Source organism: Magnetospirillum sp. 15-1 (genome assembly GCF_900184795.1).
Lineage (GTDB): Bacteria > Pseudomonadota > Alphaproteobacteria > Rhodospirillales > Magnetospirillaceae > Phaeospirillum.
Genome location: NZ_FXXN01000018.1, coordinates 115,343 through 158,973 on the forward strand (window position 1 = coordinate 115,343; position 43,631 = coordinate 158,973).

Here is a 43,631-nt window from a genome sequence, read left to right on the forward strand (position 1 = left end):
TCCTGAATTGCGACCTCTGAGCCGACGGTAACCGAAGGGCGTCCGGTTGGTCCGGACGCCCATCTCCCCCGGCTTTCATTTCATTCTCACGTCTCATGTTCGGAAGGTAATTCATGACCATGACCCAAGCGTCCACCTCCGCTCCGGCCAATGCCCAGCCCGCCGTGCAGATGCACCGGGAGGAAGGAACCAGCCGTCCGTGCAGCATCTGCAAGTGGCAGACCCCCGACCCGACCGATCCGATCCGCGGCCAGTGTACCGTCAACCGCCATGCCAACGGCGGCGTGTGGAAGCGCTGGATTCGGGATGCGCTCAACACCACCTGCGGCCGTCATGAGGAAGGCAAGCTGTCCTTCCGTGACCACGTCTGAGAACGTCGATTGCATAAAATCGGAACCGTCGGGGATCTGAATTCCGGCGGTTCCGGGGACGTCGCACATTCAACGGTTTTTCCTATCTAGGTGTTCCATGAAGACTATTCAGACCATCGGCAGCGCCAGCGTGTTTGTCCCGGAAGAAGACCCCTACTACTACGTCAGCAACGAGACCATCAGCTTTCTCGACAAGATCCGTAATATCTCGCGCAAGCATCCGGTCAACGTTCTGGTGGTGGGCAAGCAGGGGTGCGGCAAGTCGTCGCTGGTCCGCCAGTACGCCGCCACCCACAAGCTGCCGCTGGCCACCTTCCAGATCGGAATTCTGTCGGAGCCGGGCCAGTTGTTCGGCGAATACGCGCTGGAGAACGGCGAGACCCACTACAAGCAGTTCCTGTTTCCCCAGGCGTTGCAGACTCCCAACTGCGTCATTCACCTGGAGGAGATCAACCGGCCGGAGCACCCCAAGGCGCTCAACATGCTGTTCTCGATCCTGTCCGACGACCGGCAGGTCTGGATGGATGAGTTGGGGCTGCTGAAGGTGGCCGATGGCGTGGTGTTCTTCGCCACCCTGAACGAGGGCGACGAGTTCGTCGGCACCGAACTGCTGGACCCGGCACTGCGTGACCGCTTCTACGTTATCTCCATGGACTATCTGCCCAACGAGGTGGAAATCGAGGTTCTGGAGAAGAAGGCCGGCGTCACGCCGGAACAGGCCGTCGAGATCATCAACGTGGTCAACAGCCTGCGCGCCAGCCCCGATCTTCAGGTGGATGTTTCCACCCGCAAGGCGCTGATGATCGCCGAGATGATCGCCGCCGGCGGCAGCCTGCATCAAGCCATCAGCGCCAGTCTCCAGACCGACCGCTCGACCTTGGAAGCGGTCTTGCAATCGCTGCACGTCAACCTTGGCAAGGTTGAGCGGGGCAAGACCGAATACATGGTTTTCTCGTCGAAGTACTAGGACATCCCATGCCGCATACTCCTCCCGACGATACCCCTCCCAAACGATTCGTCATCGCCGACGAGGGGGGCAATTCCGACTTCTGGCGGCGGAACAAGTCGCCGGTCGAGCCCATCGAACTGGCGAAACTGCTGGTGGCGGTGCGCAAGATGACGTCCTTCGTCGGACGGAACGTCGGCGACGTGGTGTGGTCGGGCATGGAGGTCGATCACGCCATCGCCCTCGACCCCACTCCGATCATGGGCCACTACCCGGTGCCGGCCTCCAAGGTCGATCTGATGGTCGGCCTCGCCGTACAGGAGGCGTTCAAGCGGACCGAGTGGAGCGAGCGCGTACTCCAGCGCGCTCGGGAAAAGGCCGCAGTAGCGCCGCAGTACGACTACAAGTTCGGCCTGTTCCTGCGGCTGTGCGAAGACGTTTACGTGGACACTCTGGCCAATGCCAGTGTGTTGGGGGAATACGCCGAGGCGGCGCGGGTCTGGCGCATCGCCCGCAACCGGCGCGAGCTGCTGTCTCCGCCCTCCCTGTCCGAGGCGATGCATCTGTGGTGGGCGATGGCGGCCAACCGTGATGCCGATCTCTATCGGGCCGGCTATACCGACCGGACCGTCAGCGGTGTCCTCAACACCCAGGCGCTGGACAAGTTCTACACCAAACCCATCGACGTGCTGAATCGCATGGTCGCCGCCCTACGGACCGACTGCGCCGCCGCCGGCGGCGTCGCCGAACGGGTGGATTTCCGGGTCGACCTGTATCTGGCGGTGTGGAAGCAGCTATTGCCTTTCATCCGCTTCTGGCCGGGCGACCGCGGCGACCGCAGCCTGGTCCCCGATTTCTGCGACGACGACATCGCCATGGAGGAGGAGGACCGCAAGGCGGTCAAGGCCACCATCGTCAGCTATGCCCAGATGATCGAGCGGGCGCTGCCCACCAAGAACCGCGATTTCACCGAGGAACTGAAGGACAACGTCGACAACATCGACGATGTGGTGAAGATCGAGGGCAACGACGTGGTGATGATCGCCGCCGACCGCATCGATTACGATCTCCTGCGCAAGCTGGAACGGGTGGTGGGGGCCGCCGCCCAGCGCAACAGCAGCTTCAACCGTGGCCTCAAATCCGGCAAAATCCACGCCCGCCGCCTGTACCGCGCCCATACGACCGGCGCGGTCTTTCAGGAAAAGCGGCACGAATTCGATCTGCGCAACGACGTGGTCGTCCTGGTCGATGCCACCGGCTCCATGGCCGATCCCACCAAGTGGGATCGGGCGGAATCGACCTATCAGACCCTGTTTACCGCCATTCGCCGTTTCAACAAGCGGGCCAGGCTGTTTGCCTATAACGAGGTCAAGGACGCCTGCCGCATCACCGAGCTTTATCGCGGCGATACCATGCTGACCATCCTGCCCCACGGCAAGACGGCCTCGGGCGAGGCCATCATCGCCACCGGGCTCAGTACCCGCAAGACCAATCGCCGGCGCCTGATGATCCATATCACCGACGGCGCTTCCAACTGGGGCTGCGGCGTCGGAGAAGCGGTGGCCTATTGCCGGCGCCACGGCATTTCCCTGCTGACCCTGGGCATCGGATGCAGCCCGTCGGCCAAGCAATCCCTGCGCGACGAATATGGCAGTCTGGTCCAATTCGCCGAAAAGAATGATGAGCTCCCCGCAATGGTCGCCACCCTTCTGCGCCATGAAAGGAGAGCCTGACGGCCATGCGTACCGCCGCCTTGAACGATATTCTCGACCGGGAATGGGCGATGTTTTCCCAGGTTCGCAGCAGTCGTCCCGTCCAGTGTCAGGGATCACCGGAAACCTTTCGCTCGGTTCGGGGCAGTCTGTTCGCCATATGGAGCTATCCCATGCTGGAGGCCTATCGCCTTGACCTGATCGCGGCCGAACGGCAGGGACGCAATCTCCTGACCGAGAAATATGCCCGCATGGACGACCTGATCGAGCCATTGAGCCTCAATCCGCTGATCGAGGTCATCGTCGATATCGAAACCGAATGGCAGCGCGAATTGCGCGACCGTTATCCCACTCTCTCCAGTTTCTGCTGCCGCCGCACCGATCTGTCCGAGGATGGCTCGGATTTCGCGGTTTATCTGCATTGCGAGTTGGAAACCTACGGCCCGGACACCCTCGACCTCTATTACGACAACCTCAAGGCCGCCTTGGATGAAGGCCGTAACCTCGCCATCGAAGCCCTGGGGCAACTGGTTCAGGCTGCGGGATATGACCGTATCGAGCAGGCCGAGGCTATTCTGGCCGCCGAAGGGAGGCGGTCATGAGCATCACCGTCACCTTGAATTTGCTGGGAGTCCGGCCCTTCCAATTGCTGGAAGAGACCATGAGCTTCGACGAGAGCGAGGCCCCCACCCTTGCCGACCTCATTGGCCGGGTCGATCAGCGCAACCCCGGCTTCAGCGCCGCCATGCTCGACGACGCCGGGCGGCTGTCACGACAATTCGCCTTTCTCATCAATGGCCTGAATGCCGAGTATTCCGGTGGAACCGCCGCGCCGCTGGCCGCCGGCGACGTCATCAACGTCATCCCGGCCATCGCGGGCGGCTGAGGAGACAGCACATGATCATCGACAGACCCGGATCACATTTCGTCTTCGTGCTTCCCGCCGCCCACATCCGCGAGCGCTACAATTACATCAATTTCCGGGGACAGCCGCTGACCAATCGGCAGTACCTGGATTTCTGGGGAAAGTGGCTGATCTTCGGCCACCGCGACCAATTGGATGATCTGGCGGCAAGGCTCGACCCCTTCGTGGAAGCCCACCAGGTTCCCGCCGCCAAACTGGACCGCAAGCTCATCGACGAGTTCGGCCTCGACCGTTGCGTCATGTGCGTCTACTGCCATTTCGAGGACCGGGAGGCGGTATGGGACATTCTGGCCGGCCTGGGGGTCAGCGACAAAGCCTGGATGTTCGAGCGTGAGACCATGGAAAAGTGGCTGCCCGGCGGGGTCAATCTGGAACGCTGGATCAGCGGCCGGGGCCTGGATGCCAAGCAGGCCGACGAGGTTCGCAGATCGGCCGACGCCCGTTTCAAGCGATGGTTCTCCTGCGACGACGCCATCTTTACCGGTATCGAGCAATAGCATGAGCGTCCCCCCCGATTCCTCCCGGGCATTGGAGCGCCACCGCCTGCGCCTGCGCGAACGCCGCTTCGTGATGTCCGAGCACGTGGTGCGCAGCCTGATGAGTGGATCGCTCACGGTCGCCGATATCGTGGCGACCGTGCGGGGAGGAACCATCATCGAGGTTCACACCCATGCCCGGCGCGGAACGAGTTTGCTGCTCGCAGCCCGCTGCGGCGACCGGCCGGTCCATGTCATGTGCGCCGACGGCGTCGACGACTGGCTGGTGATCCCGTTCGCCTATGTCCCGGCCCGACCGGTCTGGGCGACGCCGGGGCGGCGCAATCCCAAAGGAGTGCCGGAAATGAACGGCAAATTCACCAATTGTTATTTCTGCGGCGGAGAGATCAAGACGGTGACGGTGGGAAACTTCGACTACCGCAAGGAGGGAGTTCTCTACGTCATCAAGAAGGTTCCCGCCGGTCTTTGCGTGGAATGTGGTGAGAAATACATCGAGCCGGCCGTCGGCGAGCGGATGGATTTCATGATCCAAAACAGCCTGTTCACCACCACCGAGCCGGTGAACGTCATCGAATTCCCCAGCGACTCATAGCGATCGGCCGGAGACCAAGCATGGATTACAGCTATCCCGAAATCGACCAGCTCGCCACGCTGCTGGAGGCCGAAATGAAGGGAAGCTCGGTCGATCCGGCGGAGTGCCGGCGACTGGCATCGCGATTGGCCGAACTGTACCCCGAGATCGCCGGCAGCATGAGACAGATCCTGGTCAGGGACTGTGGCCCGGGCATCTCACCGCCCCGGAACGGGGAAGGCGGAAATGAACGGGCTTGATCTCGCCGAGGACTACTGGCGGCGGCACGGCAGGCCCTGGCTGGAGGAGAAATATGCCCCCTGGCGCCACCGCATCGCGGTCGGATTGGTGGGGGACGGCTCGGACTGCCTGGGGTTCGACGACGAGTATTCCCGTGACCACGATTGGGGGCCTGGCTTTTGCCTTTGGCTGACCCACGAGGATCATATGGAGATCGGCGACGCCCTCGGACGCGACTATCGGGCGTTACCGCCCACATTCAACGGCTTCACCCGCCAGACCAGCGAATGGGGCGGGGGCCGAGTGGGCGTGTTCGAGATCGGCTCCTTCTACCGCGGCTTCATCGGCCGCCCCGGCATCCCCGAGACCCTGGCCGACTGGTTCAGAATTCCCGAGAAGAATCTGGCGGCCGCGACCTCCGGCCGGGTTTTCGCCGATGAGCTGGGAGACTTTTCCCGCATTCGCCAGGGATTGCTGGCCTTCTATCCCGATGACGTCCGCTTGGCCAAGATCGGTGCCCGCTGCATGTCGGCGGGACAAGCCGGGCAATACAATCTGCACCGCAGCATCCAGCGCGGCGATCCGTTCGCCGCCCGATACGCGGAAACCAAGTTCTGCGCCGATGCCCTCTCGCTGGTCTATCTGCTCAATCGTCGCTACGCCCCCTACTTCAAATGGCTGTGGCGCGGCCTGGCCGAACTGCCCATCCTGGGTCCCTGGCTGGCCGAGGCCGTCGCCGCCCTCGTCGCGGCCGACGATCCCGGCCATAAGACGGCCGCGGTGGACGCCATCTGCGCCCGCCTCGTGGCGGCCTTGGTCGCCGAGGGCCTGAGCCATTCCTCGAGCCGCTTCCTGGTGGATCACGGCCCGGTCATTCATGATCGGATCGCCGATCCGTCCTTGCGTGCCGTCAACGTCTGGGTGGGACCTTAAGACCATGGGAAATGTCCTGGTGATCGGCGGCAGCTATTTTGCCGGCCGCGTCTTCGTCGAAGAGCTGACGAAGCACGGCGACGTCAACGTCTATGTATTCAATCGCGGGCGCCAGCCGCTCGGCATGCCCACGGTCACCGAACTGAGGGGGGACCGCGACCGGATCGAACAGGTTGCCACGGCCATTCCTCCGCTGGATTGGGATACGGTCGTGGATTTCTGCGGCTACGAACCCGCCCAGGTGATGTCGCTGCTGGATCACCTGCCGGGCAACGTCCGCCAGTACATCTTCATCAGCACCACCACCGTCTATGACCGGACCACGCGATTGCCGGTGCGCGAGGACGCGCCAAAGCTCGCCGCCCCCCAGAAGGAGTTGGGAAGTCAGTCCCGGTACGGCTTCGATAAATGGCTGTCGGAAATTGCCGTGCAGACCGAATGCGAGCGACGGGGAATCGCCTTCACCATTTTCCGCCCGGCCGTCATCTACGGCTATTACAACTACGCCCCGCGCGAGAGCTATTTCTTCGACCGTCTGACCAGCCACCGTCCCATCGAAATCCCCGAGCACAATCTGTCTTTGTTCAGCGTCATCTGGGTCGTCGACATGGCGCAAGCCCTGATCCGCGCCTTGGGCGAACCCCGAGCCTTCGGTAAGGTCTACAACCTGGCTTCGGACGAGTTGATTTCCTACGGGCGGATCATCGACGTTCTGGGCGAAATCACCGGCAAGACCGTCGAGACCCTGGCGCTGCCCACCCGCGAGATCGAGAGGCGGGGGCTGCCCCTGCCCTTTCCGCTGACCGAACACCTGATCTATAGCGGCCAGGCGGCGGCCGAGGATTTTGGCCTGGCCTATACCCCCTTCGCCGCCGGCATCCGGGAGTCCTTGAAGTATTACCTGATGATCCGACGGGCCGCCCGCGCCCGGGACGGATCATAAGCATGGACGCCGATCTGATCCTGGACAATCTGGTCGCCCTGCCGGCCATGGCCGGAGGCGCCCCTCCCCGGATGATCGCCATCAAGGGCAATCGCATCGTGTATGCCGGCTCCCGCGATGCCCTGGCCGATCTGGCGGCCCTGGGCACCCGCGTGGTCGATTGCGGTGGCGGTCTGGCGGTGCCCGGCTTCAACGACGCCCACTGCCATCCCATCGCCCATGCCGCCACCTTGCGTCATGTGGATTGCTCACCCGCCAGCGTCACCGATATCGCCTCGCTGCAGGCGGCCTTGCGTCGGTCCACCGCCCATCCCTGGGTACGGGCGGCGGGCTGCGACGCGGCCGCCCTGGCGGAAGGGCGGCTGCCCACCCGCCAGGAACTCGACGAGGCCGTGCCCGACCGGCCGGTCGTGCTGGTCGCGCAATCGGGGCAGAGTTGTGTTCTCAACAGCATGGCCCTGGCCAGATGCGGCTTGGCCGGGGCCGGAATCGCCGAGGGCGTCCTTGTCGGCAACGACAGCCGCCTCGCCGCCGCGTTGCCGCCCATGACCGCCGACGAGATCGAGGCAGGTCTTCGCCAAGTCAATCGCCTCTATCTGGAGAACGGCATCACCTCCTTGCAGGACACGAGTTGGAGCAACGGCCATCGCCACTGGATGGCCGCGCGCCACTTCAAGGATCACGGCCTTTTGGCGCCAAGGATAAGCATGCTGGTCGGGGCGGATTCCCTGGATGAATTCGCCGGTCTGGGTCTGAGGACGGGCATGGGGGATGATCATCTGCGCCTGGGCGCCATGAAGATCGCCCTGGACGAAAGCACCGGCAATTGCCATCCCGCCCAGGAAGAAATCGACGAGATCGCCTTGCGCGGCCATCTCGCCGGCTTTCAGCTTTCCTTCCATGTGCCCGACGTCACCATGCTGCAGCGCAGCCTGAACGCCCTGGCGCTGATCCGGAGGCTGTCCCCGACCCCTTGCATCCGGCCGCGCCTCGAGCATTGTTCGATCTGCCCCCCGCATCTGCTGCCCGCCATTGCCGAAGCCGGGGCGATTGCCGTGCTGCAGCCCAATCTCCTGGCGGCGGCCACCGCCCCCGGCTGCCTCAGCCATCTGGATGAGGAAAGGTTGCGTTGGATCGGCCCGATCCGATCCATGCTGGCGGCGGGAATCCCGGTGGCCTTCGGCTCGGACGCCCCGCTCACCCCGTGCCCGCCGCTGCCGGCCATGGCCGTGGCGGTCACCCGCCGGGTGAAGGGCCGCGCCTGTCTGTCCGCCTCCGAATCCATTTCCCTCGAAGCGGCTCTGGACTGCTATGGCCGCGCCGGAGCGTTCTGCTCGGGCCGGGAGCAGGACGTCGGGGTCATCGCTCCCGGCATGCTGGCCGATCTGGCCGTGCTGGACCGCGATCTTCTGGCCCTGCCGCCCGATCAGATCGCCGAGGCCAAGGTCGTCATGACCGTATTGGACGGCGAGGTGGTGTGGGAGGGCTGACGTCTTCTATGACCGGCCACGCTCGAGGCGCCGGCTGCGATAGGCGATCTGGGACCGGCTCATGCCCAGCATCCGCCCCGCCAACGCCAGGTTGCCGCCCGCCTTGGCTATCGCCTTTTCCACCAGCATGTCTGCCAGCGTCTCCATGTCGAGCTTGCCGTCGAGAACCGTATCGACCAGCCCGGAAAGCGAGGGTGGCGTGACAAGGGAATCGGCGACAGGCGGTGGTGCCGCGATCATGGTCGGGTTAACCGAGGCGGCGCCGAAATTGCTGGCCCGGGTGAAAAGATGGCCGATATCCAGCACGCCCCCGTCGGGGGCCAGAATGACTCCCCGCTCGATCATGTTTTCCAACTCGCGAATATTGCCCGGGTAGTCGTATTCCAGCAGCGCCAAGACCGCTCGTTCGGCCAGACCCACGATATTGCGCCGATGCAATGCCGAGAAGCGCTTGAGAAAATGCTCGATCAGGACAGGTACGTCGTCGCGCCTCTCGCGCAGCGGCGGAATATGAACCGAGAACACATCCAGACGGAAAAGCAAGTCACTGCGGAAATGGCCTTTGTTCGCATCTTCGTAGAGATCGGTGTTGGTGGCGGCGATGATCCGGACATCAACCTTGCGCGAGCGGGTGTCGCCCACCCGCTCGACCTCACGCTCTTGCAGCACGCGCAGCAGCTTGGCCTGAGCCGCCGGACTGAGGGTGCTGATCTCATCCAGGAACAAGGTGCCGCCATTGGCCCGCTCGAACCGGCCGGGCCGCGACTGAACCGCCCCGGTGAAGCCCCCCTTCTCGACCCCAAACAATTCCGCTTCCACCAAATTCTCGGGCAGGGCCGCGCAGTTGACGCCGACGAAAGGCTTGTCGGCCCGCGCGGATATACGGTGCAGGGCTCGGGCGAACATCTCCTTGCCGACCCCGGTCTCGCCCAGCAGCAAGACCGTGGCGTCGGTGGGTGCCACCCGCTCGATCATGTGGCAGGTGGTGACATATCCCGACGACGTCCCCACCAGCAGATCGCCGAAGGCGAGAACCGGCGACGCCAGCGCATTGGCGGAAACCACGGCCCGTGGATTGCCCGAGGGCGCCCCCCCGGCCGAAAAGTCGTCCAGTTCGCTATCGTCCCATTCATCCAGCGGCTTGCCGATCACCCGGCAAAAAGGATGCCCCATGGCTCGGCACTGAACCTCCCGGTGCAGAACCTGTTTGCCCATGATGGCGCTGATATAGCCCGAGGCGTAGCCGGTCTGCATCCAGCACACCGGTTCGCCGCTGCGGCCATAGCTGGCCACATGGGAGTCGACCTCGGACGAATCGCGCCAGTTGAACTCCGCCGAGTAATAGCCACGCTCGACACTGACATCGAACCGGATGGGGTCGGGCGCCGAAGCTCCCTTCAGCGCGTGAAGCTGAGGCCCCATCGACAGCAATTCCTGGGCACTGACCGACGGCCGCATCCGCCGGGCCAGTTGCGCATCGCGGTTGCCCGCGCCAATTCCCACCCGGCTCAGAATGCTGCGGGCCCGCTCGGTTCCCAGGGAATCGATGAGTTCGCGGCGAATGGCCGTGATACTCGCCAGGTCGATCAGCAGCATCCGGCCGCTGTCGAACCAGATGCGTCCGTCCTGTGGCGAGAAGTGGAGATGGGTCAACAACTCGGACGAGTCGTGCCACTCCTTGGCCAGGGCTTCGTTGACGACACCGTCGGCGGCACCGCCGTGCTTGGATTTGGATTTGGCCCGAGCCTTCGACATTCCCCACCCCGATTACAACAGCCATCCGCGACAATAATGCACAGTGAGCACAATCATTACTGCAATGTGATATTTTTTACAACAGATTTCCACACACATCATCAATATGCGCAATTTCAATTTAATAATTACTGTAGCTTTCGACGACTAATTGAAATTCGGCCGATGCGGCCTCGCGACACGCCCCCTTTGTCGAGTCCATACTTGAATGACTAAAATTTTGCAGCGCACAATATTAAGCAAAAACAGGTGCCTGCGGATTCAGGCCATTACTTTCCATCATGCATCACAAGCTTGGCACACTCAGTGCAATTGAAGACGGCAACACGGCCGGGATCCCCCCGGACCGCTCGGAAAATCCGAGGCCGCGCATGACCGCGCGGAAAATTAATCTGGACTGGGAGGTCTGCCATGATTGTGAAATCCATTCTTGACGGCAAAGCCGGGAGAGGAAATCACCTAACTGTTCAGCCCAATGAATTCGCATCCACGGTCGCCCGCATACTGACGACGGCGAAAATTGGCGCGGTGGCCGTACTGGATACCGACGGCCGCATCGCGGGAATCGCCAGCGAGCGCGACATCGTTCGTGGCCTGGCCCAGCACGGCCAAGCCATTTCCTGCCTGAGCGTGGCCGAGATCATGACGACGGAGGTCCTGGTCTGCCATGAAACCGACCACGTCAACCGCCTGATCAAGTCCATGACGGAACGCCGAATCCGCCACGTCCCGGTGGTCGACGAATCCCACCGGATGGTCGGGATGCTCACCATCGGCGATATCATCAAATCCATGCTGTTCGATGAACTGCCAAATGAAACGGCGGCGCTTTGCGAATACAGGCGCCACGGCATCAACTGACATTTGGGAGGATATCGAAAATGGCCCAGGCATCCATTACGCCAACTATCTTTGTCATTGATGATGAGCGATCTGTACGCGAGTCGATCAAGTGGCTGTTCAACTCCATCTCCATGAATGTGAAGCTGTTCGAGAGCCCACAGGAATTCCTCGATGCCGACCTGGAGTTCCGCCATGGCTGCCTTATCCTCGACGTAAGAATGCAGAACATGAGCGGATTGCAGCTGCAGAACATTCTGTATGAGCAGAACTTTCCGCTGCCGCTGATCTTTCTATCCGCCTATGGCGACGCCCAGATGGGGGCGCAGGCGGTCAAGAAGGGCGCCATCGATTTTCTTCAAAAGCCTTACCGGAACCAGGATCTTCTCGACACGGTCAACACGGCCCTTCGCCTCAGCAAGGAAGTGTTGGACAAGGAGATGGAGCGCGACAAATACATCGGTTGGCTCGACAGCCTTTCGCTGCGGGAAAAGGGCGTCCTGGAACAGGTGGTTGCCGGCAAGAGCAGCAAGGAAATCGCCCGCAATCTGGGGATCAGCTACAAGACGGTGGAAGCCCACCGCGCCCGGGTGATGAAGAAGCTGGGCGCCCGCTCCGCCAGCGATCTCGTCCATCTCGCCCTTATGAACAACAGCCATTGTCGCGGCTGTCGCTGGCTTTCCCTGCCCAAGGGGAACGCCAACTGCTGTGAAAGCGAAGCTCACAGCCTCTCAGCCTGATTCGAAGCGGGGTGCCCGGCACGGGCATCCCATCGAAACCATGGGAAATGGCCATGTTCGAATACAAAAGCATCCTGGACAACGCACCCGTTGGCATTTGCTTCCTGAGAAGCAGAAATATTATCCGCTGCAATCGCCGCTTCGAGGATCTGTTCGGATACGATTCCGATGAAATCAACAATAAATCCGTAAGAATACTGTATCCAAGTACGGAAATGTTCAACCATATCGGCGAGGTCTACGGGCATTTCTTCGAGAAAAATCTGGCCTATCGGGACGAACGCCCGATGATGCGCAAGGATGGGACCATGATCTGGTGCATCGTTACCGGCTGCACCATCGATTCCGCCAATCCTCACCTGGGCCAGATCTGGGTAGTGCAGGACATATCGGAGCATCGGCGGACGGAGGACTTGCTTAAGGAAAGTATCGAGAAGCTGGAATTGGTGGTTCAGCAGCGGACTATGGATCTGCGCAACCATATCGAGGCACTGAACGTCGAGGTGGCGACCCGCATCAATGCCGAGGGTATCGCCAACGAAACCCAGCGCAAATTTCAGACCGTCTTCCATACCATGCCCGTCGGCCTGTGCGTCACCGATGCCGCCGGCCGTATTCTCGAGGCCAATCACGTTTTCGACGAAACCATCGGCAACGCCGACGGCAAGGTGCGGGACTGGGGCGATCTTCCGACCCGTTTTTTTCTTCCCGACGATACCGCCATCCAAAGCCAGAACCTCCCCTGGCTGATCAAGAACCACATCAACTCCGAGGTGGGCAGCGTCGAGATCGGCATGCGGAAGAAGCGCGGCGGCAAGATGCATTGGCTGAACGTCAGTTCCATCGCCCTGGATCTGGCGGGAGCCCCGGCGATCCTGACGGTCTTCACCGACATCACCTATCGCCGCCGCATCGAGGAATTGGAACGGCTCCGCTATGCCGAACTGACCCGGCTGGGCCGCATCAACTCAATGGCCGAGATGAGCGCCGCGCTGGCCCACCAGATGGGGCAGCCCCTGGTCTCGGCGCTGAACTACCTGAACGGCTGCCGCCTGCGTCTCGACCAGATGGACGGCGCCGAGGAAATCTCGAATTCCGTCGGGTTGTCCATCACCTATCTGGAGCAGGCCGGTGAAATCCTGCGCCGGGTCCGGGATTTCGTCTGTCGCCATGACCCGGAAAAGATCCCCGAGGACCTGAACGCGGTCATCACCGGCGCCGTCAGCTTTCTCAATTTCGAAATTCACAAGCACAGGGTTTCGGTCAACCTCGATCTGGCCTCGAACGTTCCCCTGGTCCCCCTGTGCAACATCGAGATCCAGCAGGTTCTGTTCAACCTGCTCAAGAACGGCATGGAGGCCATGACCGACCTGCCCGAGGACGAGCGTATCCTCACCATCGGCAGTTCCCTGCGCCCCGACCGGTCCGAGGTCGAGGTCTTCGTCATCGACAATGGCCGGGGAGTCGCCCGCAGCCGCTCGCATCGCCTGTTCGAACCCATGTTCACCACCAAGCCGGACGGCATCGGCATCGGCCTGACCATTTGCCGCTGCATCGTCGAATCCCACGGCGGGAAGCTTTCCTTCACGCCGATGGGCCGCCAGGGGTCGAGATTCCAGATTACCCTGCCGATTGCGTCCCCGGCCATCGCGCCCTCGACGACCGTCCCGTTATGAGCGTCACCCGCCCCGGTGGCGTCAGGGCCGGATAAGCATCTTCATGGCCCCATCCGATTTGCGATCAAAGGTCTGGTAGGCCCGATCGATATCGGTCAAGGCGAAGGTGTGGCTGAAATAGCGTTGAGGCTGCACCACGCCCCGTTCCATCATCCGAATGCCTTCCCACATATAGGGCTGAACATTGCCGAAGCCATTCATATGTAGCGTGATATCGCGCAAGAAGACGTCGGCCAGATTGAGGTTGAACGTCGTATCGGTAAACACGCCGATCGCCGTGACGGTGCCGCCCGGCCGGACGAGATCGAGAGCCATCTGCAGCGTCTCGGGTGCGCCAACCACCTCGATCACCTTGTCGAAACCCCGCCCGCCGGTTTCCGCCAAGGCCGTCTCCCTGGCATCGCTCAGGCCGGCATCGATTGCCGTCACCCCCTTGGCGCGGGCGACATCGAGTCGATGGGTGACTGTGTCGAGCGCCACCATGCGGCCCGGTCCGCGCAGCAGCGCGATGTCCAGCGTCATCAGGCCGGTCGGCCCGCAGCCCACCAATGCCACCGTTTCACCCAGGCGGATATCGGCGAGGCGATTGGCGATGATGGCCGAGGGCAGGTTGCACGACAGCGTCAACGCCGCCTCGTCGGGGATCTGTCTCGGCACCTGGATCGCGTGCCCATCGGCGTAGGGAATCACCATGGCCTCGGCATGCGTGCCGTTGAGATTCCCGAACGGCACGCCGAAGCCATACACCGCCTTTCGGGTCGTTTCGCAGTGGGCGGTCTGGCCCACCTCGCACATGTAGCAATGCCCGCAGGAGCAGGAATAGGCCATGCTCACCCGGTCGCCGGGCCTGAACCGCCCCACCGACATTCCCACGGCCAGAACCTCGCCGATCAGTTCGTGTCCGGTTCGCGACGTGCCCCGGTCCATGATCGGATCAAGGGCGCCGCGGAAGAGGTGCAGGTCGGACCCGCAGATCGAGGTCGCCGTCACCTTTACCAGCATCTCATGATCGGCATGGATGGCGGCATCGGGCACATCCGTGGCCCGGATCTGTTGGGGACCGAAATAGACCGCCGCCTTCATATCCCACCTCCCGGAAACAGGGGTGAGGCCGACGGGAGCCGGCCCGCCGGACCCACAGTCCGTCGCCATCCTTTCTTGCGGCGATCCGGGCCGCAATTGGGGCGCGCACCTAGTCCCTAGGGGGGAATTCTAAAGGAATTCTCCGGCCCGCCAGTCCTTGCCGATTTCCGCCAGAAATCAGGGGTAAATCCTCATTGCTTTGGGGTTCGCACCAATTGTTGCCCCACAGGATAAGCGCATAGATTGGCAACGGCGCGGAAATACCGCCATGCAAAACCAATAATAATGTTCATGCACTCAGGCCAGATATAGAAATTTGTTTAATTCTTAACTGACCAGACCACGTGACAGAAAAGCCCGCAAGAAATCAATGCAAATGGGCTGCTAATAAAAATAGTGCAAGGGGAAGGTTTATGATCCAGGGGAAACACACGTCTCCGCGCCGTATCGGCGCGGGCGCTGCGGTGATGCTTGTCATCTCGTCTCTGATATTGTCCGCCTGCCAGGATGATCGTCGTTCCGGCGGTGCGGCGACGGAGGCCGCCAAGTCGGTTCGCCGCACCGATCATTTCCAATCGCTGGTGTCCAATGGCACCGTCCTGGTGGCTGTCGGCTCCTTCGGGGCGGTGATCTCGTCCGCCGATGGCGGCACGAGCTGGACGCGGACCGCCCTGTCCGACGGCGCTCCCCTGGTGCGGGTGGCGAGCTGCGGCGACAGATCTTTCGTCGCGCTGGATTTCTCCGGCAAGATCTGGCGGGCACCCCCCAGTGCGTCGGCCTGGACGGCATTGCCCCTGCCGCCGGCCGACGCGGTGCTCGACGCCACCTGCACCCCCGACAACCGCATCTGGGTCACCGGGGCGCGCGGCCTTCTGGTGGTCAGCGCCGATGGCGGCAAGACCTGGGCGGAGAAGTCTCTGGACGAGGACATCCAGCTTCTCAACATCCAATTCCCCACCCCGGCCTTCGGCGTGGTCGCCGGCGAGTTCGGCCGCGTCCTGACCACCAGGGACGGCGGTGCCAGTTGGACCCAGGGCGGAAGCATGGGGGATGACTTCTATCCCCAGGCCATGCATTTCGAGACCGAGCAGCGCGGCCTGGTGGTCGGCCTTGGCGGCGCGGTGCAGGAAACCCGCGACGGCGGCGTCACCTGGAACCGCACCAAGGCTCCCATCGAGGCACCACTTTACGGCGTCCTGGCTCTGCCCAATGACGAGGCGGTGGTGGTCGGCGCGGCCGGATCGGCGGCACGGCTGTCGGGCGGGAGGTGGAGCCCGGTCACCGGCCTGCCCATGACCGACCTGCGCGGCATCGCCGCCACCTCCCAGGGAGTGATGCTGGCCGGAACCGGGGCGGTGCTGGCACTGCCGGCGCCTCCGACGGCTTCCGCCAGCAAGATCAATTAAGGATCAGGCCATGCACAACTTCATCGATTCCCTTCCCGAGCGCCTGTTCCGCTTGCGCACGCCCATTCTGGTGCTGGTGGCGCTGGTGACGCTGGGCTTCGCGACGCAAATTCCGGCGCTGCGCATCTATACCGATTTCGAGGGATTGCTGCCGCAGCAGAACGCCTTCATCAAGACCCATAACGAGATCCGGGGCCTGTTCGGTGGCGCCAACGTGCTGACCGTGGCGATCGAGGTCGCCGAGGGCACCATCTTTACCAACGAGAATCTGGCCATCATCGACCGGGTGACCAACGGCATCGACAACCTGCCGGGGATCAACCACAACCTGGTCTCGTCCATCACGCACCGCACGTCGCGCTTCATCTCGCTGACCGAGGAAGGCAGCGTGCGCTCCGAGGTCTATTACAACCCGGCGCTCGGCCCCATGACGCCGGAGCAACTGGCGGCCATGAAGGCCAAGGTTCTGGTGGACCCCCGCGTTTTCGGCCTGACCGTGTCGCCGGACCTGAAGGCCGCCCTGATCAAGGCTCAGTTCGTCGACGGGCAGCTGGACTATTTGAAGATATTCCAGGGTCTGCAGGACATGCGGACCAAGGAGAATACGGGCGGCGTCAAGATCCATACCACCGGCCAGCCCGCGCTGATCGGCTGGGTCTATTCCTACCTGCCGCAAAGCCTGCAGGTCTTCGCCTATACCGCCGTCATCGTTCTGGTGCTGCTGATCGGCTATTTCCGCCGGTTCTACGGGGTGGCGCTGCCGCTGGTCGGCATTTCCATCTCCACCATCTGGGGATTGGGCTGGATCGTCCTGCTGGGCTACCACTTGGACCCCTTGATGCTGGTGATCCCGTTCCTGATCGCGGCGCGCTCCATGAGCCACGGTATCCAGATCGTCGAACGCTGGTATCAGGAACTGGCCCGGCTGGGCGACGGGCCCAAGGCGGCGCAGGCGACGCTGGCCGAGATGTTCCACCCCGGCACGCTCGGCATCATCTGCGACGCCATCGGCCTCGCCCTGCTGGTGACCGGTTCGGTGCGGATCAACTTCGAACTGGGCGTCTTCACCGCGCTGTGGGCGGTCTGCGGCATACTCAACGTGCTGGTGTTCATTCCGCTGCTGCTGAGCACCCTGCCGACCCCGGAGAGCACCGCCGCCCGCCACGGCAAGCTGCAACATCTGCTGACCGCGCTTGGCCACGGCGTCTCGCACCGCATCAACGCCATCACCATCACGGTGATCGGAGTGTTCCTGGTGATGGGCTCCATCGCCATGTCGGGCAAGATCACCATCGGTGAATCCGAGCCGGGCTCGCCGCTGCTGTATCGCAACCATGACTACAACGTCTCGTCGACGGCGGTGAACAACCTGTTCCCCGGCTCGGAGCAGTTGCTGCTGGTCGCCAAGGCCGACAAGCCCGGCGGGCTGAAGGATCCCGAGGCCATGAAGGCCATCGAGGCCTTCAACAACCACATGATGCTCGATCCCGAACTGGGCGGCGTCAAGTCGGTGCCGACCCTGGTACGCCAGGTCAACAAGCTGATCCACAACGGCGACCAGCGTTGGGAGCAATTGCCCAAGGACGCCCAACTGGTGGGTGGCGTGCTGTTCGCCTACATGGCGTCGAGCCCGATCCCCGGCATTCTCAATGACTTCATCACCCCGGACTATTCCAAGGCCAACCTCGCCCTGTTCTACAAGGACCACAAGGGCGAGACCGTGGACCGCGCCATCGCCATGGCCCGCGAGGGCGCCACGATGGTGGCCGGCATGGCCAAGGGCGTGACCATCGAACTGGCCGGCGGCGTGCTGGGAGTGACGGCGGCGGTCAATCACGACGTCTTCATCGACAACCTGATCGTCATTCCCATGGTGTTCCTGCTGATCTGCGGCCTGGTGGGCTTCACCTACCGTTCGTGGCAAGCCGGCCTGTTGATGTTCGGCGCCATGCTGATCCCCACCGCCCTGACCTACGCCTATCTGTCGGTCAACGGCATCGGGCTCAACATCAACACCGTGCCGCTGATCTCGGTGGGGCTCGGCATCGGCATCGACTACGCGGTCTACATGATCGACCGCATCAGAGACGAGTTGCACGAGCACGCCGACGTCAAGGCCGCCATCGGCCGCTCGGTGGCGTCCACCGGCCGGGCGGTGACCTGCACGGTCACCACCCTGGTGGGCGGCATCGTCGCCTGGGTGTTCGTCTCGGACCTCAGGTTCCAGGCCGATGCCGCCAAGCTGCTGATCTTCATGATCGCCGTCTGCGCCGTCACCGCCATGGTGTTTGTCCCGGCCTGGATCGCCGCCTTCCGGCCTCGCTTCATCGTCCGCGAGGCCGATCCGGAAATCCAAGCGTTGGAAATTTAGGCAAATCGGGAGCCCAGGGGGGCGACTCGACAATCGGGAAGAGGGAGGACAACAATGAAGGATTGGTTGAAATGGGTTGCGGGCGGAATCGCCGGCGTCTTCTTTCTGGTGCCCATGGCGCCAGTGATGGCCGATGACGGCGATGGCTGGGCCATCAAGAACAAGGCCGACGAGGAAGTTCGCTTCCGCCCCTCCACGGGCCTGTCCAAGGCCCGCACCCTGGGGCAGAGCGACATCGACAGGAAGCTGAATGGTGGCGACACCTTCTCGGTTCTGAAATTTCATACCACCCTGAGGGCGTCCTACGATGCCGCCTATGATCTGAATACCAGCCGTTACGGCGACAGCGCCGGCGGCAAGGTCTACTTCACGGATCTCAGTGGCAATACGTATCCCGAAGGCGCGGGTGGCGCCGCCGGCCACAATGCCCGGGCCAACCGCAACGAAGGCCTGATGAAGATGAGCGACCTGGCCCGCGGCGCCGATAACGGCGTTGATTTCGCGGTCCCGGTACGCCCCTGCGACGTGGACAAGCGCGGTTGCATTCCGGGTTACATGGACGCCAGCAAGCTGGGTCTGGCCGCCCCCGAATTCAACAACCGCCTCGACGCGATCCGCGAACTGTATGTGGATGGCGAGATTCCCGTGGCCGGCAACACCCTGGCCATCCGCTTCGGCCGCCAGCAACTGGTGTGGGGCCGCACCGACCTGTTCCGGGTGCTCGACGTGGTCAACCCGGTCGATTACTCGCGCAACAACATCTATGACGAACTGTCCGACATCCGCATTCCCATGGGAATGATCCGGGCCGACTATCGCATGGGGTCGCGGGGGCCGTTCGACGACCTCAACTTCCAGGGTCTCTGGGTGTGGGAAAAGTTCCGTCCCAACAATCTGGGACAGGGCGGCAGCCCCAACAATCCCCTCGGCGCGGCGGCGTTCTTCCGCGGCATGAAGAACTGCTGGGACAACGGCTGTACCGTCAACAACTTCTTCAATGGCAACACGGCCACCAATTTCGGCCCGCACCAGATCGGCATCCGTCAGGCCAACATGCCGGACTGGAGCTTTGCCAACACCACCTACGGCGGCAAGGTCGAGGGTGAGTTCAGAGGGGTCGGCTTCTCGATCAACGGGTTGCACACGGTGTCGCAGATGCCGTCGCTGCGCGGCGGCATCACGTCCGCCGACCCCTTCAATACCAGCACCCCCGGCGTCTACACGTCCGCCCTGGCGTGGGACATGGAATTCCCCCAGCTCACCGTCCTGGGAGCCTCGGCCGACTTCACCATCGATCCCATCGACACCGCGTTCCGCCTGGAAACCTCCTATACCATGGGCGAGGAATTCGCGAATACGGCCCGTTCCCGGCTGTACTCGGAATCGGATGTGCTGCGCTACGTCGTCGGCGCGGACAAGAACATCTTCATCCGCCCCCTCAATTCCAGCCGTGCCTTCCTGTTCAGCGGTCAGGCGTTCGGCCAGCACATTCTGCAGCACGAACTGCATCATATAAACGGCGTCACCTCCGGCATTCCCGACTGGCAGAGCAACTGGATCGCCACCCTGCTGGTCAAGGGCTGGTACATGGGCGACACGCTGAGCCCGCAGATGGTCTTCGCCCGCGACATGATGGCCAGGGCCAACGTGGTCGAACCTTCGGTGGAATGGACCCCGGCGGCCATGTGGCGCTTCCGCCTGGGCGCCAACGTCAAGTTCGGCGAAAGCCGCCAGAGCTTCGACGACAACCGTTCGGCCAAGCCGTACACCGCGATCGGCGGACCGGCGATCAGCACGGGCTCTCTTGCCGGCATGTATCCGTTGGGGTCGTTCCGCTCCGGCGTCATCGGCGCCGCCCACGACGAGACCGAAATCTTCGCCAACGTGACCATGCGCTTCTAAGGACCCGAACCGGTCGGAGAGCTCGCGTCGCCGAGCCTCCGATTCGTCGGACCGCAGGACCAATGAATCCATAAATATCGGAGGAAACAATGAATCGCATTGCATCTGCGACCCTGGCCGCCACGCTGCTTATGGCCGCCGCCGGGGGCGCCCGGGCGGCGGACGACGTCGTCGAGAAGTCCTTCTTTCCCTACAAGGCCGGCATGCCCAGCCATCCGGTCGCCAAGCCGGGAACGGTGATCAACGCCGCCAATGTGGATCAGGCCAAGGACGCCGTCGATGCAGGCATGTACGAGATGATCAAGAACGGCTGGACCGAGATCAAGGTCGGCGCGACCGAGCAGATCGCCGTGCATCCCGCCTATGTCGAGGCCACCCGGAAGAATTACGCCGGGGTCAAGCTGGGTGACGGCCCCGGCAAGATCAGCGGATACATTGCCGGCCGGCCTTTCCCCGAGGAACCCGATGCCAATGACCCCCGCGCCGGAGAGAAGCTCGCCTGGAACTACAAGTACGGCATCAATACCGGCGACGCCGATTTCATGACCCCGTTCTACTGGACCTACAAGACCATGTCGTCCGGCAAGGTCGAGCGCACCCTCAAGATGAGCTTCAACTTCCTGAACTTCATGCATCGGACCACGCTGACGCCGGCGCCGAACCTGGAGCCCAATCCGTCGGAAATGTATCGCGCCATTTACGTGAAGGTGACGGAGCCGCAGGACATCGCCGACACCCAGCTCCTGATCCATCGCTACGAGGACGATACCAAGCTGGATTCGTCCTGGCTGTATCTCGGCTTCCAGCGCCGGGTCCGCAAGCTGTCGACCGGCCAGATCACCGATTCCTTCCTGGGCTCGGATCTGATGATCGAAGACTTCGAAGGCTATAACGGCCGCGTCTCGGACATGAAGTGGACCTTCAAGGGCACCCGCAACATCCTGATGCCCTATTACCGCCACAACGAAATGCCGCTGACCAACGAGCTGGCCGAACCCGACTTCAAGTTCGTGGGCTTCGGCGGCAAGGGCGGCTGCTTCGCCGATATCACCTGGCAGCTCCGCAAGGTCTATGAGGTGGAAGTCACTCCGGTCGACCCCAACCATCCCGTCGGTAAGCGCACCATGTATTTCGATGCCCAGATCATGGGTGCGTCTCGCACCGTTACCTACGACCGGGCGGGCAAGCTGTGGAAAAGCTTCAGCATCGGCATGAGCATGCCGGAATACCACCTGCCCCTGAACAAGAACTCCGGCATCGCCATCTACGACTCGTTCTCCATGGTCGACATGCAGTCGCAGCACTGCACCACCGGCCAGATCAGGACTCTCCAGGACGCAGCCCTGTCTCCGGCGAGCCGCTTCTCGGTCGACGCGATGCGTTCGGGCAACTGATCCGAGCGTCGTTGGGTGGAACTCCCCTTGATAAAGGGAGTTCCACCATCTTCGCCTTGTACAAGGGCATCTCTTTCAGCCTTCCGATTTCCCGCGTTTCTATTGGAGCACGAACCATGCGCATCAAGGTGCGGATTACCATTGCCTTTGCCTTTCTTCTTGTGATGGTAGCCGGACTTGGAACATTCGCGCTTGTTCGCATCGGGACATTGGCCGATCTGCTGGTCTCGGTGGAGACGAACTCCCTTCCCTGCGTCGAGGCGCTCGGACGGCTTGACGCGATGTCGGCGAAGCTCCGAAACGTCGAGGCCCAGCAGATATCCGCGACCACCCCGGAAGAAACCCAGCGGCTGGCAAAGGTGATCGAGGAACGCCAGGCTGATTTCGAGAAAATCCGCCAGCGGTATGAAACCCTGCTGTCGACCGACGCCGAGCGGGATGCCTATCGCCATTTCGGCAGCCGGTGGACGGCCTATCAGGCCATCGGAAAGCGGGTGATCGATTTCACCTTCAATCGCCAGTACGACCGGGCGGAAGATCTTTTCGGCAGCGAGGGACAGGCCGCTTACGATCAACTGATCTCGGCCATCGAGCAAATGGTACGGCTGAACCAGGAAGGCGTCGCCAAGGCCAACCTGACGGGACAGGACATATCGTCGGCCTCCCGGCTCTGGGTCGCCGTCACCCTTCAGATCGCGGTGATCGCCACCGTGGCGCTGGGTTGGGTGGCGAACCGGAATATCGCCGTTCCGATTCGGGCCATCACCGACATCACGTCCCGGTTGGCGGATGGCGATTTCACCGTGGAAATTCCCGCGACCAACCGTGGCGACGAGATCGGCCACATGGCGCGGGCCGTGCACGTCTTCAAGGAAAAGCTCGAGCACAACCAGCGCCTCGAGGAAGAGGCCAAGGAGCAAGAGCGCAGCATCGCCCGAAAGCGCCGGGAGGAGATGGATGGGCTCGCCGATTCCTTCGAGTCTTCGGTGAGGACGATCGTCATGAATGTCTCCGAATCGGCGTCTCGGATGCAGGATTCCGCCCGCTCGCTCTCGGCCATGACCCAGCAAACCGAACAGATGACCACCGCCGCCGCCGCCGCCGCCGAGCACGCCGCCGGCAACGTCCAGGCCGTAGCGGTCGCGACCTCCCAGCTCTCCGATTCGATCGGCGAGATCGGCCGCCAGATGGAGCTTTCGGCGAGCAGGTCGAAGGGGGCCGTGGACGAAGCCCGCAAGGTTGACCGGTTGGTGACCAGCCTTGCCGAAGCCGCGTCCCGGATCGGTGACGTGGTCGGTCTGATCAACCACATCGCCAGCCAGACCAACCTGCTGGCCTTGAACGCCACCATCGAGGCCGCCCGCGCCGGCGATGCCGGCAAAGGCTTCGCCGTGGTCGCCAACGAGGTCAAGGGGCTGGCCAACCAGACCGCCAGCGCTACCAACGAAATCGAGACCCAGATCGCCACCGTCCAGGACGCCACCCGGGAAGCGGTCCTGGCCATCCAGAGCATCGCGGGCACTATCGATCAGCTCAACGAAATCGCCACCAACATCGCCTCGGCGATCGAGCAGCAGGGGGCCGCCACCAGCACGATTGCGGGCAACATCCAAGAGGCGGCGACGGGAACGGCCGAAGTCACGACGAATATCGTGGGAGTGGCCGAGGCGACGACGAAAACCGGACTCGCCTCGCGGGAGGTATTAGGGGCCGCGGACGGCCTATCCGACCAGGCCGAACGCTTGCGCCAGGACGTGGACAACTTCATCGCCATGGTGCGTGTCGGCTAGATCCGGGGCCGCAAGATGTCGCCCCCGGACTACCCCGGCCCGAATTTCCGACAGGCTGATCAGAGGGACGAATCGGCGGATTCACCACGAAGGCACGAAGGGCGCCGAGAGACCTGCTCTTCATTCGTCATCACGGGGATGCCCGGATCAAGTCCGGGCAAGACGAACCGCGCCGCCCTCCTGGCACCCTTCGTGTCTTCGTGGTGAAATCATCCTTCGTGTCCCCAGACATCGTCGATGCCTTGAAACACCGATGCATCCTGGCTTTGGGGCCAGCAAAGGGGATTCAGACCGGGGCAGGTTCTAGCCCGCGCGGCCTCCTTCGAGCGGCGCCAAGCCGGTCGGCTCGCCGGCGCCTATCCACCCAGGCAAAAAAAGGAAGGGGCAAGCAGTTGATTTGGCGCTTGCCCCTTTTGGGAGTTGGGCTCGGGAGTGCCCCCTTCCACTGGGAGGAGTGAGTGGGGCGATACAGGCCGGTGCGAGCCAATCGGATCCGGCCTGGGACCTCGGTTCGCCTCAGGCGCCGCGGAACTGGGGATCGCGCTTTTCGGCAAAGGCGTTGAAGCCCTCCTTGCGATCCTCGGTATCGCGCAGAATTCCCCACATCAAATGCGAGAAGGCGATGCCGTGGTCCAAGGGCATGTCGAGCCCGAGGACCGCCGCCTGCTTGGTGGCCTGGACGCTGAGGGGAGCAGCGCCGGCGATTTTCTCGGCATATTTCATCGCCAGGGGCAGCAGCTCATCCAGCGGCACCACGTCGCTGACCAGGCCGTAGCGCAGGGCGTCCTCGGCCCCGATCATCTCGCCGGTCAGCAACATCTTCATGGCCACCGCCTGGGGGACCACCCGGGGCAGGACCTGGGTGCCGTTGAGGCCGGCAAGGCTGGCCACCTTGACCTCGGTCAGGCCGAACTTGGCGTGGGTGCTGGCAAGGCGCAGATCGCAGGCCAGGGCCATTTCCAGGCCGCCGCCCACGGCATAGCCGTTGATGGCGGCGATGATCGGCTTCCAGGTCTTCATCTGGGGGATGAGGGGCTGGCCGTCGCGCAGATAGGTCGCCGCCATGCATTCGGTCACCGGCGGCGCCTTCTTCATGTCGGTGCCGGTGCAGAACGACTTGGGGCCGGCGCCGGTCAGAATGGCGACGCGGATGTCCGGATTGGTCCGGATCTCGTGCCAAGCCTCGCCCAGTTGGGCGATGGACTCCGGGTCGAGGGAATTCATCGCCTCAGGCCGGTTGAGGGTGATGGTGGCGATATGCCGTTTGACCTCGAAATCGACGGGCATCTTGTTCTCCTAATCGGCAGACGTAATAAACGGGCTGTAGGGCCGTTCGTTCTTCAGCAGGGTTCTGGCGATGGACATGCGGTGAATTTCCGAGGGTCCTTCCACAATCCGCCAGATCCGGGCCATGCGGGCGACATATTCGATGCCGGTTTCCCGCGACAGACCCAGACCGCCGTAAAGCTGGATGGCCCGATCGGCGACGCGGGTCAGCATCTCCGTGGCCGCCACCTTCAGGGCTGCCGCTTCATGGCGCAGATCCTTGTGGCCCAGATCCGACTTCCAGGCGGCGTAGTACAACTGCAGCCGTACCTGCTCCAACTCGATGGTGGAATCGGCGATCCAGTTCTGCACCGTCTGGCGTTCGGCCAGCAATTCACCGAAGGTCTGGCGGATATTGGCCTGGTCGATCATCATCTGGATCAGGCGCTCGGCCATGCCGGTGCAGTGGGCGGCCAGTTCGATCCGGCGTACGCCGAAACGATTTTGCAACGGCACGAAGGCGCCGCCCACCGGGCCCAGGACGGCTTCGTCCCCCAACACCACGTTGTCCAGAAACACGGTCCAGGTCGGCATGGCGCCGATGACGGGGATTTCCTTGCCGATCACCACGCCGGGGTGGGCCTTGTCCACCAGGAAGGCGGTGAAGCGCCCCTTGGTCGATGCCTCCTTGTCGGTCACGGCGATAGCGATGAAGAAGACGTCGTCCCGATCACACTTGCTGATGAAGATCTTCTGGCCGTTCAGCACCCATTTATCGCCCTGGCGCACCGCGGTGGTCTTCAGGCCGGCCACGTCGGAGCCGCCGCCGGGCTCGGTGACGGCCATGGCCGAGTCCAATTCGCCCAGACAATAAGGAGCGAGATACTTCTCGCGCTGCGAACCGACACAGCACTCATGCAGGTAATAGAGATTGGGGGCGTCGGGCGGCAGGGTGAAGCCGTGATGGGAGAAGCCGGCCAGCGATTTGGACATCTCCTCGACCACCAGGGTCTTGGCGAACATGCCCAGCCCCTGGCCGCCCAGGGATTCGTCGACCTCGATGCCCCAGAATCCCATCTCCCTGGAGATATCGAGCAGGCGATGGTGATCCTCGTCGGCAAGGAGGGGCAGACCATCCGTCCACATGCGCATTTCACGTTCGAGCAGAACGGAATTGAGCGGCATCAGCTCCTTTTCTGTGAATTTTTGCGCCATGCTCTTCAGCATTGCGTGCTCTTGCGACAAGGAAAAATCCATCGAACCACTCCACACTGACAATCTGGCTTCAATTAGCCCGCCAAGCCTCCGGCGGGGGTGATCAGGTCAGAACCTCGTCCCTGACCAGTCCATCCACATCCTGGTCGGAATAGCCGAGCATTTCCGTCAGCAGCGTCCTGGTGTGCTGGCCGATGCTGGGTGCCGCCGTTTCCATGACGAGCGGTGTCCGCGACATGGTGATGGGAGCCCGGTTATAGAGGGTCGAGCCGACCTCGTGATGGTCGAGATAGGCCCAGAAACCCCGCCGACGCAGATGCTCGTCCTCGATCACCTCGCGGGCATCCTTGACCACACCCGCCCTGACGCCGCGGCGGAGAAGCTCATCCATCAGCCAGTCGGCATGTTGGTGGGAGGTCCACGCCTCGATGAGCGCATCCAGCTCATCCTTGTGGCACCGGCGCGCCTCCGGTGTCGCGAAGCGGGCGTCACCGGCCCAGGGCTGGGCGATGACGTCCTTCAGGGCGCTCCACTCTTCATCGGAAAACACCGCGATCGCGAGCCATTTCCGGTAGCCGAGGGCTCGGTAGATGCCATGGGGAGCCCCCTCGGGATCGCCATACCCCAGCGGCGGCAGCACTTCGCCGTTGGCGGCATAGGCCATGGCATCCGTGGGCACCATGCCGATCGCCGATTCGAGCTGCGAGATGGCGACGGTCTGGCCGCGGCCGGTCGTCTCGCGCTCCAGCAAGGCGGCCATGACGCCGAACAGGGTATGGGTGGGCACCATGACGTGGTCGGTGTAATTGGTGCCGGTGCCGAACGGCGCCTGCCCGGGAAAGGCCGCCTGCGCGGTCAGCCCGCACAGGGCATTGAGATTGACGCCATAGCCCATGTACTGGCTGTGGGGGCCGGTGGTGCCCTGCAGGCTCATGGTGACGAAGATGCAGCGCGGATTGATCTTCCTGACGTCCTCGGGCCCCAGATTCCATTTCTCCATCTGGCCGACGCGAAAGTTGTTGATGACGATGTCGCTCTTGCGGATCAGGCGGACAGCGACGTCGCGGGCCTTGGGATGGCCCATGTTCAGGGCGATATCCTTCTTGTTGGCGTTGCGGTTGGCGAAATAGCCGCTGCGATCCATGCCGGTCGAGATGCCATCCTTGAACGGCTCGCCCTTGCGCAGGATATCGGGCCGGGTGATGCTTTCGATCTTGATGACCTCGGCACCGCACTGACCCAGCACGCTGGTGGCGATCGGACCGGCTCCCACCCACGAGAAGTCGCAGACGACGATGCCGTCCAGGGCGCGATCAACGCTGCTCTGCATGAACCACTTCCATCTTCACGAGTTCGCCGATTTCGGCCGGGGAATAGCCCAGCTCGTCGAGAATCTGCGCGGTGTGTTCACCGAAACGCGGGGCGTTACGGCCGAACCGCCACTTCAGCTCGCCGAATTCATAGGGCGCGGAGGGATAGGTGACCTCGCCGCCCAGAGCCTCGTTGTATTCCCGCTGCCAGTAGCGGCGGTGGGCCAGTTGCTGATTTTCCAGCAGGTCCTGACCGTTGCTGACCGGGGTGACCGCCACCTTGTGGCGCTGGCCCACGTCGTAGAGGTATTGCTTGTCATGGCGCCGGCTATAGGCATCGAACACCCGGCAGAAGGTCGCATAGCCCTCGTCCGAGGTCCGATAGGCGTATTCGATCCATTTGAGGTCGTCGAACACCTCCCAGCCCTCGACCTGTTCGGCCCGCATCCACTCCACGAAGGGGTCCCACATGGACTTGTTGCGCCCCATGATGGCGACCAGGGCGATGTGGCCGTCCCGGCAGGGGTGGATCGTGGCGCTGCCCGCCTCGCGGCCTCGGCCGCGGCGGATTTTCCCTTCCAGATCCCAGAATTGGGCGGCGTTCTCCAGGGCCATGGCGCCGGCCTCGATGCAGGGGACATCCACGAACTGGCCCTTGCCGGTGCGCCCGGCGCTGAACAGGGCGATGGATGCCCCCACCGCCGCATAGGATTCGGCCATGCGATAGGCCTGGTTGTCGGGAGAACGGACCGGCTTGTCGTTGTCGACACCGGCGAGATAGAGAAAGCCGCTGAGCGCCGCGCAGGTCAGATCGGCCCCCGGATAGGCGGACAGAGGCCCGGAATGGCCGAAGGGCGTGATCGAGGTGTGGACCAGTCTGGGATTGAGCCGGCAAAGATCCTCGTACGCCAAGCCGAGATGGGCGAGAACGCCGGGAGTGAAGCTTTCGAACAGCATGTCGGCGCTTGCGCACAGGCGCAAAAACACCTCCCTGCCCTGCGGCTTGGTCAGGTCCAGGGCCATGCCGCGCTTGCCGGCGTTGTAGTAGAGGTATTGCAGACTCGATTCCGGTCCGGGGACATTGCCGTAAAACGGCCCGACCCGACGCATGGGATCGCCGGTCAGGGGCTCGAGATGAATCACGTCGGCGCCCAGGCCGGCGAACATCTTGGCGGCGTAGGGGCCAAGCTCCCCCGTGAAGTCCACGATTTTCAATCTGGAAAAGCCGCTCGATCCCATGGCTTCGGCCCTATTTGCTTGCGGGTTCTCGGAGAGCGGGCTCAGCCCGCGAACAGGCTGCGACCGCCGCAGACATACAGGACCTGCCCGTTGATAAAGCCGGCGTCGTCGTCGGCCAGGAACATGACGGCATTGGCGATATCGTCGGGGTCTCCGACCTGCCCCATGGGCAGTTTCGCCGCCATCGCCACCCTGTCCTTCTCGGGAAGCTCCTCCCACATGGGAGTATGGATCAGACCCGGTGCGATACAGTTGGTGGTGATTCCATTGCGTCCCAGTTCCAGGGCCAGGGTCCGCGTCATGCCGACCACCCCGGCCTTGGCCGAGGCATAGGGCGTCTGGCCGGCTCCGCCCAGCCAGGCGCGGGACGCGATGTTGATGATGCGGCCGTGCTTGTTGCCGACCATATGGCCGTGGGCCGCCTGGGAGCACAGGAAGGTGCCCTTCAGGTTGACGTTGACCGTCAGGTTCCAGTCGGCGTCGGTCAGCTTGCGCAGCGGTCCGGCCTTTTCCAGCCCCGCATTGTTCACCAGGATGTCCAGGCCGCCGAATTCAGCGACGGCATGCCCGATCAGGCCCTCGACCGCCTCGCGGTTGGCGATGTCGGCGACCGCCCCGGTCACCTTGAATCCGGCCTGGCGGAATTCCGCCACGGTGGCCTCGACCTTGGCCGGATCGATGTCGTTGATGACCACGGCGGCACCGTTCTCGGCCATGCGCCGCGCCGTCTGCTTGCCCATTCCGCTCGCCGAGCCGGTGATCAGGGCCACTCTGTTTGCAATTCCCATGGGACGTCCTTGACTGTCTTGCGTTGCCGGGGGAAACCGATTTCCGTCAGACGGACATCGAGAAATAGGCGCTCTTGCCGCCGCAGACGAAGAAGGTCTGGCCGGTGACGTATTTCGAGGCGTCGGAGGCGAAAAAGCCGACGGCATGGGCGATGTCGTCATCGACGCCAAGACGCTTGACCGGAATGGCCGCCGTCCGTCGGGCGACGTCCTCCTCGCTTTGGTCCGGCATGGCCCGATCGCCCAGAACCAATGTGTTCACGGTGATGCGGTCCTTGGCATATTCCAGGGCCAGGGAGCGGGTCAGGCCGAAGATGCCCGACTGGGCGGCGGCGATGTCGGCCCCGCCCGGCAGGCCCAGATAGCCGACCGAACTGAGGTTGATGACGCGCCCCCGCCCCTGGCGGCGCATGGCGGGAAGGACTTCGCGCAGGAAGCCGAAGGCGGCGCCGAAGGTCCCGGCGACGGTGGCGGCGAAGCCCTCCGCCGTCAGTCCCTCCAGACCGATTCCGGAAGGAAAGGGCAGCGCGTTCACTAAGATGTCGGGGGCCTGCCCGAAATGCCCGATGACGTGTTCCAGGCTGGTCGCGGCGGTCCCCGCATGGCGCGGCGAGGCGGTGATGGCCAGCACCCGGGGGCCGGTCTGGCCCAACTCGGCCGCCAGCGCGGCCAGGCCCTCACCATCCTCGGAAACCAGCGCCAGTTTTGCACCCAGGGCTCCCAGACGGCGGGAAATCACCCGGCCGGCATCGCTGGCGGCGCCGACGACCAGCGCCACCTTGTCCTTCAAATCGTACTGCATCTTTGGCTCCTCGCCGCGCGGCGCTCGTCTTGACCTACCAACCCTGAACCAGCATGTGCATGGTGCAGGCCGCATGTTCGGTTCCCGAGAGGCCGCCACCGGTGACGTGGGTCATGGCGACTCTGGGGGTTTCGACCTGGAAGCCCGGGCATTGATGGCGCATCTGCTTGACGCAGGCGGCGATCTGGGCCGCCCCCGAGGCCCCGATGGGATGCCCATAGGACAACATCCCGCCGCGCGGGCTGACCACGCATTGGCCGCCATGGGTGGCATTGCCGTCGCGCAGGAACTTGAGCCCCTCGCCCTTGCCGCACAGGCCCAGGCATTCGTAGTACAGCAATTCGGCGATGGTGAAGGCGTCGTGCAGTTCCACCATGTTGACGTCCCGCGGATCGATGCCCGATTCCTCGTAGAGCTGATGCGCGGATTCTTCGGTGATGTCGTCGCCGGTGATGTCGCGGGGACGGTTGTGATACGGCCCGGAGCGAACGACGCTTCCCGCCACCTTGATCGGCTTGTCGATCCCCAGCTTCTTCATCATCTGGGCTGAGCCGACCACCACCGCGCCGGCGCCGTCGGCGATGCCGCAGCACTGCTGGAGAGTCAGGGGGCTGGCCACCGTGCGCGAGGCCAGGACCGCCTCGATCGAGATCTCGCCCTTGAACCACGCATTGGGATTGTTGGTGGCGTGACGGCGGTTCTTCACGGTGATCTGGGCCAGATCGGCGGCGGTCGCCCCGGTCTCGTGCATGTAGCGGTTGGCTCGCATGGCGTATTTGCCGGTCATGACGGCGCCATGCACGGTCTCGATATCGGTGAGGCCGGTCGAGAACGCGGTGCCGGTGGCCATGTGCAGGGAATGGTTCTCGGCACCGATCGCCAGCGACAGTTCCGAAAGGCCGCAGGCCACGTCGCGGATGGCCAGATGCACGGCCATTCCGCCGGCCGAACAGGCGCTTTCCACGTTGATGATGGGCATGTGGCCGCACATGCCCAGGTCCTTGAGAACCGTCTGACCGGTCACCATGCCGTTGGTGCCGTTGCCCACATAGGCGCTTTGAACCATCGTCGGGCGGTCGATGTTGGAGGCTCTCAAGGCCTCGAGCGCCGCCAGACGGCCGAGCGCGTCGAATTCCAGATCGCTCTTGCCGAATTTGGTTTCGCCCACGCCGGCGATGAACACATCTCGTTGCAGCTTCATTGTTTGCGTTCCATTTATTCTGGTAATTGCGGCGGCAAGGGCACTAATCGACCGTGTTCCATTGCTTGAACAGGCTGTCCGAAGAGGCTCCCTGGGGCGCCCCGAGCTTGCGGAACTTGTAGCTTTGCAGAGGCAGGCCATCCCGGTTCATGCGGACGGTGCCGATGCACAGCTCGACCTTGTCGTCGCATTTGAAGGTCCCGGGAGCCCCCTCCAGCTGAGCGAAAATCCGCAGGTTCTCGGGGAGGTCCACGTAACCGAACACATAAGGCGTGGGCAGACCGGCCTGACCGACATAGATGTCGCTGACGCTATAGAGAAGGCCGGTGCGGCTGAGCGGCACCACCTCGAACTCATCGTGCCAGCAATTGGGGCAAGGACTCAGCTTGGGAAAATCAAGCTGCCCACAGTGCTTGCAGCGATATCCCTTGAGATAAGGCAGTGCACCGTCCTTCGGCACCTCAAGAAGATCAGGGTGAAAAAATGTGATATCGGCCTTCTTAGAATCTTTTTTGTCCGACATCGGACCATCTCCTGCATCAATTCTTGAGCATCACGATTTCGCTCTTTGTCTTTCGAGTGAAATCGGCCTGGAGCCCAATCTAGACGGAGGCTGAGACTTGCAACAATTGGTGCGAACACCTAAAGCTTAGGGACAGCCCTTAACGGGAGGGAGCGATCACCTTGGCCCCGGTCGAGAATACCTCGGAGGCCTCCGCTTTCCGGTGCCGCGCGGCACCCGCCTGGTCCGCCAATCTTGCCAAGCCCTGGGGATCTCCGGCCGCGGCCCTGGCCGCATGGATGACTTCATCACCCAGGACTCGGGGGCCGTAATCATGGACGAATCCACCCGCAAGGCCGTCATCACGGCCCGGCAGGAGCGCAAGAAGGAGACCATCAAGCATCTTCTTGGCTGCCGCAGGTCATTTGATGGGATGGGTGGTATTATTCCTCGGGCGGAACGGCCCGCTTGCGGCCCTGCGGGTCGATCGCCACATAGGTGAAGATGGCACTGGTGACCTTCACCAGCCGGTCGCTGCCGCCATTTCGGCGGACCCAGGCCTGAATGCGGATCGAGATCGAGGTCCGCCCGACCCGGATAATCTCGGTGTAGCAGCTCACCTCGTCGCCCACATGGACAGGTTCGAGGAACTCCATTCCTTCCACGGCGATGGTCGGGCAATGGCCCCCCGCGCGCCGATAGGCGTGGGTGCCGCCCGCCAGGTCCATCTGGGCCAGCATCCATCCTCCGAATACGTGGCCGAACGGATTGGTGTCGGCGGGCATGGCGATGGCCCTGGTGGAGAGCCGTCCCCGGGGAGCACTGCTGATCTCGATGCTCTCCCCCACCACCAGATCACCTTGCATCGGGCTGCTCCTCGGGAGCGGCGCGCCGGAAGGCGTCGAGTTCGCCACAGGCCCGGTCGACGGCGACGATAGTGGGATAGGGCGAGAGATCGACCTTGAAGCGCCGGGCGCTTTCCACCTGGGGGACCAGATAGACGTCGGCCATGGTCGGGGTGGCGCCGAAGCAGAAGGCGCCGCGCCGCCGGTCGGCGGCCAGCATGGCCTCCAGGGCGTCAAATCCTGCCATGATCCAGGTAGCGCACCAGGCGAGCACCGCCGTTTCGTCGCAGCCCAGCGACTTGCGCAGGTATTCCAGGATACGCCGGTTGTTGATGGGGTGGATGTCGCAGCCGACGATGGCTGCCAGGGCACGGACCCGCGCCCGGTCGTCCGGGGCGGCGGGCAGCAGGGGCGGCTGGGGATAGCGTTCCTCCAGCCATTCGATGATGGCCGGCGACTGGGTCAGGACCAGATCGCCCTCCACCAGGGCGGGAACCAGCCCTTGTGGATTGAGGGCCTTGAAGGCGGCGCCCAGATGTTGCTCGCTCCTGAGATCGACCGCCACGTACTCGTAGTCCAGCCCCTTCAGGTTCAGCGCGATGCGCAGGCGGTGCGAGGTGCCGCTGCGGAAGAAATTATGGATCTGCATCGTCGCCTCCTTGGCTCAGGTCGAGGACAGGCAGTTGGTGACGTTCCATCCGTACAGCCACGCCATGGCGTCATAGAACTGTTCGGGCCGGCGCCCCGTCCACAGGTCGTTGCGCACCAGCCGCTCGACACCCTTGGCGTGGTAGATGCGCCCCATCTCGCGCGCCGCCAGGACCACCCGGGCGGTGCGCACCACCCGCGAGCGCTGATAGAGCGCGAAGGCCTTGGCGATATCGTCGCCGGTGCTCCGCAGGGCTTCGCCCAGGGTCACCGCATCCTCCAGCGCCATGCACGCGCCTTGCGCCAGATATTGCAGCATGGATGGGCCGCGTCACCCAACAGGGTGATCCGGCCGAACGACCACTGCCCGATGGGCTCGCGGTCGGCGGTGGCCCAGCGCTTCCAGCTCTTGGGCAGGTCGATCAGCCGCCGCGCCCGCGGGCAGGTGTCGGTGTAGTAGGACACCACCTCCTCCCGGCTGCCTTCGGTGACGCCCCATTCCTCGGCATTGCGGCTGTGGAAGGTCACCACCACGTTGTACTGCTCGCCGCCGCGCAAGGGATAATGGACCAGATGGTAGTTGGGGCCGACCCAGATGCTGGCGGCGTTCCATTGCAGGTCTTCGGGAAAGTCCTTCCTGTCCACCACGGCGCGATAGACCACGTGGCCGGAGACGCGCGGCGGGTCGCCGACCAGCTGCTGGCGGACCACCGAGCGGACGCCGTCGGCGGCGATCAGCGCCACGCCGCGATGGGCCTTGCCGTGCTGGTCATAGACGGTGACGCCGTCGGCATCCTGCTCGACCTTTTCCACCCGGGTCGAGGTGAGAAAGCGGACGCGCCCGGTCGCCTGAGCGCCTTCCAGCAGCGACAGATGCACGTCGGCGCGGTGGATCACCGCATAGGGATTGCCGAAGCGCTGGCGGAACGCCTCGCCGGTGGGGACACGGGCCACCAGGCTCTCGTCCAGGGCATCGTGCATCACCATCTCGTCGGTGAACACCGAGCGGCGGCGGGCGGCCTCGCCCACCCCCAGGGCGTCAAAGGCGTGGAAGGCGTTGGGGCCAAGCTGGATGCCGGCGCCGATCTCGCCGATCTCGGCGGCCTGTTCCAGAACCTCGACCGAGAATCCCCGGCGTACCAGGGCCAGGGCCGCCGCCAGTCCACCGATGCCGCCGCCGGCGACGATCACCGAATCCTGCTTGCTCATGTGCATATCCTCCCTCGCCGCTCTACTCGGGCTGGCCGATATCCAGGGAAACCTCGCCGATCCCCTCGATATGACCCGTGATGCGATCGCCGGGCCGGACTGCCCCGACCCCGTCCGGAGTGCCGGTGTAGATCAGGTCGCCGGGTTGCAGGTGGTAGAATTTCGACAGGTCGGCCAGCAGTTCGGGGATGCTCCAGATCAGCTGGGAGAGGTCGGCCGACTGGCGAGACTGGCCATTGACCGCCAGGGTGATCGCCCCCCGGGACAGCACGCCGAGGGCGCCGATGGGTACGACCTCGCCACAAACCGCCGAACGTTCGAAATCCTTGCCCAGATCCCAGGGCCGCCCCTGCTCGCGCGCCACCAGTTGCAGGTCGCGCCGCGTCATGTCGAGACCGGCGGCATAGCCGTGGATCAAGGAAGCGGCCTCGGCTTCGGAAACCCGGAAACCGGGCGCGCCGATGGCCACCACCAACTCCATCTCGTGGTGATAGTTGTCGGTGCCGCAGGGATAGGGCACCGTCGCCCCCGATTCCACCAGGGTCGAGGCCGATTTGGTGAAGTAGAAGGGGCGGGCGTTGGCCTTGTCCACCGGCACCCCCATCTCGAGGGCATGGGCGTGGTAGTTGCGCCCGACGCAGAAGATGCGGTTGACCGGATAGCGTGCCTCCGTGCCACGAACCGGCAGCGAGACAACGGGCGGCGGGGGCCAGAGATAGTCGGGATGAGCCATGGCGGTTGTTCCTTCGGTCAGGAGCGGGTTTCGTAGAGGCCGAGCTTCTTGTGCAGCGGCGTCTCGTCGGCCAGGAAGAGGAAGGCGGGCCGGTCACCCGAGCGGTTGTGCAGTGTCACCGGCACATAACCGGGGGCGCAGCAGGTATCGGCGGGCGCCAGCCGGAAGCGCTGGTCCTCCACCAGGATTTCGCTCTCGCCCTCGATCTGGTGAAACACCATGGCCGGGGAGCGGGCCGGCAGCGTCAGGCTTTCGCCGGGGCGCAGCATCAAGGCCGAGAAGCCGAGGATGTTCTGGCAATCGGCGCCGGTTTCCGGGTTGACGTAGGCCACCTGCACCACCTCCACCCTGGGCTCGGCGGCGGCCAGCGCCTCGAGGGCGGCGCGCGCCTCCGACCAGGGATAACGCAGCATGGGGTAAGGCTGGGCGGTCCGGCCGAACACCGGCGAGGGAACGATGCCGCCGCTCCGGTAGGCGCGCTCGGCGCCTTGGCGGGTGACGGCCTGGGCCTTACCCTCGGTGACATAGGAGGCCTCGAGGTAATAGACCAGCGGCAGGTCGAGAACATCGAGCCACACCACCGGCTGGTCGCCGTCATGCCCGTGCTCGTGCCACAGGCCGGTGGGGGTAAGGATCAGGTCGCCCCGGCTCATGGGGCACTTCTCGCCGTCCACCGTGGTATAGGCGCCCTCGCCCTCGACGATCATGCGCACCGCGTTGGGGGTGTGGCGATGGGACGGCGCCCATTCCCCGGGCAGCAGCAATTGCATGCCCAGATAGATGGAGGCGCTGGCCTGCATCCTGTCCAGACCGTGGCCGGGATTGGCCAGCACCAGGACGCGGCGCTCGGCCTTCTCGATGGGCGTCAGCTCCCCGGCCCGCATCAGCAGCGGGCGCAACGCGGCATAGGACCAGCAGATCGGCCGGGTGCGCCGGCTCGGTGCGCCGGGCGGCAGGACGCTGCGCAAACTGGGCCACAGCGGCACCAGATTCTGAGCGGTGAGATCCTCCCGGTAGCTTTCCGGCAGGTCGGCGAGTCGACCGAGCTCTTGCATCTGTTTCCCTCTCACGATGATCGGGGAGACGACACGCCGGTGATCGGGGCGGTCGCCAACCTGTGGTGACGCCCCGATTGTACCCACAGGGGGGCTATTCCATACAGGCATTTTATAATATATATAAAATTCGAATTTAGAATAATATGGCTGCGATGAACATCTCCGACACCCGTCTGCTGAGCGTCTTCGACGAGATCTACAAGACCCGCAGCGTCAGCCGCGCCGCCGAGGCGCTCGGCCTGGGCCAGCCGGCGGTGAGCATCGCCCTGGGCAAACTGCGCCAGCATTTTAGCGATCCGCTGTTCGTCCGCACCAGCGGCGGCATGGACCCGACTCCGCTGGCCGAGGAATTATGGGGGCCGATCCGGACGGCGCTCGACGCCCTGGGCGAGGCGCTGGGGCGTCGCAGCGCCTTTGACGCCACCTCCTCGGAACGCCGCTTTCGCATCTGCATGACCGATATCAGCCAGATGGTAATCCTGCCCCGGCTTTGGAGCCCGTTGCGTGCCACCGCCCCCAGTGTCCGTATCGAGGCGCTGCCGCTGGCCAGTGCAGGCCAGACGGCCCAATTGCTGGAAAGCGGCGCCGCCGATCTGGCCATCGGCTTCATGCCCCATCTGGATGCCGGCTTCTATCAGCAGGTGCTGTTCCGCCAGCATTACGTCGTCCTGGCCAGCGCCGACCACGCCCGGGTTCGCTCCGGCCTCGATCTCGAGCAGTTCCAGACCGAGGAGCATGTGGCCTTCACCACCGCCGGCACCGGCCACCAGATCATCGACCAGGAACTGGCCCGCCAGGGCATCCATCGGCGGGTGGCGCTCACCATCCCCAACTTCGTCGGGGCCGCCTTCGCCATCGAGCGCACCAACCTGCTGATGATCATTCCCCGGCGCCTGGGGGAATTGCTGCGCGGCCGCGGTGAATTCAGTATCTTTCCACTGCCGTTCCCCATGCCGGATTATGCCGTCAAACAGTACTGGCACGAACGCTATCACCACGATCCCGGCAGCCGCTGGCTGCGGACGCTGATTTCCCATGTGGTGGCGGAAGAATCCGCTGACGGATACACCTCTTGATCGACCAATAATTTAATTGCCGAGACACACGGCCATCGGGCCGCATGTCTCGAACAAGAGCCCACGCACCCGGCGGGGACATGAATCGTCAGAGAATTGACATCCCCCCTTCCGCACATGACGATGGATACGAGGAGACGGCCCTATACGAGGGCCGACCTTGCACAGCCCCGAGGCGCCAAGAGTCGGTTGATGAGCGTCGGAACCCGCTTTCCGACAGAAGAAATTTGGGGTCCAGGGCCGCCGGGCCGAAACAATGAACTCAATGCTTCCGGCATGGGAGCAAGTTTCTCTGCTACTTGGTCGTGATGAAAGGATATCGGCCTTTCGTCCGAGCCGCGTAACGTCGGAGTAGGGCATGATTCATCTTATCAAGTTGGCAGTCGGCTGCGACGGCATCGACGCCTTGAAGACATTCCAGGCGGCTCGGTTAGCCGCCTTCGGCCACGTCTTCCACCTGACCCGCGCAGTTCCCAAGCGCGCCGACGAACTGACCGAGGACGGCTCGATCTATTGGGTCATCAAGGGGTTCATCACCGCCCGCCAGCGGGTACTGGACGTGCAGAGAGACTGGGATGAGGAAGGACGGCCGCGCTGCCGCCTGATCCTGGATGCGGAGGTGATCAGCGTGGAGTCACGCGCCATGAAGCCGTTCCAGGGCTGGCGCTACCTGCCCCCCGATTCCGCCCCACGTGACCGCCGCCCGGGCGAACAGGAACCACCTCCCGAAATGGCCGCCGAACTGCGGGCGCTGGGGCTGATCTGACTGCCCACCGCCCCTACCGCCGGCTCAAGAATTTCGAAAGACTGTCGCGGGGGGTAATCCCCCCGTTTTTAACGGGGTTCTAGGCCGTAGACTCATTACGCGGCGCACCAGATGCGCAGGGCGACGAGTTTAACGGCGGCGAGGAAATTCCGGGGGTCTTTGTCATAGCGGGTGGCGATCCCCCGGAACTGCTTGATCCTGTTGAAGAAGCGTTCGACCAGATTGCGCTGGCGATAGACCCAGGCGGAAAAGGCGAAGGCGTCCTTGCGGTTGGACCTGACCGGGATGTTGGCCCAGGTCTTGTTCTTCTCGGCCAAGGCTCGGATGGCGTTGCTGTCATAACCCTTGTCGGCCAGCAGGGTGGAGCCATCGCTCAAGGCTCCATCAAGCAATGCCTCTGCCTCGACGCTGTCGTGGACTTGGCCTGCGGTCAGACGCAAGGTGACGGGACGACCTTCCGCATCGACGAGCGCGTGGATCTTGCTGGTGAGGCCCCCACGGGAACGTCCCATGCCGCCATTGTCGAGAGCCCCTTTTTTTCCGTGCCCCCGTGCTGGTGAACGCGGACACAGGTCGAGTCGATCATGATGATGTCACCATCGTAAGCCTTGGAGATTTCCTCCAGAAGCTGGTCCCAGGGGCGCCGCCGTCATGGCTGGCGGCGGTGCAGCGGGCGGCGCGACGGCGGGCACCGGCCCGGCCGGGTCGTCGGCTGGCGGCCAGCAACACGTCGTCGTCGAATTGATCCTGCCGGCCGGTATGCGCGCCGAGATGCGCGGCACGTCTCCCGGCGTGGCGGTGATGGTCGCGCTATCAGGCGGCCCAGGGGCTGACCAGCTACGGCGCCGACTGGCCCGTCATCGCCCCCACGACGACCATGCGGGCGCAGTCCGCCGCCAATCAGGGCGCCATGGTAGCGCTGGTGCGCGGACTGGCCACGGTAGAAGCCGCCAGGGCCTCGGCGGATATCCCCTTCGTGGTCTATGACGACGCCGTGGCCGTACGCGACCAGGTCGCCGCTGGTCTGGACCAACGCATGATGACCGCGCCCGATGCTACCTATCAGGCCCTGTCCACCTTGCGGGCGGCCAGTGTCCGCGACATCACCACGCGGGGCGCTGACTTGTCGCGCCTGTCTGACATCACCAACGACGCCGACACCCCGGCCCTGGTCCTGGCCCATCGCCTGTGGGGCGATGCCGCGAAGGACACCGTCGTGCTGGAACGTAACCCGACAATCCGCCATCCCGGTTTCATCCCCGGCGGCATGATCCTGAGGGTGCCGACCAATGGCTGATCCGGAAAACCGCGTCACCCTGTGGGTGGATGGCCAGCAACATGAGGGGTGGTCAACCGCCGCCGTGGCGTTGAACCTGGACCACATCGCCGGTGACTTCAGCCTGACCCTGACCGAGGAATATCTGGCGGGCGGTCAACTGCGGCGCCAGCCGGTAAGGGCCGGGCAGGCGTGCCGGTTGCACGACCTGCGCCGCACGGCAGCTACGCGCATGGCCGAACTCGGAGTTCCGGTCGAGCATATCGCCCGCGTGCTGAACCACGCCCCGCGAGGCGTTACGGCTACGGTGTACGACAAGCACACATACGTGCCGGAAAAACGGCGGGCACTGGATACCTGGGCGAACTACCTGGAAAGTCTGGTAACGCCCCAGGACGGCGAGAGCAACATTGTGCCGCTCAGGGGATAGGGGGCCGATCAGGAATAGCCCGGTTCTTCAGACATGAGCCGGGCTATATCTCGCGCTCCATGAAGGACGCGAACAACGGTTATGCCGAAGCTATCGGGCTGGTAAAAAATGACATAATTGCCAAGAGGAAAGCTACGAATGCCCGCCCCATAATCTTCATGCTCCCGCCCAATAAGGGGAGCGGAAGCGATGGTTTGGCATTTTTCCTTTATGCTGGCAACAAAGCTCACCGACACCGGCTTGTTATGCTTTGCTATATGGGCGCCAATCTTGGCAATATCGCTGATTGCTGGCTTCGAATAGGTGACGCGAGGCATAGCTACTCGGCAGCCTCGTCATCCATCAACCGTGCAATTTCGGCGTATGCCTCGTCCTCGTCGTAGACCTCGCCTGCCGCGATGGCCGCAAGACCTTCCTGAATTTTGGCGCGGGTCTCCAAAAAGTCGGCGGCATCCTCAACCGAAAGTTTTTGGATATGGACGGCATACACAGCCCCGGCCTCGCTGCCTTTGAGCGCGGCGGAAAGCTCGGGAGGCAGCTTGTCCCCCTGCATCGCCAATGTCGCGCTGTTCCGCATGCCAAAAGCCTCCTCGCATTGCTCCGAACATCTTACACGGAGCGAGCCACCGATTTCCACACCCCCATTTGAGCGGGCCACAGCGGCATATATCCGGAAGGGAATGCCTCCCTGATACGCCAATAAAATATATCATACAACATTACGTGCAAAAAATTGTCAACAAAACCAACTTTCATTTGGCCGCGCAATTGGCATCGCAAACCCAATATTAATAAACGCATTACATAACGCACATTATATAATGCGCCCTATTTCCAGACAAATCATTGTGCAAATATTTTTTTGACATCATAACTATTATTAATAATATATAAAGCAACATATATCTTAAAATTACGACCATGACTGCAAATAAAATCACTCTCAAATTAGTGGCAACATCAATATTTATTGCAATTGGAATCGCCATCATTTTGTTCTCAATAATTGGGCGTTGGCCCAGAAATTCTCCAAACAACACAACGTTCAATTGCGCATCAATTAAGCCCAAAAACGCATTTTTAAGGGCATGAGCAGCGTCACGTAAAAATCAACCCCGGCAGACGATAAACTCGGCCTATCCCTGCTATTTTGTGTGCGCACCGGGATACGGATACGATGGAGCCACTTGCGTGCCAGCTAAAGAATGCAGGAAGTGACTTCTTGAGATTACCATATGAACAGGAAAGACGCTTCAGACATGGTCGTGCATGAATTTATGAGCAACAACGGTTCGGGATGGGGTAGCGCAGCCAGAAAANCTGCAACTGAAGCCATACGAATTGCAATTCATCCATGACGTGGCTATGAGGTTACTATCAGCGGAAAGAAGCAGATGCGCTCTGCGCAAAATGATGGCGAGTTCCAAGCCTGCCGGAATGGAAAACGATGTGCAGAACCATATCTTGAGAATTGTGCGCCGACGAAATGGTCAAACTACGAAATAATATCATTGTTCAAACACTAAAGCTGCCGCCAGCATGATTTATAGATAGATACAATCTATCATACACAGCCCAATCAAATCAGTCCGCATACTGAAGCTCAGATTCATATTCAGAATCATCTTCGTACAATTTAACCATATTCAGAAATTACGTCATGTTCACTTGAGATGTTTCAGACAAAACAAGTAGATTTAGCATCAGATTGATCAAAAATTAATTAAATTGCACTGTTACGCTATTAAAATCAATACCAGTCAACTGACTTATCTTCCCAGCATAAGCGGGATCACTTTGCAATAGATGCATTGTATTTACAATTGCCTCGTCGCGGCTATCAATCCTTGACTGCGTTCCTCGGGATATATCGATAGCAAGGGAGATGGCATCACTTAGCTGCCCCAGGAGAGGAACAGTATCGGATAAGAGGTTGATTGCTGAGGCTACAGCAGCCAATTTATCAGCCCTTTCGTTCGACGTTGACGCAGCAACTGCGGAATTTATTGCATCACTTAGGTCTCTAATTTTTAGGGTATCTGTTCCGGCGTTATCTGCGACCCCATTTCCAACAGCCTCGATAATCGCATCACGAAATTTTCCAACAATTAAATTCTTAATAGCGTCTGTTGCTGAGGCCGAAAAAGCATCAAGGACCTTGAGTTGGGCCGACTCATCGATTTTATGGAATGTGTCTAAAGCTTCATTTATTGAATTTGAAACTATAAGGGAGTTTACGATATTTGTCATATCGCGCTGCTGCGAATCAGATAACTTTACCGTATCACCAGTTACAATTGTGTCTAGATATCTATTTGCGTTAACAACAGCCTCCTCGCGCTGAACCCTATCCTTTGCCTCCTTAAGTTTTTCTGAGTCATTTATCTTTCCAATAATATTCTGATTATTCCCGTCGCGCCCTAGCGCTGGGCCATTATTTTCGCCGCTCGTTGTCCCATTTCCAGACGTTTCCTTGCCGGTTTGGTTGCCAAAGAGGTTCTCACCAAGGACAGGGAAGGGGTTAGGCCGTAAACTCATAAACAGGCTTCCCCTTCGTCGCGCGTCGTGATTCAACGATTCCCTCTGGCACGGAGGGCATTGATGGCACGGCGGCGGTACGAGTTGACGGATCACGAATGGTCGATCATCGAGCCCTTGCTTCCGAACAAGCCTCGCGGCGTGCCTCGGGTTGATGACCGTCGGGTCCTGAACGGTATCCTGTGGCGGTTCCGCACGGGCTCGCCTTGGGCGGAAGTTCCCGAGCGCTACGGCCCATCGACCACCTGCTACAACCGGTTCGTCCGCTGGCGCAAGGCGGGCGTCTGGGACCGGCTTCTGGAGGAAATCTCCAAGGCTTACGATGGCGACATCATCATGATCGACTCGACCTGTGTCCGCGTTCACCAACACGGGGCCACGGGAAAAAAGGGGCTCTCGACGATGGCAGCATGGGGGATATTATGAGCATTTTTGAAATCGAAAACGAGATCACCAGCCTTGCCGATATTGCCTATTGGACTCTTACTCTGGCTCATGCAAAGACATCACGCGAAAAGTTTCCATCATACCAAAAAGCAGCGCGACCATCTCAAGAGAGATATCTATTGATATTAAGTACACCCTAACGAAGAACCTACGAACCAAAGTATATTGAAGAGAAAGGAGATCCAATTTATGTAAAAAGAAACATACGCACTTAACGCTGGAAACTCATATTCCGCAACAGACTCGGTAACATTTAAATGCGTAGCAACGTCACTTAGATACAAAGTGTTCGGGCGCATCAATCGCGTCAACACTAGATAGAAGAATAAACCCCAAATGGGGGACAGCACTACACTAACAAACTATCGGATTTGACCTTGATGTTACAGCAGTAAGATGACAGCGATGCCGCTAGGAATTCCAATTTTACTGGCACTCATTATAGCATCAAGCCCTGCTGAGTGCGGCTCCATAACCCCGTAGAAGATGCTCCCATTGCAGCCCGCGATCGCGATGAGCCCGCCTGGGCTCATCGCGATCGCGGGCTGCAATGGGAGCATCTTCTAGGGTTATGGAGCCGCACTCAGCAGGGCTTGATGCTATAATGAGTGCCAGTAAAATTGGAATTCCTAGCGGCATCGCTGTCATCTTACTGCTGTAACATCAAGGTCAAATCCGATATTTGTTAGTGTAGTGC

General features: G+C 62.2%; 43 protein-coding genes and 2 pseudogenes (1 of these 45 cut by a window edge). 25 read left to right on the forward strand and 20 right to left on the reverse strand.

Features of this window, described 5'->3' with window-relative positions; all coding sequences use genetic code 11:
- From CP958_RS04730 to CP958_RS04785, 12 genes are all read left to right on the forward strand, one after another.
- Positions 1 to 20, forward strand: partial view of a glycyl radical protein gene (locus tag CP958_RS04730; protein ID WP_096700839.1) — the final stretch only. 2,563 nt of this gene lie to the left of the window's left edge; only the last 20 of its 2,583 coding nucleotides appear in the window; the start codon falls outside the window, past its left edge; its stop codon occupies positions 18 to 20.
- A 93-nt stretch (positions 21 to 113) separates the two neighbouring features.
- Positions 114 to 371, forward strand: coding sequence for a benzylsuccinate synthase beta subunit family protein (locus tag CP958_RS04735; RefSeq protein WP_277948862.1), 258 nt, complete (start codon positions 114 to 116; stop codon positions 369 to 371).
- Positions 372 to 468: 97 nt separating this feature from the next.
- Positions 469 to 1,338 (forward strand): MoxR family ATPase, encoded by an 870-nt coding sequence (locus CP958_RS04740; protein WP_096700840.1) that lies wholly within the window; start codon positions 469 to 471, stop codon positions 1,336 to 1,338.
- A gap of 8 nt (positions 1,339 to 1,346) precedes the next feature.
- Complete coding sequence (locus CP958_RS04745; protein WP_096700841.1) at positions 1,347 to 3,050, forward strand: vWA domain-containing protein; 1,704 nt, start codon at positions 1,347 to 1,349, stop codon at positions 3,048 to 3,050.
- A gap of 5 nt (positions 3,051 to 3,055) precedes the next feature.
- The gene (locus CP958_RS04750; RefSeq protein ID WP_096700842.1) at positions 3,056 to 3,631 is read left to right on the forward strand and encodes a DUF4125 family protein; all 576 of its coding nucleotides are present in this window, start codon (positions 3,056 to 3,058) and stop codon (positions 3,629 to 3,631) included.
- The gene (locus CP958_RS04755; protein WP_096700843.1) at positions 3,628 to 3,915 is read left to right on the forward strand and encodes a MoaD/ThiS family protein; all 288 of its coding nucleotides are present in this window, start codon (positions 3,628 to 3,630) and stop codon (positions 3,913 to 3,915) included. Before CP958_RS04750 ends, CP958_RS04755 begins: the two co-directional genes overlap by 4 nt.
- 11 nt (positions 3,916 to 3,926) lie before the next feature.
- Positions 3,927 to 4,451 (forward strand): hypothetical protein, encoded by a 525-nt coding sequence (locus CP958_RS04760; protein WP_096700844.1) that lies wholly within the window; start codon positions 3,927 to 3,929, stop codon positions 4,449 to 4,451.
- A gap of 1 nt (position 4,452) precedes the next feature.
- Entirely contained in the window at positions 4,453 to 5,043 is a 591-nt protein-coding gene (locus tag CP958_RS04765) for a DUF4258 domain-containing protein (RefSeq protein ID WP_096700845.1), read from the forward strand.
- Positions 5,044 to 5,063: 20 nt separating this feature from the next.
- Positions 5,064 to 5,282: a hypothetical protein gene (locus CP958_RS04770; protein ID WP_096700846.1), complete on the forward strand. Its 219-nt coding sequence runs from the start codon at positions 5,064 to 5,066 to the stop codon at positions 5,280 to 5,282.
- Entirely contained in the window at positions 5,269 to 6,195 is a 927-nt protein-coding gene (locus CP958_RS04775) for a DUF4037 domain-containing protein (protein ID WP_096700847.1), read from the forward strand. The genes CP958_RS04770 and CP958_RS04775 overlap by 14 nt, the downstream gene beginning before the upstream one ends.
- 4 nt (positions 6,196 to 6,199) lie before the next feature.
- Positions 6,200 to 7,138 carry an NAD-dependent epimerase/dehydratase family protein gene (locus CP958_RS04780; RefSeq protein ID WP_096700848.1) on the forward strand — a complete coding sequence of 313 codons (939 nt, stop codon included), beginning with the start codon at positions 6,200 to 6,202 and terminating at the stop codon, positions 7,136 to 7,138.
- 2 nt (positions 7,139 to 7,140) lie between these two features.
- Complete coding sequence (locus CP958_RS04785; RefSeq protein WP_096700849.1) at positions 7,141 to 8,628, forward strand: amidohydrolase family protein; 1,488 nt, start codon at positions 7,141 to 7,143, stop codon at positions 8,626 to 8,628.
- 6 nt (positions 8,629 to 8,634) lie between these two features.
- On the opposite strand, the gene CP958_RS04790 is transcribed toward CP958_RS04785, so the two are convergent.
- Positions 8,635 to 10,383, reverse strand: coding sequence for a sigma-54-dependent Fis family transcriptional regulator (locus tag CP958_RS04790; protein WP_096700850.1), 1,749 nt, complete (start codon positions 10,381 to 10,383; stop codon positions 8,635 to 8,637).
- 411 nt (positions 10,384 to 10,794) lie between these two features.
- Between CP958_RS04790 and CP958_RS04795 the strand changes: the two genes are divergently transcribed.
- The 3 genes from CP958_RS04795 to CP958_RS04805 are packed head-to-tail and all read left to right on the forward strand — an operon-like array spanning position 10,795 to position 13,639.
- Complete coding sequence (locus CP958_RS04795) at positions 10,795 to 11,244, forward strand: CBS domain-containing protein (protein WP_096700851.1); 450 nt, start codon at positions 10,795 to 10,797, stop codon at positions 11,242 to 11,244.
- 20 nt (positions 11,245 to 11,264) lie between these two features.
- Positions 11,265 to 11,963, forward strand: coding sequence for a response regulator (locus CP958_RS04800; protein ID WP_096700852.1), 699 nt, complete (start codon positions 11,265 to 11,267; stop codon positions 11,961 to 11,963).
- Between the two features lie 53 nt (positions 11,964 to 12,016).
- Entirely contained in the window at positions 12,017 to 13,639 is a 1,623-nt protein-coding gene (locus CP958_RS04805; RefSeq protein WP_170958837.1) for a PAS domain S-box protein, read from the forward strand.
- Between the two features lie 21 nt (positions 13,640 to 13,660).
- On the opposite strand, the gene CP958_RS04810 is transcribed toward CP958_RS04805, so the two are convergent.
- Complete coding sequence (locus CP958_RS04810; protein WP_096700854.1) at positions 13,661 to 14,722, reverse strand: alcohol dehydrogenase; 1,062 nt, start codon at positions 14,720 to 14,722, stop codon at positions 13,661 to 13,663.
- Positions 14,723 to 15,135: 413 nt separating this feature from the next.
- Between CP958_RS04810 and CP958_RS04815 the strand changes: the two genes are divergently transcribed.
- The 5 genes from CP958_RS04815 (at position 15,136) to CP958_RS04835 (ending at position 23,585) form a co-directional block, all read left to right on the forward strand.
- Positions 15,136 to 16,128, forward strand: a complete 993-nt coding sequence (locus CP958_RS04815) for a YCF48-related protein (RefSeq protein ID WP_096700855.1) — start codon at positions 15,136 to 15,138, stop codon at positions 16,126 to 16,128.
- 10 nt (positions 16,129 to 16,138) lie between these two features.
- Positions 16,139 to 18,499: an MMPL family transporter gene (locus tag CP958_RS04820; RefSeq protein ID WP_096700856.1), complete on the forward strand. Its 2,361-nt coding sequence runs from the start codon at positions 16,139 to 16,141 to the stop codon at positions 18,497 to 18,499.
- A gap of 54 nt (positions 18,500 to 18,553) precedes the next feature.
- Positions 18,554 to 20,401, forward strand: a complete 1,848-nt coding sequence (locus CP958_RS04825; RefSeq protein WP_096700857.1) for a DUF1302 family protein — start codon at positions 18,554 to 18,556, stop codon at positions 20,399 to 20,401.
- 89 nt (positions 20,402 to 20,490) lie between these two features.
- Entirely contained in the window at positions 20,491 to 21,795 is a 1,305-nt protein-coding gene (locus CP958_RS04830; RefSeq protein WP_096700858.1) for a DUF1329 domain-containing protein, read from the forward strand.
- Between the two features lie 116 nt (positions 21,796 to 21,911).
- Positions 21,912 to 23,585 carry a methyl-accepting chemotaxis protein gene (locus CP958_RS04835; protein ID WP_096700859.1) on the forward strand — a complete coding sequence of 558 codons (1,674 nt, stop codon included), beginning with the start codon at positions 21,912 to 21,914 and terminating at the stop codon, positions 23,583 to 23,585.
- Between the two features lie 516 nt (positions 23,586 to 24,101).
- On the opposite strand, the gene CP958_RS04840 is transcribed toward CP958_RS04835, so the two are convergent.
- The 14 genes from CP958_RS04840 to CP958_RS04905 all read right to left on the reverse strand — a co-directional run bounded on the left by CP958_RS04840 (position 24,102) and on the right by CP958_RS04905 (position 36,398).
- Positions 24,102 to 24,872 carry an enoyl-CoA hydratase/isomerase family protein gene (locus CP958_RS04840; RefSeq protein ID WP_096700860.1) on the reverse strand — a complete coding sequence of 257 codons (771 nt, stop codon included), beginning with the start codon at positions 24,870 to 24,872 and terminating at the stop codon, positions 24,102 to 24,104.
- Between the two features lie 9 nt (positions 24,873 to 24,881).
- Positions 24,882 to 26,108 (reverse strand): acyl-CoA dehydrogenase family protein, encoded by a 1,227-nt coding sequence (locus CP958_RS04845; protein ID WP_096700861.1) that lies wholly within the window; start codon positions 26,106 to 26,108, stop codon positions 24,882 to 24,884.
- A gap of 61 nt (positions 26,109 to 26,169) precedes the next feature.
- Entirely contained in the window at positions 26,170 to 27,396 is a 1,227-nt protein-coding gene (locus CP958_RS04850; RefSeq protein WP_096700862.1) for a CoA transferase, read from the reverse strand.
- Complete coding sequence (locus CP958_RS04855; protein ID WP_197706348.1) at positions 27,380 to 28,582, reverse strand: CoA transferase; 1,203 nt, start codon at positions 28,580 to 28,582, stop codon at positions 27,380 to 27,382. Before CP958_RS04855 ends, CP958_RS04850 begins: the two co-directional genes overlap by 17 nt.
- Before the next feature lie 74 nt (positions 28,583 to 28,656).
- On the reverse strand, positions 28,657 to 29,403 hold the full coding sequence (locus tag CP958_RS04860; RefSeq protein WP_096700864.1) for an SDR family NAD(P)-dependent oxidoreductase: 747 nt from the start codon (positions 29,401 to 29,403) through the stop codon (positions 28,657 to 28,659).
- Positions 29,404 to 29,449: 46 nt separating this feature from the next.
- A complete protein-coding gene (locus CP958_RS04865; protein WP_170958838.1) occupies positions 29,450 to 30,205 on the reverse strand; it encodes an SDR family oxidoreductase in 756 nt (251 codons plus the stop codon).
- A 34-nt stretch (positions 30,206 to 30,239) separates the two neighbouring features.
- Positions 30,240 to 31,406: a thiolase family protein gene (locus CP958_RS04870; protein WP_096700866.1), complete on the reverse strand. Its 1,167-nt coding sequence runs from the start codon at positions 31,404 to 31,406 to the stop codon at positions 30,240 to 30,242.
- Positions 31,407 to 31,449: 43 nt separating this feature from the next.
- Entirely contained in the window at positions 31,450 to 31,929 is a 480-nt protein-coding gene (locus CP958_RS04875) for an OB-fold domain-containing protein (RefSeq protein WP_096700867.1), read from the reverse strand.
- 422 nt (positions 31,930 to 32,351) lie between these two features.
- Entirely contained in the window at positions 32,352 to 32,774 is a 423-nt protein-coding gene (locus CP958_RS04885) for an acyl-CoA thioesterase (RefSeq protein ID WP_096700869.1), read from the reverse strand.
- Positions 32,764 to 33,402 carry a maleylacetoacetate isomerase gene (maiA, locus tag CP958_RS04890; protein WP_096700870.1) on the reverse strand — a complete coding sequence of 213 codons (639 nt, stop codon included), beginning with the start codon at positions 33,400 to 33,402 and terminating at the stop codon, positions 32,764 to 32,766. The genes CP958_RS04885 and maiA overlap by 11 nt, the downstream gene beginning before the upstream one ends.
- 15 nt (positions 33,403 to 33,417) lie before the next feature.
- Positions 33,418 to 33,690 carry a hypothetical protein gene (locus CP958_RS26620; protein WP_197706349.1) on the reverse strand — a complete coding sequence of 91 codons (273 nt, stop codon included), beginning with the start codon at positions 33,688 to 33,690 and terminating at the stop codon, positions 33,418 to 33,420.
- Positions 33,669 to 34,610 carry a 3-hydroxybenzoate 6-monooxygenase gene (locus CP958_RS04895; protein WP_197706350.1) on the reverse strand — a complete coding sequence of 314 codons (942 nt, stop codon included), beginning with the start codon at positions 34,608 to 34,610 and terminating at the stop codon, positions 33,669 to 33,671. The genes CP958_RS26620 and CP958_RS04895 overlap by 22 nt, the downstream gene beginning before the upstream one ends.
- A 22-nt stretch (positions 34,611 to 34,632) precedes the next feature.
- Entirely contained in the window at positions 34,633 to 35,343 is a 711-nt protein-coding gene (locus CP958_RS04900) for a fumarylacetoacetate hydrolase family protein (protein ID WP_096700871.1), read from the reverse strand.
- Between the two features lie 17 nt (positions 35,344 to 35,360).
- Entirely contained in the window at positions 35,361 to 36,398 is a 1,038-nt protein-coding gene (locus CP958_RS04905; protein ID WP_096700872.1) for a cupin domain-containing protein, read from the reverse strand.
- Positions 36,399 to 36,553: 155 nt separating this feature from the next.
- Between CP958_RS04905 and CP958_RS04910 the strand changes: the two genes are divergently transcribed.
- Positions 36,554 to 37,477: a LysR family transcriptional regulator gene (locus CP958_RS04910; protein WP_096700873.1), complete on the forward strand. Its 924-nt coding sequence runs from the start codon at positions 36,554 to 36,556 to the stop codon at positions 37,475 to 37,477.
- A 358-nt stretch (positions 37,478 to 37,835) separates the two neighbouring features.
- Positions 37,836 to 38,243: a DUF1489 domain-containing protein gene (locus tag CP958_RS04915; protein WP_096700874.1), complete on the forward strand. Its 408-nt coding sequence runs from the start codon at positions 37,836 to 37,838 to the stop codon at positions 38,241 to 38,243.
- Between the two features lie 95 nt (positions 38,244 to 38,338).
- On the opposite strand, the pseudogene CP958_RS04920 reads toward CP958_RS04915, so the two are convergent.
- Positions 38,339 to 38,880, reverse strand: a pseudogene (locus tag CP958_RS04920) (IS5 family transposase); the annotation flags it as partial.
- 240 nt (positions 38,881 to 39,120) lie between these two features.
- Between CP958_RS04920 and CP958_RS04925 the strand changes: the two are divergent.
- Both CP958_RS04925 and CP958_RS04930 read left to right on the forward strand, forming a co-directional pair.
- The gene (locus CP958_RS04925) at positions 39,121 to 39,540 is read left to right on the forward strand and encodes a hypothetical protein (RefSeq protein WP_096700875.1); all 420 of its coding nucleotides are present in this window, start codon (positions 39,121 to 39,123) and stop codon (positions 39,538 to 39,540) included.
- Positions 39,533 to 39,949, forward strand: coding sequence for a phage baseplate assembly protein (locus tag CP958_RS04930; protein WP_096700876.1), 417 nt, complete (start codon positions 39,533 to 39,535; stop codon positions 39,947 to 39,949). Before CP958_RS04925 ends, CP958_RS04930 begins: the two co-directional genes overlap by 8 nt.
- Positions 39,950 to 39,957: 8 nt before the next feature.
- Here the strand turns inward: CP958_RS04930 and CP958_RS04935 are convergent, their stop codons facing one another.
- From CP958_RS04935 to CP958_RS25745, 3 genes are all read right to left on the reverse strand, one after another.
- Entirely contained in the window at positions 39,958 to 40,266 is a 309-nt protein-coding gene (locus CP958_RS04935) for a type II toxin-antitoxin system RelE/ParE family toxin (protein ID WP_096700877.1), read from the reverse strand.
- 2 nt (positions 40,267 to 40,268) lie between these two features.
- Positions 40,269 to 40,526: a hypothetical protein gene (locus CP958_RS04940; RefSeq protein WP_096700878.1), complete on the reverse strand. Its 258-nt coding sequence runs from the start codon at positions 40,524 to 40,526 to the stop codon at positions 40,269 to 40,271.
- Between the two features lie 1,142 nt (positions 40,527 to 41,668).
- Complete coding sequence (locus CP958_RS25745; RefSeq protein WP_141400414.1) at positions 41,669 to 42,487, reverse strand: hypothetical protein; 819 nt, start codon at positions 42,485 to 42,487, stop codon at positions 41,669 to 41,671.
- A 63-nt stretch (positions 42,488 to 42,550) separates the two neighbouring features.
- Here CP958_RS25745 and CP958_RS04945 point away from each other — a divergent pair.
- A pseudogene (locus tag CP958_RS04945) lies at positions 42,551 to 42,903 on the forward strand (IS5 family transposase); the annotation flags it as partial.
- Between the last annotated feature and the right edge of the window lie 728 nt (positions 42,904 to 43,631).

Excerpts from the sequence above, each read along its gene's own strand:
- CP958_RS04835 (WP_096700859.1), top strand. The coding sequence starts at position 21,912 with ATGCGCATCAAGGTGCGGATTACCATTGCCTTTGCCTTTCTTCTTGTG.
- CP958_RS04915 (WP_096700874.1), top strand. The coding sequence starts at position 37,836 with ATGATTCATCTTATCAAGTTGGCAGTCGGCTGCGACGGCATCGACGCC.
- CP958_RS04830 (WP_096700858.1), top strand. The coding sequence starts at position 20,491 with ATGAATCGCATTGCATCTGCGACCCTGGCCGCCACGCTGCTTATGGCC.
- CP958_RS04785 (WP_096700849.1), top strand. The coding sequence starts at position 7,141 with ATGGACGCCGATCTGATCCTGGACAATCTGGTCGCCCTGCCGGCCATG.
- CP958_RS04810 (WP_096700854.1), bottom strand. The coding sequence starts at position 14,722 with ATGAAGGCGGCGGTCTATTTCGGTCCCCAACAGATCCGGGCCACGGAT.
- CP958_RS04755 (WP_096700843.1), top strand. The coding sequence starts at position 3,628 with ATGAGCATCACCGTCACCTTGAATTTGCTGGGAGTCCGGCCCTTCCAA.
- CP958_RS04910 (WP_096700873.1), top strand. The coding sequence starts at position 36,554 with ATGAACATCTCCGACACCCGTCTGCTGAGCGTCTTCGACGAGATCTAC.
- CP958_RS04745 (WP_096700841.1), top strand. The coding sequence starts at position 1,347 with ATGCCGCATACTCCTCCCGACGATACCCCTCCCAAACGATTCGTCATC.
- CP958_RS04765 (WP_096700845.1), top strand. The coding sequence starts at position 4,453 with ATGAGCGTCCCCCCCGATTCCTCCCGGGCATTGGAGCGCCACCGCCTG.
- CP958_RS04870 (WP_096700866.1), bottom strand. The coding sequence starts at position 31,406 with ATGAAGCTGCAACGAGATGTGTTCATCGCCGGCGTGGGCGAAACCAAA.
- CP958_RS04895 (WP_197706350.1), bottom strand. The coding sequence starts at position 34,610 with ATGAGCAAGCAGGATTCGGTGATCGTCGCCGGCGGCGGCATCGGTGGA.
- CP958_RS04875 (WP_096700867.1), bottom strand. The coding sequence starts at position 31,929 with ATGTCGGACAAAAAAGATTCTAAGAAGGCCGATATCACATTTTTTCAC.
- CP958_RS04885 (WP_096700869.1), bottom strand. The coding sequence starts at position 32,774 with ATGCAAGGTGATCTGGTGGTGGGGGAGAGCATCGAGATCAGCAGTGCT.
- CP958_RS04935 (WP_096700877.1), bottom strand. The coding sequence starts at position 40,266 with ATGCCTCGCGTCACCTATTCGAAGCCAGCAATCAGCGATATTGCCAAG.
- CP958_RS04770 (WP_096700846.1), top strand. The coding sequence starts at position 5,064 with ATGGATTACAGCTATCCCGAAATCGACCAGCTCGCCACGCTGCTGGAG.
- CP958_RS04930 (WP_096700876.1), top strand. The coding sequence starts at position 39,533 with ATGGCTGATCCGGAAAACCGCGTCACCCTGTGGGTGGATGGCCAGCAA.
- CP958_RS04795 (WP_096700851.1), top strand. The coding sequence starts at position 10,795 with ATGATTGTGAAATCCATTCTTGACGGCAAAGCCGGGAGAGGAAATCAC.
- CP958_RS04805 (WP_170958837.1), top strand. The coding sequence starts at position 12,017 with ATGTTCGAATACAAAAGCATCCTGGACAACGCACCCGTTGGCATTTGC.
- CP958_RS04740 (WP_096700840.1), top strand. The coding sequence starts at position 469 with ATGAAGACTATTCAGACCATCGGCAGCGCCAGCGTGTTTGTCCCGGAA.
- CP958_RS04860 (WP_096700864.1), bottom strand. The coding sequence starts at position 29,403 with ATGGGAATTGCAAACAGAGTGGCCCTGATCACCGGCTCGGCGAGCGGA.
- CP958_RS25745 (WP_141400414.1), bottom strand. The coding sequence starts at position 42,487 with ATGAGTTTACGGCCTAACCCCTTCCCTGTCCTTGGTGAGAACCTCTTT.
- CP958_RS04840 (WP_096700860.1), bottom strand. The coding sequence starts at position 24,872 with ATGCCCGTCGATTTCGAGGTCAAACGGCATATCGCCACCATCACCCTC.
- CP958_RS04845 (WP_096700861.1), bottom strand. The coding sequence starts at position 26,108 with ATGGATTTTTCCTTGTCGCAAGAGCACGCAATGCTGAAGAGCATGGCG.
- CP958_RS04905 (WP_096700872.1), bottom strand. The coding sequence starts at position 36,398 with ATGCAAGAGCTCGGTCGACTCGCCGACCTGCCGGAAAGCTACCGGGAG.
- CP958_RS04825 (WP_096700857.1), top strand. The coding sequence starts at position 18,554 with ATGAAGGATTGGTTGAAATGGGTTGCGGGCGGAATCGCCGGCGTCTTC.
- CP958_RS04775 (WP_096700847.1), top strand. The coding sequence starts at position 5,269 with ATGAACGGGCTTGATCTCGCCGAGGACTACTGGCGGCGGCACGGCAGG.
- CP958_RS04940 (WP_096700878.1), bottom strand. The coding sequence starts at position 40,526 with ATGCGGAACAGCGCGACATTGGCGATGCAGGGGGACAAGCTGCCTCCC.
- CP958_RS04735 (WP_277948862.1), top strand. The coding sequence starts at position 114 with ATGACCATGACCCAAGCGTCCACCTCCGCTCCGGCCAATGCCCAGCCC.
- CP958_RS04925 (WP_096700875.1), top strand. The coding sequence starts at position 39,121 with ATGCGGGCGCAGTCCGCCGCCAATCAGGGCGCCATGGTAGCGCTGGTG.
- CP958_RS04865 (WP_170958838.1), bottom strand. The coding sequence starts at position 30,205 with ATGCAGTACGATTTGAAGGACAAGGTGGCGCTGGTCGTCGGCGCCGCC.
- CP958_RS04820 (WP_096700856.1), top strand. The coding sequence starts at position 16,139 with ATGCACAACTTCATCGATTCCCTTCCCGAGCGCCTGTTCCGCTTGCGC.
- CP958_RS04850 (WP_096700862.1), bottom strand. The coding sequence starts at position 27,396 with ATGCAGAGCAGCGTTGATCGCGCCCTGGACGGCATCGTCGTCTGCGAC.
- CP958_RS26620 (WP_197706349.1), bottom strand. The coding sequence starts at position 33,690 with ATGGCGCTGGAGGATGCGGTGACCCTGGGCGAAGCCCTGCGGAGCACC.
- CP958_RS04800 (WP_096700852.1), top strand. The coding sequence starts at position 11,265 with ATGGCCCAGGCATCCATTACGCCAACTATCTTTGTCATTGATGATGAG.
- CP958_RS04780 (WP_096700848.1), top strand. The coding sequence starts at position 6,200 with ATGGGAAATGTCCTGGTGATCGGCGGCAGCTATTTTGCCGGCCGCGTC.
- CP958_RS04760 (WP_096700844.1), top strand. The coding sequence starts at position 3,927 with ATGATCATCGACAGACCCGGATCACATTTCGTCTTCGTGCTTCCCGCC.
- CP958_RS04900 (WP_096700871.1), bottom strand. The coding sequence starts at position 35,343 with ATGGCTCATCCCGACTATCTCTGGCCCCCGCCGCCCGTTGTCTCGCTG.
- CP958_RS04815 (WP_096700855.1), top strand. The coding sequence starts at position 15,136 with ATGATCCAGGGGAAACACACGTCTCCGCGCCGTATCGGCGCGGGCGCT.
- CP958_RS04790 (WP_096700850.1), bottom strand. The coding sequence starts at position 10,383 with ATGTCGAAGGCTCGGGCCAAATCCAAATCCAAGCACGGCGGTGCCGCC.
- maiA (WP_096700870.1), bottom strand. The coding sequence starts at position 33,402 with ATGCAGATCCATAATTTCTTCCGCAGCGGCACCTCGCACCGCCTGCGC.
- CP958_RS04750 (WP_096700842.1), top strand. The coding sequence starts at position 3,056 with ATGCGTACCGCCGCCTTGAACGATATTCTCGACCGGGAATGGGCGATG.